The 49,701-nt window shown below is 71.3% G+C and carries 53 protein-coding genes and 2 pseudogenes; 37 read left to right on the forward strand and 18 right to left on the reverse strand.

Annotation, left to right across the window (positions count from 1 at the left end; all coding sequences use genetic code 11):
• Nucleotides 1-147: 147 nt before the first annotated feature.
• Nucleotides 148-450, reverse strand: coding sequence for a hypothetical protein (locus KDK95_RS17150; RefSeq protein ID WP_212519193.1), 303 nt, complete (start codon nt 448-450; stop codon nt 148-150).
• Between the two features lies 1 nt (nt 451).
• Here KDK95_RS17150 and KDK95_RS17155 point away from each other — a divergent pair, with 1 nt between their 5' ends.
• Nucleotides 452-709, forward strand: coding sequence for a hypothetical protein (locus KDK95_RS17155; protein WP_212519194.1), 258 nt, complete (start codon nt 452-454; stop codon nt 707-709).
• Nucleotides 710-813: 104 nt separating this feature from the next.
• Here KDK95_RS17155 and KDK95_RS17160 read toward each other — a convergent pair whose 3' ends face one another.
• Nucleotides 814-1,860 (reverse strand): glycerophosphodiester phosphodiesterase, encoded by a 1,047-nt coding sequence (locus KDK95_RS17160; protein ID WP_212519195.1) that lies wholly within the window; start codon nt 1,858-1,860, stop codon nt 814-816.
• A gap of 186 nt (nt 1,861-2,046) precedes the next feature.
• Between KDK95_RS17160 and KDK95_RS17165 the strand changes: the two genes are divergently transcribed.
• Both KDK95_RS17165 and KDK95_RS17170 read left to right on the forward strand, forming a co-directional pair.
• The gene (locus KDK95_RS17165) at nt 2,047-3,291 is read left to right on the forward strand and encodes an FIST signal transduction protein (RefSeq protein ID WP_212519196.1); all 1,245 of its coding nucleotides are present in this window, start codon (nt 2,047-2,049) and stop codon (nt 3,289-3,291) included.
• A gap of 51 nt (nt 3,292-3,342) precedes the next feature.
• Nucleotides 3,343-4,299 (forward strand): ROK family protein, encoded by a 957-nt coding sequence (locus KDK95_RS17170; RefSeq protein WP_212519197.1) that lies wholly within the window; start codon nt 3,343-3,345, stop codon nt 4,297-4,299.
• Between the two features lie 119 nt (nt 4,300-4,418).
• Here the strand turns inward: KDK95_RS17170 and KDK95_RS17175 are convergent, their stop codons facing one another.
• Both KDK95_RS17175 and KDK95_RS17180 read right to left on the reverse strand, forming a co-directional pair.
• Complete coding sequence (locus tag KDK95_RS17175; protein WP_212519198.1) at nt 4,419-6,020, reverse strand: MDR family MFS transporter; 1,602 nt, start codon at nt 6,018-6,020, stop codon at nt 4,419-4,421.
• A gap of 72 nt (nt 6,021-6,092) precedes the next feature.
• Nucleotides 6,093-6,608 (reverse strand): MarR family winged helix-turn-helix transcriptional regulator, encoded by a 516-nt coding sequence (locus tag KDK95_RS17180; protein WP_212519199.1) that lies wholly within the window; start codon nt 6,606-6,608, stop codon nt 6,093-6,095.
• A 168-nt stretch (nt 6,609-6,776) separates the two neighbouring features.
• Between KDK95_RS17180 and ilvA the strand changes: the two genes are divergently transcribed.
• The 3 genes from ilvA (at nt 6,777) to dapC (ending at nt 9,585) form a co-directional block, all read left to right on the forward strand.
• Nucleotides 6,777-7,991 carry a threonine ammonia-lyase gene (ilvA, locus tag KDK95_RS17185; protein WP_212519200.1) on the forward strand — a complete coding sequence of 405 codons (1,215 nt, stop codon included), beginning with the start codon at nt 6,777-6,779 and terminating at the stop codon, nt 7,989-7,991.
• Between the two features lie 150 nt (nt 7,992-8,141).
• Complete coding sequence (gene fdxA / locus KDK95_RS17190) at nt 8,142-8,468, forward strand: ferredoxin (RefSeq protein WP_212519201.1); 327 nt, start codon at nt 8,142-8,144, stop codon at nt 8,466-8,468.
• Between the two features lie 4 nt (nt 8,469-8,472).
• The gene (gene dapC, locus KDK95_RS17195; RefSeq protein WP_307844417.1) at nt 8,473-9,585 is read left to right on the forward strand and encodes a succinyldiaminopimelate transaminase; all 1,113 of its coding nucleotides are present in this window, start codon (nt 8,473-8,475) and stop codon (nt 9,583-9,585) included.
• 160 nt (nt 9,586-9,745) lie between these two features.
• Here the strand turns inward: dapC and KDK95_RS17200 are convergent, their stop codons facing one another.
• The 3 genes from KDK95_RS17200 to KDK95_RS17210 form a co-directional block, all read right to left on the reverse strand.
• Nucleotides 9,746-10,126 (reverse strand): hypothetical protein, encoded by a 381-nt coding sequence (locus tag KDK95_RS17200; protein ID WP_212519202.1) that lies wholly within the window; start codon nt 10,124-10,126, stop codon nt 9,746-9,748.
• Nucleotides 10,127-10,351: 225 nt separating this feature from the next.
• Nucleotides 10,352-11,101 (reverse strand): hypothetical protein, encoded by a 750-nt coding sequence (locus KDK95_RS17205; protein ID WP_212519203.1) that lies wholly within the window; start codon nt 11,099-11,101, stop codon nt 10,352-10,354.
• 170 nt (nt 11,102-11,271) lie between these two features.
• Nucleotides 11,272-12,231, reverse strand: coding sequence for a hypothetical protein (locus tag KDK95_RS17210; RefSeq protein WP_212519204.1), 960 nt, complete (start codon nt 12,229-12,231; stop codon nt 11,272-11,274).
• A gap of 146 nt (nt 12,232-12,377) precedes the next feature.
• On the opposite strand from KDK95_RS17210, the gene KDK95_RS17215 reads away from it, so the two are divergent.
• The 4 genes from KDK95_RS17215 (at nt 12,378) to KDK95_RS35895 (ending at nt 16,538) form a co-directional block, all read left to right on the forward strand.
• Nucleotides 12,378-13,232 (forward strand): 2,3,4,5-tetrahydropyridine-2,6-dicarboxylate N-succinyltransferase, encoded by an 855-nt coding sequence (locus KDK95_RS17215; protein ID WP_212519205.1) that lies wholly within the window; start codon nt 12,378-12,380, stop codon nt 13,230-13,232.
• A gap of 15 nt (nt 13,233-13,247) precedes the next feature.
• Nucleotides 13,248-14,342: a succinyl-diaminopimelate desuccinylase gene (gene dapE / locus KDK95_RS17220; protein ID WP_212519206.1), complete on the forward strand. Its 1,095-nt coding sequence runs from the start codon at nt 13,248-13,250 to the stop codon at nt 14,340-14,342.
• A gap of 137 nt (nt 14,343-14,479) precedes the next feature.
• Nucleotides 14,480-15,652 (forward strand): alpha/beta hydrolase, encoded by a 1,173-nt coding sequence (locus tag KDK95_RS17225; RefSeq protein WP_212519207.1) that lies wholly within the window; start codon nt 14,480-14,482, stop codon nt 15,650-15,652.
• Between the two features lie 172 nt (nt 15,653-15,824).
• The gene (locus KDK95_RS35895; RefSeq protein WP_372463339.1) at nt 15,825-16,538 is read left to right on the forward strand and encodes an LOG family protein; all 714 of its coding nucleotides are present in this window, start codon (nt 15,825-15,827) and stop codon (nt 16,536-16,538) included.
• On the opposite strand, the gene KDK95_RS17235 is transcribed toward KDK95_RS35895, so the two are convergent.
• A complete protein-coding gene (locus KDK95_RS17235; RefSeq protein ID WP_212519209.1) occupies nt 16,528-17,859 on the reverse strand; it encodes an adenosylmethionine--8-amino-7-oxononanoate transaminase in 1,332 nt (443 codons plus the stop codon). The two genes, KDK95_RS35895 and KDK95_RS17235, sit on opposite strands and share 11 nt — an antisense overlap.
• 75 nt (nt 17,860-17,934) lie before the next feature.
• Between KDK95_RS17235 and KDK95_RS17240 the strand changes: the two genes are divergently transcribed.
• The gene (locus tag KDK95_RS17240; protein WP_212519210.1) at nt 17,935-18,333 is read left to right on the forward strand and encodes a DivIVA domain-containing protein; all 399 of its coding nucleotides are present in this window, start codon (nt 17,935-17,937) and stop codon (nt 18,331-18,333) included.
• 119 nt (nt 18,334-18,452) lie between these two features.
• Entirely contained in the window at nt 18,453-19,019 is a 567-nt protein-coding gene (locus KDK95_RS17245) for a GrpB family protein (protein WP_212519211.1), read from the forward strand.
• An 86-nt stretch (nt 19,020-19,105) separates the two neighbouring features.
• Here KDK95_RS17245 and KDK95_RS17250 read toward each other — a convergent pair whose 3' ends face one another.
• Nucleotides 19,106-19,927, reverse strand: a complete 822-nt coding sequence (locus KDK95_RS17250; protein WP_307844419.1) for an enoyl-CoA hydratase/isomerase family protein — start codon at nt 19,925-19,927, stop codon at nt 19,106-19,108.
• 256 nt (nt 19,928-20,183) lie between these two features.
• Here KDK95_RS17250 and KDK95_RS17255 point away from each other — a divergent pair, with 256 nt between their 5' ends.
• From KDK95_RS17255 to KDK95_RS17270, 4 genes are all read left to right on the forward strand, one after another.
• A complete protein-coding gene (locus tag KDK95_RS17255; RefSeq protein ID WP_211244467.1) occupies nt 20,184-20,351 on the forward strand; it encodes a DUF3117 domain-containing protein in 168 nt (55 codons plus the stop codon).
• Between the two features lie 542 nt (nt 20,352-20,893).
• Nucleotides 20,894-21,208 (forward strand): hypothetical protein, encoded by a 315-nt coding sequence (locus KDK95_RS17260; RefSeq protein ID WP_212519213.1) that lies wholly within the window; start codon nt 20,894-20,896, stop codon nt 21,206-21,208.
• A gap of 190 nt (nt 21,209-21,398) precedes the next feature.
• The gene (gene sigE, locus KDK95_RS17265; protein WP_212519214.1) at nt 21,399-22,139 is read left to right on the forward strand and encodes an RNA polymerase sigma factor SigE; all 741 of its coding nucleotides are present in this window, start codon (nt 21,399-21,401) and stop codon (nt 22,137-22,139) included.
• Between the two features lie 2 nt (nt 22,140-22,141).
• Nucleotides 22,142-22,639, forward strand: a complete 498-nt coding sequence (locus KDK95_RS17270; protein ID WP_212519215.1) for an anti-sigma factor family protein — start codon at nt 22,142-22,144, stop codon at nt 22,637-22,639.
• 67 nt (nt 22,640-22,706) lie between these two features.
• Here the strand turns inward: KDK95_RS17270 and KDK95_RS37015 are convergent, their stop codons facing one another.
• The gene (locus KDK95_RS37015) at nt 22,707-22,841 is read right to left on the reverse strand and encodes a hypothetical protein (protein ID WP_282971427.1); all 135 of its coding nucleotides are present in this window, start codon (nt 22,839-22,841) and stop codon (nt 22,707-22,709) included.
• Between the two features lie 210 nt (nt 22,842-23,051).
• On the opposite strand from KDK95_RS37015, the gene KDK95_RS17275 reads away from it, so the two are divergent.
• Together KDK95_RS17275 and KDK95_RS17280 are read left to right on the forward strand one after the other, a co-directional pair.
• Nucleotides 23,052-23,456, forward strand: a complete 405-nt coding sequence (locus KDK95_RS17275) for a sec-independent translocase (protein WP_212519216.1) — start codon at nt 23,052-23,054, stop codon at nt 23,454-23,456.
• A gap of 89 nt (nt 23,457-23,545) precedes the next feature.
• A complete protein-coding gene (locus tag KDK95_RS17280; protein ID WP_212519217.1) occupies nt 23,546-24,217 on the forward strand; it encodes a hypothetical protein in 672 nt (223 codons plus the stop codon).
• Nucleotides 24,218-24,310: 93 nt separating this feature from the next.
• On the opposite strand, the gene KDK95_RS17285 is transcribed toward KDK95_RS17280, so the two are convergent.
• The 4 genes from KDK95_RS17285 to KDK95_RS17300 all read right to left on the reverse strand — a co-directional run bounded on the left by KDK95_RS17285 (nt 24,311) and on the right by KDK95_RS17300 (nt 27,989).
• Nucleotides 24,311-25,465 carry an Mrp/NBP35 family ATP-binding protein gene (locus KDK95_RS17285; RefSeq protein WP_372463337.1) on the reverse strand — a complete coding sequence of 385 codons (1,155 nt, stop codon included), beginning with the start codon at nt 25,463-25,465 and terminating at the stop codon, nt 24,311-24,313.
• A gap of 26 nt (nt 25,466-25,491) precedes the next feature.
• Nucleotides 25,492-25,923, reverse strand: a complete 432-nt coding sequence (locus KDK95_RS17290; RefSeq protein ID WP_212519243.1) for a DUF1003 domain-containing protein — start codon at nt 25,921-25,923, stop codon at nt 25,492-25,494.
• Nucleotides 25,924-26,033: 110 nt separating this feature from the next.
• Nucleotides 26,034-27,332, reverse strand: coding sequence for a magnesium transporter MgtE N-terminal domain-containing protein (locus KDK95_RS17295; RefSeq protein ID WP_307844422.1), 1,299 nt, complete (start codon nt 27,330-27,332; stop codon nt 26,034-26,036).
• Between the two features lie 117 nt (nt 27,333-27,449).
• A complete protein-coding gene (locus KDK95_RS17300; protein ID WP_212519220.1) occupies nt 27,450-27,989 on the reverse strand; it encodes a hypothetical protein in 540 nt (179 codons plus the stop codon).
• 185 nt (nt 27,990-28,174) lie between these two features.
• Here KDK95_RS17300 and KDK95_RS17305 point away from each other — a divergent pair, with 185 nt between their 5' ends.
• The 13 genes from KDK95_RS17305 to KDK95_RS17365 all read left to right on the forward strand — a co-directional run bounded on the left by KDK95_RS17305 (nt 28,175) and on the right by KDK95_RS17365 (nt 38,413).
• On the forward strand, nt 28,175-29,074 hold the full coding sequence (locus KDK95_RS17305; RefSeq protein WP_212519221.1) for a DMT family transporter: 900 nt from the start codon (nt 28,175-28,177) through the stop codon (nt 29,072-29,074).
• Between the two features lie 46 nt (nt 29,075-29,120).
• Complete coding sequence (locus KDK95_RS17310) at nt 29,121-30,080, forward strand: HpcH/HpaI aldolase/citrate lyase family protein (RefSeq protein WP_212519222.1); 960 nt, start codon at nt 29,121-29,123, stop codon at nt 30,078-30,080.
• 50 nt (nt 30,081-30,130) lie between these two features.
• Nucleotides 30,131-30,400, forward strand: a complete 270-nt coding sequence (locus KDK95_RS17315; protein ID WP_212519223.1) for a type II toxin-antitoxin system Phd/YefM family antitoxin — start codon at nt 30,131-30,133, stop codon at nt 30,398-30,400.
• Entirely contained in the window at nt 30,390-30,845 is a 456-nt protein-coding gene (locus KDK95_RS17320) for a type II toxin-antitoxin system VapC family toxin (RefSeq protein WP_212519224.1), read from the forward strand. Before KDK95_RS17315 ends, KDK95_RS17320 begins: the two co-directional genes overlap by 11 nt.
• A 129-nt stretch (nt 30,846-30,974) precedes the next feature.
• The gene (locus tag KDK95_RS17325; protein ID WP_212519225.1) at nt 30,975-32,168 is read left to right on the forward strand and encodes an acyl-CoA dehydrogenase family protein; all 1,194 of its coding nucleotides are present in this window, start codon (nt 30,975-30,977) and stop codon (nt 32,166-32,168) included.
• Between the two features lie 30 nt (nt 32,169-32,198).
• Entirely contained in the window at nt 32,199-33,152 is a 954-nt protein-coding gene (locus KDK95_RS17330) for an alpha/beta fold hydrolase (RefSeq protein ID WP_212519226.1), read from the forward strand.
• A 149-nt stretch (nt 33,153-33,301) separates the two neighbouring features.
• Nucleotides 33,302-34,138, forward strand: a complete 837-nt coding sequence (locus KDK95_RS17335) for a hypothetical protein (RefSeq protein WP_212519227.1) — start codon at nt 33,302-33,304, stop codon at nt 34,136-34,138.
• Nucleotides 34,139-34,333: 195 nt separating this feature from the next.
• A complete protein-coding gene (locus tag KDK95_RS17340; RefSeq protein ID WP_212519228.1) occupies nt 34,334-34,801 on the forward strand; it encodes a MaoC family dehydratase in 468 nt (155 codons plus the stop codon).
• 92 nt (nt 34,802-34,893) lie between these two features.
• On the forward strand, nt 34,894-35,637 hold the full coding sequence (locus KDK95_RS17345; RefSeq protein ID WP_212519229.1) for a DUF6758 family protein: 744 nt from the start codon (nt 34,894-34,896) through the stop codon (nt 35,635-35,637).
• Nucleotides 35,638-35,698: 61 nt separating this feature from the next.
• A complete protein-coding gene (locus KDK95_RS17350; protein WP_212519230.1) occupies nt 35,699-36,535 on the forward strand; it encodes a PHP domain-containing protein in 837 nt (278 codons plus the stop codon).
• A gap of 141 nt (nt 36,536-36,676) precedes the next feature.
• Nucleotides 36,677-37,291 carry a MarC family protein gene (locus tag KDK95_RS17355; RefSeq protein WP_212519231.1) on the forward strand — a complete coding sequence of 205 codons (615 nt, stop codon included), beginning with the start codon at nt 36,677-36,679 and terminating at the stop codon, nt 37,289-37,291.
• 48 nt (nt 37,292-37,339) lie between these two features.
• Entirely contained in the window at nt 37,340-37,930 is a 591-nt protein-coding gene (locus tag KDK95_RS17360) for an RNA 2'-phosphotransferase (protein ID WP_372463338.1), read from the forward strand.
• A 9-nt stretch (nt 37,931-37,939) separates the two neighbouring features.
• Nucleotides 37,940-38,413, forward strand: coding sequence for a VOC family protein (locus tag KDK95_RS17365; RefSeq protein WP_212519233.1), 474 nt, complete (start codon nt 37,940-37,942; stop codon nt 38,411-38,413).
• A gap of 3 nt (nt 38,414-38,416) precedes the next feature.
• Here the strand turns inward: KDK95_RS17365 and KDK95_RS17370 are convergent, their stop codons facing one another.
• Together KDK95_RS17370 and KDK95_RS17375 are read right to left on the reverse strand one after the other, a co-directional pair.
• The gene (locus KDK95_RS17370; protein ID WP_212519234.1) at nt 38,417-41,143 is read right to left on the reverse strand and encodes a PKD domain-containing protein; all 2,727 of its coding nucleotides are present in this window, start codon (nt 41,141-41,143) and stop codon (nt 38,417-38,419) included.
• Between the two features lie 115 nt (nt 41,144-41,258).
• Nucleotides 41,259-41,858: a DinB family protein gene (locus tag KDK95_RS17375; RefSeq protein ID WP_212519235.1), complete on the reverse strand. Its 600-nt coding sequence runs from the start codon at nt 41,856-41,858 to the stop codon at nt 41,259-41,261.
• An 82-nt stretch (nt 41,859-41,940) separates the two neighbouring features.
• On the opposite strand from KDK95_RS17375, the pseudogene KDK95_RS38260 reads away from it, so the two are divergent.
• The 5 genes and pseudogenes from KDK95_RS38260 to KDK95_RS17395 form a co-directional block, all read left to right on the forward strand.
• Nucleotides 41,941-42,124: pseudogene (locus KDK95_RS38260) on the forward strand (MFS transporter); the annotation flags it as partial.
• A 380-nt stretch (nt 42,125-42,504) separates the two neighbouring features.
• The gene (locus KDK95_RS37745; protein ID WP_307844424.1) at nt 42,505-43,803 is read left to right on the forward strand and encodes a glycosyltransferase; all 1,299 of its coding nucleotides are present in this window, start codon (nt 42,505-42,507) and stop codon (nt 43,801-43,803) included.
• Between the two features lie 174 nt (nt 43,804-43,977).
• A complete protein-coding gene (locus KDK95_RS17385) occupies nt 43,978-44,613 on the forward strand; it encodes a hypothetical protein (protein WP_212519237.1) in 636 nt (211 codons plus the stop codon).
• 1 nt (nt 44,614) lies between these two features.
• A complete protein-coding gene (locus KDK95_RS17390; protein ID WP_212519238.1) occupies nt 44,615-46,237 on the forward strand; it encodes an AbeC-like domain-containing protein in 1,623 nt (540 codons plus the stop codon).
• Nucleotides 46,238-46,243: 6 nt separating this feature from the next.
• Nucleotides 46,244-46,972 carry a TIR domain-containing protein gene (locus KDK95_RS17395; RefSeq protein ID WP_212519239.1) on the forward strand — a complete coding sequence of 243 codons (729 nt, stop codon included), beginning with the start codon at nt 46,244-46,246 and terminating at the stop codon, nt 46,970-46,972.
• 38 nt (nt 46,973-47,010) lie between these two features.
• Here KDK95_RS17395 and KDK95_RS17400 read toward each other — a convergent pair whose 3' ends face one another.
• A complete protein-coding gene (locus KDK95_RS17400) occupies nt 47,011-47,901 on the reverse strand; it encodes a macro domain-containing protein (RefSeq protein WP_212519240.1) in 891 nt (296 codons plus the stop codon).
• 113 nt (nt 47,902-48,014) lie between these two features.
• On the opposite strand from KDK95_RS17400, the gene KDK95_RS17405 reads away from it, so the two are divergent.
• Nucleotides 48,015-49,352 (forward strand): AfsR/SARP family transcriptional regulator, encoded by a 1,338-nt coding sequence (locus KDK95_RS17405; protein WP_212519241.1) that lies wholly within the window; start codon nt 48,015-48,017, stop codon nt 49,350-49,352.
• 168 nt (nt 49,353-49,520) lie between these two features.
• On the opposite strand, the pseudogene KDK95_RS17410 reads toward KDK95_RS17405, so the two are convergent.
• Nucleotides 49,521-49,701 (reverse strand): annotated as a pseudogene (locus tag KDK95_RS17410) (type I glutamate--ammonia ligase); the annotation flags it as partial.

Here is a 49,701-nt window from a genome sequence, read left to right on the forward strand (position 1 = left end):
GACCGAGACGATTCCGAAGGTTCGGGGTCCTCGGCCGAACCGTGGATCGGGTGCGGCGGGCAGTGGCTCGGCCGTCGGGGCGGTGGGGCTGTCCGGTGGTTCCGGCGGCGGCTCCGGAGCCGGCCCGGGCTCGAACTCCGGGACGCGTCACGCGCCGAAGAAGCCCAAGGCGGCGCTGCTGATCGGCGCGGGAATCGGCGTCGTGGTGGTCATCGCGCTGGTGATCGCGATCTCGTCCGGGTCCTCGGGCAAGTCGAACACGGCGACCTCGGGCAGCATCGGGACGTCGACCGCGTCCGCTTCCGCTGCCGCCTCCGCGTCCGGGGCATCGGGTGCGGGTGCGGGCGGTTCGGCGTCGGCTTCGTCGGGGGCGACCTCCGGTTCCGGCGGTTCGACCTCGACGGCTACGGCCGGCGCCGGGACGGTGACCTTCCCCTCGACGCTGACCACGGTGCCCGCCTCGGCGAGCCAGGCGGTGCAGCAGATCGAGTCCGTGGTGAACCAGGCCAAGGGCGAGCTCACCAGCACGCAGCAGGCGCAGCTGAACCAGGTCATCAGCACCCTGAAGCAGGAGATCGGCTCCGGTCAGTCGCTCTCGACCGGGATGACCCAGTTCTGGGCCCTGCTGCACTCGAACGAGCTGCCGACCTCGCTCAACACGTACCTCACGCAGTACGCCGAGTACCTGTCGGCCAGCCAGGGGAGCTGACGCGGCATCCCTCACCCGTTCGGCCGATTCGCGCGGAGTTCTCAAGTCCGCCTAAGCCGACGGATCCGTCTACTCCGACGATCCGTCTGCTCCGGCGGATCCGTCTACTCCGACGAATCGGCCGAACAGGGGATTGGTGCCCAGCGCAGGTAGTTCGTCGCCCAGTTGGTGGCGATGGCTTCTACGCCCTCGGCGCGCAGTTTCTGCCACTGGGCGCGCTCGGACGGTGTCCAGGTCCAGACCCGCAGGCCCGTGCTGCGCCACGACGTTATCTCGGCCGCGTCGAGCGTGCGGAAGTCTATGTACAGGAGGTGCGCGCCCACCGCGGTGACCTGCCGGGACGTCGGGAGGGTCTTCTTGCCGATGGTCTCGTAGAGGTACGCCAGCTCGACGTTCGGCGAGGCGGCGTGGAGCGCGCGCAGGTCCGCGAGGCTCCAGCCTGCGACTATGACCCGCCCGGCGTAGCCGGAGCGTTGGATCACCTGGGCCAGGTTCGCGAAGTCCCGTTGCGGTGCCGTGCCCGTGCCCGTGCCCGTGCCCGTGCCCGTGCCGGCGTCCGCGGCGAGGTAAGGGTCCGCCTCCATCTGGATCACGATCGGCTTGCCGGTCGGCGCGACCTTTGCGAGCAGCTGCGCCAGCGTGTCCGGGTGGACGGCCGGGTCTATACGGCCCGACTTCGTGTCACCCGCGTAGCCGCGTGCGTCGAGGGCGACGTACTGCGCGGCGGTCAGGCCGGCGATCGGCGTTTGCGGGCGGGTCTCGGAAGTCGTCCGGTTCACGGTCGCGTCGTGCAGTGCTACGGGGACGCCGTCACTCGTCCAGCGGACGTCTACGTTGAGGTACGTCACTCCTGCGGCCGAAGCGTCGAGCTCGGCCTGCCAGGTGTTCTCGGGGAGGTTCTTCCCATCGCCGGTTTCGCCGCGGTGCGCGATCAGCGCGGGGGCGTCGCAGCGCGCGCTCACGGGGGCGGCCGCCTGGGTCTCCACGTAGTGCACGCCGGTCGCGCTCTCGGCGGGGGGAGTGCCGTGGCGGGCGACGGCGGTGGGCCGGCCGGTGCCGCCGGAGCCGCCGCACGCGCACGCGCAGCCCAGCATCGCGCCGATGCCCAGCAGGCCGGCGGTCAGGCGCGCACGCCTCCGTGTCCCGTTCAACGGACGTTCACCACTCCCCGACGCCGTGCCGCTCCCGATTTGAGATCTCCGCCCCACGGTAGTGACCGGACATTCTCAGCCTGTGCCGCTTTCACCCGCGTTCCGGGACGGTTCCGTCACAAGTCTGTAAGCGCGTTTGTCAGCGCGCTGAACTGAGTTCGGCTCACCGGGTGAGATCATTCCGCCATGAGCCGATTCGGTGCGGCCCTCGCCGCAGACTCCGACGCCGCCCGGGCCGCCCGGCGCGCGGCGCACGGGGCGCTCGGCCGGGTCGCGGGCGCGCCCGACCTGGTGGTGGTCACCGCGGCGCTGGCCGATCCGGAGGCCGCGGATGCGGTCGCCGCGGCCGTGGCCGAGCAGGTGGCGGCCACCGGCAACGACCGCTGCGCCGTGGTCGGCACGATGGCCGAGGCGGTGATGGGGGAGACCAGCCTCGGCGAGGCGCTGGAGCCCGGTCAGACCTCCGTCGCGGTCTGGGCGGCGCGGCTGCCCGGGGGCAGGGTGAGGCCGTTCCGGCTGCATTCGCACCGAGAAGCACGGCCGTTTGAAGGAATGTCAGCGGATTTCCCCCCGAATGGCGCAATCGCCATCGGCGGACTGCCGGAGCCGTGGCCCGACGAGCGCGCCGCGCTGCTGTTCGCCGATCCGTACAGCTTCCCGATCGACGGCTTCCTGGCGCGATGCAACACCTTGCTGCCCGGTCTGCCCTTCGTCGGCGGCCTCGCGCCCGGGCCCGCGGGCTACGGCTCGGCGCGGCTGCTGCTCGGATCCGAGGCGTACGCGACCGGCGCGGTCGGCGTGCTGCTCGGCGGCGACGTGCACACGGCGATCGCGGTGAGCCAGGGCTGCCGGGCGATCGGCCCGGCGATGACGGTCACGGCCGCGGAGGGCGACGTGCTGCTCGGCCTGGCCGGGCGCCCCGCCTACGGACGGCTGCTCGAGATCCTGCGCGAGCTGCCCGAGGAGGTGCGCGAGCAGGCCTCGACCGGCCTGCACCTCGGCATCGCGCTCAACGAGTACGCCGAGTTCCACGACAGCGGCGACTTCCTGATCCGCGGCGTCGTCGACGTGCTGCCGGAACGCGACGCGATCCGGGTCGGCGACCGCGTCGAGGTCGGCCAGACCGTGCGCTTCCAGGTCCGCGACGCGGCGAGCGCGGCCGGCCAGCTGCGCGCGGTGCTGCGCGAGACGCGCCGCCGTCCGGGCTGCGCGTCGATCGGCGGCGCGCTGCTGGTCTCCTGCCACGGCCGGGCCGCCGGGCTCTTCCCGCCGCCCTTCGGCGCCGCCCACGACCTGCGGACGGTCTGCGCCGAACTCGGCACCGGGGCCGTCGCCGGCTTCTTCGGGACCGGCGAGATCGGCCCGGTCGGCGGCCGCAACCACCTGCACGGCTACACCGCCTCGGTGCTGGCGTTCGCAGAGACCGAATGACCCGGACGGCGGCTCGCCGCGGGCATCCGCTCCTCCGTTAAGCTGCCTGACATGCAGCAGCGGGCGGTCCTGGCGATCGACATCGGTGGTACGAAGCTGGCCGTGGGCATCGTGGACGAGGAGGGCCGCGTCCTGGAGACCCGCCGCGCGCCCAACCCGAATCCGCCGGTCGGCGACGGCGAGGCGGTGCTGCGTGCCCTGCTCGCGCTGATCGATCAGCTGGAGGCCGACCGCCGCGAGCTGATCGGCGTCGGCGTCGGCTGCGGCGGCCCGATGAAGTGGCCGGCCGGCGAGGTCTCCCCGCTGAACATCCCGACCTGGCGCGACTTCCCGCTGCGCGACCGGCTGGCCGAGGAGTTCGGGCTGCCGGTGCACATCCACAACGACGCGATCTGCCTGGCCGTGGCAGAGCACTGGCGCGGCGCCGGGACGGGTGTCGACAACGTGCTCGGCATGGTGGTCTCCACCGGCGTCGGCGGCGGGCTGATCCTCGGCGGGCGGCTGATCGACGGGGCCACCGGCAACGCCGGGCACATCGGACACGCGATCGTGCACGAGTTCGAGCCGCGGTGCCGCTGCGGCGCGATCGGCTGCCTGGAGGCGATCGCCTCGGGGCCGAACCTCGCCGACTGGGCCCACGGCCAGGGCTGGCGGCCGGGGCATCCGCTGGATCAGCGCAGCGGCCAGGACCTCGTCGAGGACGCGCGGCGCGGAGACCCGATCGCGCTCACCGCGATGCGCCGGGCCGGGCGCGCGCTGGGCATCGGCATCGCCACCGCGACGACGCTGTGCGACCTGCAGGTCGTGGCGATCGGCGGCGGGCTCTCGCAGGCCGGGCCGCTGCTGTTCGACCCGCTCGAGGCCTCGATGCGGGAGCGGGTCGGGCTCGACTACGCCCGCGCGGTGCGTGTCGTCCCGGCCGGGCTCGGCCAGGAATCAGGGCTCGTCGGCGCCGCCGCGCTGATCCTGCGGCCGGACCGCTATTGGTCCGCCGAGGGCAAGGGCTAAAGGCCCGAACGGATCGGAGAACACGAGGACGGCCCCCGCGATCCGCGGGGGCCGTCCTCATGAGGTGCGCCGGGGCTAAGGCCTGCGAGCCGGCCGGGCGCCGGCCCGCCGGTCCCTCGTCAGTGCACGGCGGGGGACGGGGCGAGTTCCTCGCTCCCGGCGTCCGCGCCGGTGTCCTTCGCCGGGCTCGGGGCGCCCGGCTTGCGCAGCGCGACCTGCTTGAGGAACAGGCTCAGCACGAACGCGACCACCATGATCCCGGCGGCGGTCTCGAAGACCACCGACATGGCGCCGGTGAAGTCCCGCAGCACGGTGTCGAACAGGTCCTTGATGCCGTGCTGCGCGGCCGCCGCGCTCTCCTGCAGCAGGGAGGTGCGGCTGAGGCTGGTGCCGCCGCCGCTGTTGGTCAGCTGGCTGGAGGCGGAGCCCGGCAGGTCGTGCTTGAGGTAGGCGACCAGCCGGTTGCTCAGGATCGCGCCGAAGATCGCGGTGCCGAACGAGCTGCCCATGTTCCGGAAGAACAGGTTGCTCGAGGTGCCGGTGCCGATGTCCTTGAACGGCAGCGCGTTCTGCACGGCCAGCGTGAGCACCGGCATCGTCATGCCGAGGCCGAGGCCCAGGACCAGCATGTACAGGCCGCGGTCGAGCGCCGAGGTGTGCACGCCGAGCCGGGACATCAGGAACATGCCGAGCACGGCGATCGCCGAGCCGATGATCGGGAACGGCTTGTACTTGCCGATCTTCGAGATCGCGATACCGGTGGCCATCGCCGCCGGGCCCACGCCGAGCATCATCGGCAGGATCGCCAGGCCGGCGCCGGTCGCCGAGTAGCCCACCACGAACTGCAGGTAGACGCTCAGGTAGGTCAGCGAGCCCATCATGGTGATGCCGACGACGAGCGCCATGCTGTTCGCGATCGTGAAGACCCGGTTGCGGAACAGGTGCATCGGGATGATCGGCTCGCTCGCGATCTTCGCCTCCCAGAAGACGAACAGCACGGTCAGCGCGATGCCGCCGGCGAACAGCGAGACGACCTGCCAGGAGCCCCAGGCCTCCTCGCCGTTGGCGCCGAGCTGGGTGGCGAGCAGCAGGCCGCAGGCGGCGAGCGTGATCAGCGCGGCGCCGGCGTAGTCGATCTTGTGCTTGACGTGCGTCTCGGTGACGTGCAGGACGGCCGAGATGACGATCAGCGCGACCGCGCCGACCGGGATGTTGACATAGAAGATCCAGCGCCAGCCGCTGATGCCGAGGATGTGCGAGTGGTCGGTGAAGAAGCCGCCGATCAGCGGGCCGATGACCATCGCGAACATGAAGGTCGCGGTGAAGTAGCCCTGGTACTTGCCCCGCTCGGCCGGGCTGACGACCTGTCCGATGATCGTGAAGACCAGCGCCATCAGGCCGCCGCCGCCGAGGCCCTGCACGGCGCGGAAGGCGATCAGCTCGGGCATGTTCGCGGACATGCCGCTGAGCACGGATCCGGCCAGGAACAGCACGATGGAGAAGATGAAGATCTTCTTCGGGCCGAACAGGTCGGCCAGCTTGCCGTAGATCGGCGCGACCGCGGTCGAGGCCAGCAGGTACGAGGTCACGACCCAGGGCATCTCGGCCGAGCCGTTCGCCCTGTCCAGGTCGTTGACGATCGTCAGCAGCGCGGTGGACACGATGGTCTGGTCCAGCGCGGCCAGCAGCAGGGCCAGCATCAGGCCGCTGAAGATGACCATGATCTGGCGGTGGGTCAGTACCTTTTGCTCCGCGTGAGGCACGGTCGGTGATATTGCTTCTGACATGGTGGTTCATGCCCCCTTCGGGTGAGTCTCGGCGATCGCGGCCCGGTGGAGCGCGCGTACCGCTTCGGGGTCCGGCATCTCGATCGGCGTGTTCATGCCCAGGTCGCCGGCGAGCCGCTCGGCGAGCTGGGACAGGGTCCTGGCGTCCTCGGCGCTCCAGTGGCCCACGGCGACGGCGAGCCGCTCGATCCGGCGCCGCCACATCTCGGCGACGTGGTCCACGCCCTCGTCGGTCAGCGCGAGCCGGTGCGCCCGCCGGTCGGCCGGGTCGGCGACCTTGACGAGCCGGCCCGCGTCCTCCTGGAAGCGGGCGTGCCGGCTGACCGTGGACAGGTCGAGGTTGGTGTGCTGCGCGATCTCTGAAGGGCGCGAGGGCCCGCGCCGGAAGAGCACGCCGAGGACCATCGACGCGCCGTGGTCGATCTCCTCGGAATCCGAGTAGAAGCGCTTGAGCCCATGCACGGTGGCGCCGATCGCGCAGATCAGAGTCACCAGGTCGTCCTCGGACAGCTTCTCGCCCATGGGCCCGCCTCCCCTCAGTTTGCTTGTATGGTGCAAGCATACGAGCCGTTGCTTGTACTCTGCAACTAAATGAGGGGTAACGGCCGACATCGTTATTTCCCTGTTACGCGGCCGGCCGCGCGGCGAACCGGTCCCAACATGTGGACGTGAAGGACGTAGCCTGGTGCCGTGTCCAACCCCGTCACCCTCGCCGAGATCCGCGCGGCGCGAGACCTGCTCGCCGAGATCACCCGGAGCACCCCGCTGGCCTGGTCCCGGCCGCTGTCCGAGAGCTTCGGCGGCCCGGTCTGGTTCAAGTGCGAGAACCTGCAGCGCGCCGGCTCCTTCAAAGTCCGCGGCGCCTATGTCCGGATCCACAACCTGCCCGAGCACGAGCGGGCCCGCGGCGTGGTCGCGGCCAGCGCCGGCAACCACGCGCAGGGCGTCGCGCTCGCCGCGACGCTCCATCAGATCCCGTCCACCGTTTTCATGCCCGAGGGCGCGCCGCTGCCCAAGGTCGCGGCCACCGAGTCCTACGGCGCGCAGGTGCGCTTCGCCGGGACGACCGTGGACCAGGCGCTGATCGCCGCCCGCGAGTACGCCGACGAGACCGGCGCCGCGTTCATCCACCCGTTCGACCACCCGGATGTGATCGCGGGTCAGGGCACCGTCGCGCTGGAGATCCTGGAGCAGTGCCCGGACGTGAACACGGTGCTCGTCGGGCTCGGCGGCGGCGGTCTGCTCTCCGGCATGGCGACCGCCTTCCAGGCTCTGCGGCCGCAGACCCGGGTGATCGGGGTGCAGGCCGCGTCCGCCACCTCGTGGGAGCCCTCGCTCAAGGCCGGCGAGCCGGTGTCGATCGACGGGATGGCCACGATGGCCGACGGGATCGCCGTGGGCCGTCCCGGCGAGCTGACCTTCGAGGTCGTCCAGGACTGCGGGGTCGAGGTGCGCACCGTCTCCGAGGAGGCGATCTCGCGCGCGCTGCTGCTCCTGCTTGAGCGCAACAAGCTGGTCGTCGAGCCGGCCGGGGCCGTGGGCGTGGCCGCGCTGCTCGAGCCGCTGGAGAAGTTCGAGCCGCCGATCGTCGCCGTGCTCTCCGGCGGCAACGTCGACCCGCTGCTGCTGCTCCGGCTGATCCGGCACGGCCTGGCCGCCGCCGGCCGCTTCCTGTCGCTGCGGCTGCGCGTGCAGGACCGGCCCGGCGCGCTGGCCCGGCTGCTGTCCGAGATCGCCGCCGCGGACGCCAACGTGGTCGACGTCGAGCACGGCCGGATGGCGCCGAACCTGGCGATAGGGGAGGTCGAGGTCGGGCTCACCGTCGAGACCCGCGGCGCCTCGCACGCCGCGACGGTGCTCAAGCGGCTGCACGACGCGCGGTACCGCATCGAATCCTCGCAATGACCGCCGGTTGTGACGATACGTCCCACAGTTTGGGCTAAGTGGACCCTAGCTTGGACCTGAACAAGGCCAGGCGTGATACTGGACCGACGTGAAAAGTGACAGGACCGGGTACGCGCTGCGAACCCGGCCCGCAGCCAGGAGGATCCGGACGTGACCTACGTCATCGCGCTGCCGTGCGTGGATGTGAAGGACAAGGCCTGCATCGAGGAGTGCCCGGTCGACTGCATCTACGAGGGCGAGCGCTCGCTCTACATCCACCCGGACGAGTGCGTCGACTGCGGTGCCTGCGAGCCGGTCTGCCCGGTCGAGGCGATCTTCTACGAGGACGACACGCCGGACCAGTGGAAGGACTTCTACAAGGCGAACGTGGAGTTCTTCGAGGACCTCGGCTCCCCGGGCGGGGCCTCCAAGCTGGGCCAGATCGCCAAGGACCACCCGATCGTGGCCGCGCTGCCGCCGCAGGGCGGGGAGCACTAGGCACGTGCCGACGCTCGCCGACCGCCTGCCGCCCTTTCCCTGGGACCGGCTCGCCCCCTATGCGCAGAAGGCCGACGCCCATCCGGGCGGACGCGTCGACCTGTCCGTCGGGACGCCGGTCGACCCGGTGCCCGCGGTGGTCCGCGAGGCGCTGATCGAGGCCGCGGACTGGCCGGGCTACCCGGCCACCCGCGGCACCGACGCGCTGCGCGAGGCCGCCCTCGGCTGGATGCGGCGGGCGATCGGCGTCGGGCTCGAGGGTGACGCGCAGCCGGGCGTGCTGCCGGTGATCGGCTCCAAGGAGCTGGTCGCCGGCCTGCCGGCGCTGCTCGCGCTCGGCCCCGGCGACCGGGTCGCCTACCCCGTCCCGGCCTACCCGACGTACGAGATCGGCGCGCTGCTGACCGGCTCCGAGCCCGTCCCGACCCCGTTCGGGCAGCTGCCGGACGCGTCGGGGGCGGCGCCGAGGCTGGTCTGGCTCAACAGTCCGGCCAATCCGCACGGCCGCGTGCTCACCCTCGAGGAGCTGCGCGCGGCGGTGGCCTGGGCCCGCGGGCACGGCGCCGTCGTCGTCTCCGACGAGTGCTACATCACGCTGGACTGGGACGACTCCGCCAAGCCGGTCTCGATCCTGCACCCGGACGTGTGCGGCGGGGACCACACCGGGCTGCTCGCACTGCACTCGCTGTCCAAGCGCTCGAACCTGGCCGGCTATCGGGCGGCTTTCCTGGCCGGGGACCCGGGCCTGCTCAAGGACCTGCTGCTGGTCCGGATGCACGGCGGCATGATCATGCCGGGCCCGGTGCAGGCGGCGATGGCCGCGGCGCTGAACGACGACGCGCACGCCGCCGCGCAGAAGGAGCTCTACCGCGCCCGCCGGACGGCGCTGCGCGCGGCGCTGGAGGGCGCGGGCTTCCGGATCGACCACTCCCAGGCCGGGCTCTACCTGTGGGCGACCCGGGGCGAGCCGTGCTGGGAGACGATCGGCTCGCTCGCCGAGCTGGGCATCCTGGCCGCCCCCGGCGAGATCTACGGTCCGGGCGGCGAGCAGCACGTCCGGCTCGCGCTCACGGCCACCGACGAGCGGATCGCCGCCGCCGTGCGGCGGCTTGGCTGAGCCGCCGTCAGCCGGCCTCCGCAGGACGGAGAAAGGGCCTGGCGGCGCACCGATCGGTGCGCCGCCAGGCCCTTTCGTCGGCCGTGCGGCGGATCTTCCCGCACCGCCTTGTTCAGGTCGCGGCCGACCCAGGTGGCCGTCGACATGCGGTGCGCTGCGATCAGGCCTTGTGCTTGGCGACGTAGGCCTGCGCGGGGAGCTGCTGGGCGGCCTGCTCGACCGGCGCGGCGGCCTGCGCCGGCGCGTCGGCGGCGCTGCTCTGGCCGCCGACCAGCGGCAGGTTCTGGACGGCGCCGCCGACGACCGGCAGGTTCTGCACCGGCAGGGTGGAGAGCGGGTTGCCGCCGTTGACCGAGCCCAGCATGCCGTTGACCGGGATGGCGTCGCCGACGGGCAGGCCCTGGGCCAGGGTGCCGACGGCGGGCAGGGAGCCGACGACCGGCAGGCTGTCGGCCTGCGCGCTGGCGGCCGCGACGACCGGGACCGCGATGGCGGCGGTGACGGCGGCGGCAGAGGCGATACGGCGTCCGGCGTGACTCATGGTGTTTCCTCTTCGTCAGTGAACTGGGGAACGACGGGGCTGTGCATTTCTCGTTCGTTCACGGGGATTTACGAGTGGGATTGGCCCGAGGTTGCGGTTCGCCGTGGTAACGATTCGGTAAATAGGCGAGTCTTGGAAAGCGGATGTCCAGCCACCGAACAATAGGCGGATATGCAAAGCGGCCCGTCCCGCGGAGGGGACGGGCCGCCGGGCGCGAGGGCGCCGCTACAGGCCGCTGGCCGCGCCGACGGTGCCGAGCACCGGGCTGTCGTTCCCCAGCATCGCGCTGACCGGGACCGCGCCGGTGACGTCGCCGACGGTGCCGAGGTCCGGGACCTGCGAGTGGCTCAGCGCGGCGGTCATGTCGCCGACCGTGGGCACGCCCGCCTGCTTGAGCTGCGCGACGACCGGAGCCGCGTGGCCGACGACGCCGCTGGTCAGCTCCATGCCCTTGGCGCCGAAGCCGTTCGTCAGCGTGCCGACGGCGCCGCCCTGCAGTGTGCTCGGCACGAGCTGCGACGGCTCGCCCGCGAGGCCCGGCACCACCTCGTGCACCACGCCGCCCTCCGGCGTCAGGCCGCTCACCGGTGTGGAGGCGGCGAGCTGCTCGGCCAGCTGGGTGGCCTTCGCCGAGAGGTCGGCGCTCTCGGCCCCGGCGTCGTCGGCGGACCGCGCCGAGCGCGTCTGCCCGGGCGTGGAGAGGCCGCCGGCCAGGCCGTTCTGCAGGCCGGCGGCGCCCAGCGAGGAGGCCGCCTCGCCGGTGAGCGACCCGGCGATCGGCAGCACGCCGGTCGCGGGGCCGGAGACCGAGTTGGCCCCGAGCGGCGAGGTCGCGTGGACCGGCACCGAGATCGGTGAGTCCGCGAACGCGCTTCCGGCGGCCGCCAGCGGCAGCGCCCCGGCCGTGATCACGGCGGCGCCGGCGGCGAGGTTGCGGGCCGTGCCGCGGGTCGGTTTGCGGTGTTTCCCTGCCATGGTGCGGCTCCTGTTCGGCTGAGCACAGAACGAGTTGACACCGTCTTATCGGAGCAGGGGTGCTTCAGGTTGCGGTTCAGAAAGGTAAAGAAATGATAACTTCGGCCCGCGGGGAAATCGACGTCACATATGCCATATGTGTTTTACGGCAGGTTGGACGTGAATACCGGTCAGGAGCCCTGGGTCATCGTGAGCACGACGCGGCCGGCCGGCGCGTCCGCGGAGGAGGCGCTCTGCCAGCTGTTCGAGTTGTTCGACGCGGACCAGGTCTTCCCGTCGTAGCCGACCTGCGTGATGCCCAGGGCCTCCGCCTTGGAGACGGCCCAGTTGGCGTACGCCCAGCCGCGCTCGGTCGCCGCCGTGCCGCTCAGCGAGGTCGGCACCACCAGCGAGAAGGTGCGCGCGCTGCCCGAGACGTTCGAGATCGACGCCGAGCCCCACTGCTTCTGCGCGTCGGCGACCACGGACTGGCCGAGCGTGGTCAGCCCGGAGGAGCCGGTGGCCTGTGCGGAGAAGGTCGGCCCGTCCAGCGTGCAGGTCAGCGCGGCGCCGGCGGTCCCGGTGAACACCGAGGTGAGCACCTTCGCCTCGTCCTCGTGCGTGGCGTACGCGTTTGGGTAGGCGGAGTGCTGCACGTCCTGCGCGGCCACGGTCAGCGCCAGGTTCTCCCAGTTCGAGACCTTCAGCAGCGCGTCGTAGAACTGCGTGGACGAGTACGTCGTGTCCATGATCTCGGCCGCGGTGCCCCAGCCCTCGGACGGCCGCTGCTGGAACAGGCCCAGCGAGTCCCGGTCGCCGCCGGTGACGTTGTAGAACTTGGACTCCTGCCGCGCGGTCGCCTCGGCGATCTCGATCCCGTACGACGGCACGCCCAGCTTCACCCCGACGGCCGCGATCGTCGACGCGTTCTGCATCTGCTCCAGATCGTAGGTGTAGCTCTCGTTGTTCGACGTGGCCACGCACTGCGCCGTGTTGAACAGCGAGATCCCGCCGAGCTTGTGCAGCAGCCAGATGCCGACCCCGGCCAGCACGCCCGCCACCACGAGCACCACGACCAGCCCGATCAGGCAGCCGCCGCGCTTGTTCCCCGCCGGCGAGCCCCCGGACGTCATGGTGCTGGTACGGGACACGCGGATCCTCTCGCCCGCCGCGCGCGGCGGCCCTGCCGAAACCACCGCCCGGCGGTGGCCGGGCGATCTCCTCGCCCACACCGTATTGGATTCCGCGTGCCGAACGGTTCGTGGGCCCGTCACAGGTCCGCACTAAGATGACCGCCATGACCGTGCCACAGACGCCCTCCGCCTTCACCTCCCCGATCCCCGCCGTGATCGACGAACTCTGGGAGCGCCGCGCCGAGCTCTCCCCGGCCGACACCGAGGCCCGCGGGCTCGTCGTCGAGGCGGTGGACCTGCTCGACACCGGTGCCGCGCGCGTCGCGTTCGTGGACCCGGCCACCGACGAGGTCGTCGTGGACGAGCGCGCCAAGCGCGCCATCCTGCTCACGTTCAAGCTGCTCGAGATGGTCGAGAACCGTTTCGGCGACTTCCACGTGCACGACAAGGTGCCGCTGAAGACGACGTTCGACGGCGTGCGCGTGGTGCCCGGCGCCATCGCCCGCTGGGGCAGCTACTGCGCCCCCGGCACGATCCTGATGCCCTCGTTCATCAACATCGGCGGCTACGTCGACTCCGGCACGATGATCGACACCTGGGCGACCGTCGGCTCCTGCGCCCAGGTCGGCAAGAACGTGCACGTGGCCGGCGGCGTCGGCATCGGCGGCGTGCTCGAGCCGCCGAACGCCAAGCCCGTGGTGATCGGCGATGACGCGATGCTCTTCTCGCGCTGCATCGTCGTCGAGGGCGCCCGCGTCGGCAAGGGCGCGGTCGTCGCCTCCGGCACGATCCTGACCGCGTCGATGCCGGTCATCGACGTGGAGACCGGCGAGGAGATCAGCCGCGGCCACATCCCTGACTACGCGGTCGCCGTCGGCGGCACCCGGATGAAGAAGTTCGCGGGCGGCGAGTTCGGCCAGCCGGCCGTGCTCGTGCTCAAGCGGCTCACCGAGGGCGAGCGCCACGACAAGGCGCAGCTCAACGACATCCTGCGCGACAGCGGCGTGGCCACGGGCTGAGAGGGAACGATCCTGATGCCCACTGTGCTCGATCTCTCCCTCGACGCGGCGGCGCTGACCGCCGCGCTCGTCGACCTGCCCTCGGTCAGCGGCGACGAGCAGGCGCTGGCCGACGCGGTCGAGCAGGCGCTGCGCGAGCTGCCGCTGCTGCGCGTGGACCGGTACGGCAACAACGTGGTCGCGCGCACGCGGCTCGGCCTGGCCGAGCGGGTCGTGCTGGCCGGGCACCTGGACACCGTGCCGATCGCCGAGAACCTGCCGTCGCGGCTGGAGGGCGAGCGGCTCTACGGCTGCGGCACGACCGACATGAAGAGCGGCGTCGCGGTCCAGTTGAAGATCGCGTACGAGGTGGGCCGGGCTGACGGCGCGTCACCCGACCGCGATCTGACGTTCGTGTTCTACGACTGCGAGGAGATCGAGGCCGCGCGCAACGGCCTCGGCCACCTGGTGCGCGAGCACCCGGACTGGCTCGCGGCGGACTTCGCGGTGCTACTCGAGCCGACCGACGGCCGGATCGAGGGCGGCTGCAAGGGCACGATGCGGGCGCGGATCACCACGCGCGGGGTGCGCGCGCACAGCGGCCGGGACTGGCTGGGCGTCAACGCGATCCACGCCGCGTCGGCGGTGCTCACCCGGCTGGCCGAGTACAAGGCCCGCGAGGTGGAGGTCGAGGGCCTGGTCTACCGCGAGTGCCTGAACGCCGTCGGTGTCTCCGGCGGCGTGGCCGGCAACGTCATCCCGGACGAGTGCGTGGTCACGGTCAACTACCGCTTCGCCCCGGACCTGACCGAGGAACAGGCCGCAGAGCACATCCGGGCCGTCTTCGCGGACTTCGAGGTCGAGATCACCGACAGCGCGCCGGCCGCCGCGCCGGGCCTTTCGCTGCCCTCGGCGGCCGAGTTCGCCCGCGTGGTCGGCGGCGCGCCGGAGGCGAAGCAGGGCTGGACGGACGTGGCCCGATTCGCCGGTTTGGGTGTACCCGCGGTCAATTACGGACCCGGCGACTCCCGGCTCGCCCATACTCGGGGGGAGTTCGTGGAGGTGGCCCGGATCGCGCAGGCGGTCGAGCGGATGCGCGCCTGGCTCGGCCTCGACGCAGGGTCTCGCTGAGATCACGGGTTAGTGGCAGTCTGAAGATAATCTGAGGTCCGTCGAAACCTCTCCAAGGGCCCGATCGTCGCAGTGATGGAGAAGAGAGATCGTCCTGCGGAGGCAGGAGCGCCGAGTGGGAGCAGGGTGCAAGGGCTATGGGGCTGACCAGCGGGGGATTCTTCGCCCTGGTGATCGTGGGAGTCGTGCTGTTTCCCGCGCTCACCCTGCTGCTGTGGAACAGGCTGCCGGGACCGGGGCCGGTCAGGTTCGGCTCCCGGCTCGGGCTGATCCTGCTGTCGCAGTCCATGGCGGTGCTGCTGGCCGCGCTGTGGATCAACAACTCCTTCCAGCTCTACTACTCCTGGTCCGACCTGATGGGGAACAACGGGGCGACCGGCGCGATCCAGGCGGCCACGCCGCAGGTGGTGAAGACGACGGTCGCGGCCAAGGGCGGGGTGAAGTCCGACGCGCTGCCGAACTTCAAGCTGTTCACCCAGGTGCACGGCATGCAGTACGGCACGGAGTACCAGGTCGCCATCACCGGCCCGCAGTCCAAGATCACCGGCAGCGTCGACGTGTGGCTGCCGTCGCAGTACTCGGAGTCCGCGTACAAGAACGAGCGCTTCCCGGTCGTCGAGCTCTTCCCCGGCACCCCGGGCACGCCGCAGACCTGGCTGACGGCCATGCAGTCGCCGTGGGTGGTCAGCCGGCAGGTCGCCTCCGGCGAGCAGCGGCCCGTCGTGCTCGTCGCGGTGTCCATCAACGTGGACGGCCGGCACGACCCGGACTGCTCCAACATCCCCGGCGGCCCGCAGGTCGCGACCTGGCTCACGCAGGACGTGCGCAACCTGATCACCACCTCGTTCCGGGTCACCTCCTCGCGGGACGGCTGGGGCATGATGGGCTACTCCGAGGGCGGCCTGTGCGCCTCGAAGCTGGCCCTGCAGTACCCGAACCTCTACTCGGCGGCGGTCTCGATAAGCGGCGACGACCACCCGGACGGCGACCTGCTCAAGCCCGGCACCACCGCGTACAACGAGAACTCGCCGCTCTGGCTGCTCAAGCACCGCAAGCCGGCGAACGTGGCGCTGCTGCTGACCGGCACCGAGCAGGACAGCGACGTCGCCTCCGAGGCGGCGGCGATGGCGAACGCCGTACGCTCCCCAACGGTGGTCGACACGCTGATCTCGCCGCGCGGCGGCCACAACATCGGCGTGTGGAAGTCGGTCGAGCCGCAGTCCTTCGTCTGGCTCTCCCAGCACCTGACCGCCTCGAACACCACGACGTACAGCGCTTTGCCGGAAATGCTCGACAGCGTCATCGGCTAGAAACGGCAGCCGTGCGGTGACCGGCTAACGTGGCTGTGTGACTGAAAGAGAGACGGAGCGCACGGGCGCTCAGGAGAACAACCGCCCCGGCAACGGGGGCGGCCCCGGCAACGGGGGCGGCCCCGGCAACGGGGAGCACCGCCGGCACGTCAAGGAGCGCTTCCGCGGCCCGGTGCTGCTGCGCCGCAAGCAGATCCCGCCGTCCGACGGCACGACGACCGACCAGCGGCTGCTGGAGTCCGAGGGCACGACCGACTGGCTGCACGAGGACCCGTGGCGGGTGCTGCGGATCACCTCCGAGTTCGTGGCCGGCTTCGAGACGCTGGCCGAGATCGGGCCGGCCGTGGCCGTGTTCGGCTCGGCCCGCACGAAGGTCGACACGCCCGAGTACCTGATGGGCGTCGACGTGGGCCGACGGCTCGCCAAGGCGGGCTTCGCGGTGATCACCGGCGGCGGCCCCGGCGCGATGGAGTCGGGCAACCGCGGCGCGGTCGAGGGCGACGGGCTCTCCGTCGGCCTCGGCATCGAGCTGCCGTTCGAGCAGGGCCTGAACGACTACGTGGACCTCGGGCTGAACTTCCGCTACTTCTTCGTCCGCAAGACGATGTTCGTGAAGTACGCGCGCGGATTCGTCGTGCTGCCCGGCGGCTTCGGCACGCTCGACGAGCTCTTCGAGGCGCTCACCCTCGTGCAGACGCAGAAGGTGACGTCCTTCCCGATCGTGCTGGTCGGCACGGCCTACTGGTCCGGCCTGGTCGACTGGCTGCGGCACTCGGTGGTGGACGGCGGCAAGGCCTCGGTCACCGACCTGGACCTGCTGCACGTCACGGACTCGGCCGAGGAGGCCGTCGAGATCATCCGCTCGGCGCGTCCGGTCAAGCGCTGAGCGAGGCCTTCGCGGCCGCCGCCATCGCCGCGCAGATCGCGGCGACGTCCCCGTCCTCGGCGGGGTAGGGCGGCATCGTGTAGATCAGATCGCGGAACGGACGCAGCCAGACGCCGTTGTCCACGGCCGCGTCCGTGGCCGCCGCCATGTCCACCTCGCGCTCCAGCTGGACGACGCCGATCGCACCGAGCACGCGCACGTCGCGCACGCCCGGCATCGCCCGGACGTCGGCCAGCCCGGCGCGCAGCCCGCCCTCGATCCGGGCCACGTCCTGCTGCCAGGGCACGCCGCCGCGCAGCCGCGGGTCCGTGAGCACGTCCAGCGACGCGTTGGCGACGGCCGCGGCGAGCGGGTTGCCCATGAACGTCGGTCCGTGCGCGAGGATCGGCACCTCGCCGTTGCTGATGCCCTCGGCCACCCGCGTCGTGCACAGCGCCGCGGCGAGGGTCAGATAGCCGCCGGTCAGCGCTTTTCCGACGCACATCACGTCCGGGCTGATCCCGGCGTGCTCGGCGGCGAACAACGCGCCGGAGCGGCCGAAACCGGTGGCGATCTCGTCGAACACCAGCAGCACGTCGTGCTCGTCGCACAACTCGCGCAGAGTGCGCAGGTACGCGGGAGAGTGGAAGCGCATGCCGCCCGCGCCCTGAACGATCGGCTCGACGATCACGGCGGCGAGCTCGCCCGCGTGACGCGCCATCAGCTCCTCGAGGTGCGCGACGTACGTTTGGTCGGGGTCGGTTTCAAAGCCCGATGGGGGCTCGTCGGCGAAGACCTGCTCGGGCAGCACGCCGCGCCAGAGGCTGTGCATGCCGCCCTCGGGGTCGCACACGGACATCGGGTGGAAGGTGTCGCCGTGGTAGCCGCCGCGCCACGTCAGCAGCCGCCGCCTGGCCGGACGGCCCACCGAGCGCTGGTACTGCAGGCACATCTTGATCGCGACCTCGACCGAGACCGAGCCCGAGTCGGCGAGGAACACGTGCCGCAGCGGCTCGGGGGAGAGCTCGACGAGGCGCTCGGCGAGCCGGATCGCCGGCTCGTGGGTGAGGCCGCCGAACATCACGTGCGCCATCCGGTCCAGCTGCGCGTGCGCCGCCTCGTCGAGCACCGGGTGCCGGTACCCGTGGATCGCGGCCCACCACGAGGACATCCCGTCGATCAGCCGGGTGCGCTCGCCGGACGGCAGCCGCACGTCCAGGCGCACCCCCTCGGCTCCCGTCACCAGCAGCGGCGCCACCCGCCCCGGCATCGGTCCGTAGGGGTGCCACACATGTGCCCGGTCGAGGTCGAGCAGGTCCCTCGTATTCTCAGATCGCTCCACGGGCACACGGTATCCCGGGCACGGTAAAGTGCCTCGCGCGGGAGCATGCGGTGAAAGACGAGAGGCGACGGTCTGATGTTCTGGTTCCAGCTCTGCGTGGTCGTCGCGCTGCTGATCGCGGTGGGCTGGGTCGCCGTCGGCGGCGGCGGCCACATGTCCCCGCCGACCCCGGACCGGCCGGACCCGGCCGTCCCGGACACCGGCCTGCTCGGCCGCGGCGACGTGGACAAGGTGCGCTTCTCGGTCGGCGCCCGCGGCTACCGGATGGACGAGGTGGACGACGTCCTGGACCGGCTCGCCTACGAGATCGACGTCCGGGAGCGCCGGATCGCCGAGCTCGAGGGCCGCGAGCCCTCGCAGGAGGCTGAAACGCGGGTCACCGGGCCTGTCGCCGAGCTCCCGGCCGAGCACCCCGTTGAGCACCCCGCCGAGCACCCCGCGGAGACGGCGCAGGCGCCCGAAGTCGACGGGTGAAGGCGCTCACTACTTCCGGTGATTTCCGCGTGACGTCTTGACGCCGCCCGCGCGGCGCGGTTTCCTGGCAGCACCCCGACCCCAACCTGCGTTGTGCGGACGTGTCCCGGAGGTGCGGTGTGGCCCAGCAGATCGCCCAGGAGACCCTCGACCCGACGCCGGTCCGGCTAAGGCCGCATGACGACCGCTGGTCCGGCTACTTCCAGCAGTACCGGAGCCTGATCGCCGGCGCCCTCGGCGACCGGGCCGTGCTCGTCGAGCACATCGGGTCCACCGCCGTCCCCGGACTGCTCGGCCGGGCGTGCGTGGACATCCTGCTCGCGGTCGCCGAGCCGGACGCCGAGGAGGACTACCGGGCCGAGGTCGAGGCGCTCGGCTTCATCCTCCAGCAACGCGAACCCGATCGCCGGATCTTCGCCAGCGCCCGCCGGCACGCGCCGGGGACGCCGCAGTGCCAGGCCCGCCTGTTCGTCTGCCGCTCCGGCGGCACGTGGGAGTTCGACCAGTTGCTGCTGACGCACTACCTCGGCGCGCACGAGGAGCGGCGCCAGGCGTACGCGGACCTCAAGCGGCGCCTGGCCAAGGTGCACCGCGACGACCCGGACGGCTACGCGCGCGCCAAGCGCTACTTCCTGCGCGAGACGGTCCGGCTGGCGCACCGCTCGTTCTTCGCGCCGGATCTCTGAAGGCCCCGGTTCCGAGCCGGCGCCCATTCCTCGGGCGCCCCATCCCGGAACCGTCCGCCTCCTCGGCGTCGGTTGCCTCCCCGACGTCAGCTGTCCGCAGGCTGCCCGGTGAAGTTCGGCTTCCGCTTCTCCAGGAACGCGTTGACCGCCTCCATGTGGTCGGCCGCCGTGAAGCAGCGGACCTGCATCTCGTCCTCCTTCTCGAGGGTCTCGGCGAGGCTGTGCGTCGCGCCGTACGCCACCGACTCCTTGATCGCGGCGTACGAGACGGTCGGCCCGGCCGCCAGCTTCTCGGCGAGCTCGCGGGCCCGCTCGGCCAGCGCGTCGGCGGGCACGACCTCGGTGAACAGGCCGAGCTCCAGGGCGCGCGCGGACGGGATCGTCTCCGGCTGGAGCAGCAGCTCGACCGCCTTCGACTGGCCCACGACACGCGGAAGCGTCCAAGAAGTTCCGGAGTCCGCGCTCAGCGCCACGCCCGCGAACGCGAGATTCACTCCGGCGGAGTCCGCCGCGATGCGGAAATCACACGCGAGCATGAATCCCGCGCCCGCTCCGGCGGCCACCCCGTTGACCGCGGCGACGACCGGCTTGGGCATGCCAGTGAGCAGCAGGGTGATCGGATTGTAGTGCTCGCGCACGGTGGTGCTGATGGTCTCGTTGTCGCCCGCCAGCACCTTGGTCATGTGCTCGCGCAGGTCCTGCCCCACGCAGAAGGCGCGCCCGGTCCCGGTCAGCACGACGGCCCGCACCTTGGGGTCGCCGCTCGCCTCGCGCAGCGCTGCCAGCAGCGCGTTCTTGGTCGCCACGTTCAGCGCGTTCATCGCCTCCGGCCGGTTGAAGGCGATCGTGGCGACCGCGCCGTCCACCGTGTAGACGACGGGTTCCGGCTGTGCACTGTCAGCGGTCACAGTGGGTTCCTCTCCCTCTTGGTTCACCCAGCAAGTTACTCGCTGGTAGGGCTGAGGGCCAGATGTCCGGACCGCCCGTGTTCCGCGCCGGGCGGACGCGCTCCTTTTCGCAGTGTCGGTGTGATGCGGGATAATGGGACAGGTCAGGGTGTCCGTGTGCGCTGAGTACGGAGAGCGCGTCGGTCTGGTAGCCGGGGCGCGCGGTTCCGCGGATGCGGTCGACCGTACGAGGCCCACAGCAGGAAGGGGAATCAGCATGGCGGCGATGAAGCCGCGAACGGGCGACGGCCCGCTCGAAGTGGTCAAGGAGGGGCGCGGCATCGTGATGCGGGTTCCGCTCGAAGGCGGCGGTCGGCTTGTCGTCGAACTCAACGCCGAAGAGGCGGGCGCCCTCGGCGACGCCCTGAAGAACGTCATCGGCTGACCCGGTCCCGGCCGGCGAAGGCCCCCGACCCCCGCACCGGGGTCAAAGCCAACAAAAAAGTGGGCCAAGGGGCCGAGCGGGAAGCGGCGATGTCGAGTCCGGACGGCGGGCGCGCGGCGCGCGAGCCCGCCTTTCGGCGTATTCAACCCCGGTCACCCTGACGCGTCAACCCGTCACCCTCGGCGATCGGCCGCCTTCCTGCAATCCGGCCGCGGTTGTCGCCTCTGCAGGGGCGGCAGAGGAACGGGTGCGATCGGCCGCCTTCCCGTGATCCGGTCATGGCTGTCACGTCTGCCGCGGCAGATGGGGACGGATGCGATCGGCCGTCTTCCTGCAATCCGGCCGCGGTTGCCGCCTCTGCCGCGGCAGATGGGGACGGATGCGATCGGCCGCCTTCCCGTGATCCGGCCGCGGTTGTCGCCTCTGCCGCGGCAGATGGGGACGGATGCGATCGGCCGCCTTCCCGTGATCCGGCCGCGGTTGTCGCCTCTGCCGCGGTAGTCGGGAACGGGTGCGACGGAACGCCTTCCCGTGATCCGGTCATGGCTGGCACCTCTGCTGCGGCGGCCGGGGAACGGATGACGTGCGGCGTCCGTCCAAGCGGCATGACCGCATTGCGCGCTGCCCTTCTCGCGGCGGCGTTCCTCCTCGCGCTGGCCGCTCCGGTGATCTACTTCGTCCACGTTCGCGAGTCGATCCCCGGGATGCACTGCATGGCGTACGGGCCGAACGGCCCGGTCTGCCCGGCCGCGAGATACGTGCGTCACACCGGGCTCGCGACGGGCGCGGCGCTGCTCGCCCTCCTGCTCGTCGGCGGCGCCGCGTTCCTGCCGCGGCGCCGCCGGAACCGCGGCTGACCTGCCGGGGAACACGGCGCATCGGCCACTCGTTGATCCGGTGTCCAGTGCTCGGCCGGCCGTCGGTTCGGCGAGTGGGCCTAAGTTGACAGGCTCTGTGTCAACTTTCAGGCCGTTCTCAGGCGTGGCGAAGGGGCAGCAGGCTATGGTGTCTAGTGCAGCGGTACTCGAAAAACGAGGAGGTCGTGCCGTGGCGCTCGGGGGCGATGCTGACCACACTGGAGCCGACGCGGCGGATGCGGACGGAACGCAGCCGGCGCAGTCCGGCGCGCAGCCGGACGAGTCCGTCCAGCCGCGGGCCGGCGAGAGCTCCGCGGGCCTCGGGCCGAGCCCCGTCGACTGGACCCCGCCGTCCTGGGAAGAGGTCGTGCGGACCCACTCGGCGCGGGTGTACCGGCTGGCCTACCGCCTCACCGGCGACCGGCACGATGCCGAGGACCTCACGCAGGAGGTCTTCGTCCGCGTCTTCCGCTCGCTGAGCACCTACGCCCCGGGCACCTTCGAGGGCTGGCTGCACCGGATCACCACGAACCTCTTCCTCGACCAGGCCCGGCGCAAGTCGCGGATCCGCTTCGAGGGCCTCGCGGAGGACGCCGCCGAGCGGCTGCCCGGCCGCGAGCCGACGCCCGCGCAGGCGTATTTCGACACGCACCTCGACGGCGACATCGAGGCGGCGCTCGCGGCGCTGCCGCCGGAGTTCCGCGCCGCGGTCGTGCTCTGCGACATAGAGGGCCTCTCCTACGAGGAGATCGCCGCGACCCTCGGGGTCAAGCTCGGCACCGTCCGCTCCCGGATTCACCGCGGCCGCGCCCAGCTGCGCGCCGCGCTCGCCCACCGCGACCCGCGCAACGCGGAGGCGGACGAGGCGATCGACCCGTTGGAGGAGACCCAGGGCGGCAGCCGGGGTCGTGGCGGCAAGGGAGCCCGCTGATCATGGCACTGTTCGGCGACCACCTCGGCCCGCGTCTCGCCGCGCTCGTCGACGGCGAGCTCTCCCATGACGACCGCGACCGCGCCCTCGCGCACATCGCCGGCTGCGCCCAGTGCCGCAGCCTGGTCGAGTCCGAGCGCGCGCTGAAGAACCAGCTCGGCGCGATGGCGATGCCCGAGCCCTCGGCCCGCCTGATGGCCGCGCTCTTCCAGATCCCCCAGTCGCACGGCAACCGCCGCGACTCCGACGACCCGCCCTCCGGCGGGGCCGGCGGAGGCGGCGGCCGCTCCGGCGCGCTCGGCGGTCTGTTCGGCCGCTCCGCGGCCTTCCTGCCGGAGTTCGCGGTCGGGCTGCGCCCGCTGTCCTCGCCCTCGGGCGAGCCGGAGGGCGAGGACCCGGCCGGCCACGGCTTCGCGCGCGTCGGCCAGTTCCCCTCGCCCGCGCGGGCGGAGTACCCGCAGCCGGTGCTGAGCCTGCGCCCGGCGTGGTTCGTCAAGTAGTCCGCACGCACCGAGTAGTCCGCACAAGCCAAATAGTCCGCGCGCACCAAGTGGTCCGCGCGAGCGGTTAGCCGCGGCCGGTGCTGAGCATGCGCCCGGCGTGGTTCGTCAAGTAGCCCTCGCGCACCAAGTGGTCCGCGCGGGCGGAGTACCCGCGGCCGGTGCTGAGCCTGCGCCCGGCGTCGTTCGTCAAGTGGTCCACACACACGCTCGACCACTGACGCGCCCGGCCGGACGGCCGGGCGCGCCGTTCGTGTAACAGCTGCGCTCCGAGTTCCCCATCCGGGATGCGATGTTCGGGGAGCCTCTGTCACCGGGCGGGTATCGGGGATTACTGTGGAAGGCGACACAGACCTGCCGCGCCGACGCCCCGCCCCGCAGAGCCGCGCCTGAGACCCGCCGGAGCCTTGCGATGTTCTTCGACTTGTCCCTGCCCGAGATAGTCGTGCTCCTCGGGCTCGGCGTGGTTCTGTTCGGTCCTGACAAGCTGCCGCAGGCGGCCGCGAGCGCGGCCCGGTTCCTGCGCCAGGTGCGGGCGTTCAGCGACAACGCGCGCGAGGATCTGCGCAAGGAACTCGGTCCGGAGTTCGACGGCCTCAACTTCGAGGACCTCAACCCGAAGACCTTCGTGCGCAAGAACCTGCTCGGCGAGGGCGAGGAGCTGCGCGACCTGCGCAAGGACATCAACGGCACCCTGAACGAGGCGGCCAGCCTCAACGCGGCCGCCGTCCCCGCCCCGCGGCCGACCGCCGCCGCCAACGGGAGCGCCGCGCTCCCGGCGGGCGAGCAGCCGCCGTACGACGCCGACGCCACCTGATCGCCGCCGGTCCCGCGATCCGCTCCCGCCGAGGGAGCGCCGGGCCCGCGGCGCGGGGCGTCGCCCGGCAGAAGGATTGCGAGGACCGGATGCTCGGTCAGAATCCGCCTGAGACCGCCGGCTTCTCCCCGGACGGCACCGAGGGCCTCGACGGCCCCGAGTCCGGCCGGGCCGACGCGCTCTCCGGCTTCATCTCCTCCGGCCTGCCCTGGTACGGCCTGGACGCCGGCTGGCAGGGCGCGCGCGACCTCGGCTCGGTGAGCACCGGGCCGGACGGGATCGTGGAGTTCGGCACGCTGCGGCACGGCGACCCGCCGGCGACCCGCCCGGACTCGCGGGCCCAGCGGCGCTCCGTCACCGTGCTGACGATGGCCAGGCTCGGCCGCCGCCCGGTCTACAAGCCCGGCGGCGAGCAGGCCGGCACGGTCGAGGCGATGACCGTCGGCTCGGCGGCCGCCCTCGCCGGGGTCGGCCTGGTCCAGGACAACTGGCCCTGGGACCTGGAGACGAGCCTGCGCCAGCAGTGGCTGGACCAGCAGGTCGAGCTGGCCTACCAGGTCTCCGACTCGCTGGCCGGCCCGCCGTGGCAGCCGCTCACCCTCCCCGTCGGCCAGCAGCAGCAGCCGTTCCACTACCGCGAGTCCCCGTACGGCTGGGTGATGGCCGCGTCCCGGCCGGACTGCTTTCTCGCCGCCTACGGGCGCGGCGTGTCGGCGTACTCGCTGGCCTTCGTGCGGGTCGATCCGCGGCTCTACGGCTGAACCGCGGCTGGAAAAGCGGCGGACCCCGGCGGATGACTCCGCCGGGGTCCGATCCCGCTATGACAGGTCGTCAGCTTACCGTGTCCGGGAAGATCATCTTCCCGCGGGCGAGACGCTGAGCGACATGCCGACCAGACCGCGCGAACGGACCGTCAGCTTCTCCGCCACCGAGCACAGCACCTGCGAGGCCGCGGCCTCGGGCTCGGCGAGCACGACCGGCACGCCGCCGTCGCCGCCCTCGCGCAGCCGCAGGTCGATCGGGATCTGCCCGAGCAGCGGCACGGTGGTGCCGGTGACCCGGCTGAGCGCGTCGGCCACGGTCTGCCCGCCGCCGCTGCCGAAGACCTCGACCTTCTCGTCGCAGTGCGGGCAGGGTATCCAGGACATGTTCTCCACGACGCCCGCGATCCGCTGCCGGGTCTGCAGCGCGATGGTGCCGGCCCGCTCGGCCACCTCGGCCGCGGCCTGCTGCGGCGTGGTGACCACCAGGATCTCCGCGTTCGGCACGAGCTGGGCGACGGAGATCGCCACGTCGCCGGTGCCCGGCGGCAGGTCCAGCAGCAGCACGTCCAGGTCGCCCCAGTAGACGTCGGCGAGGAACTGCTGCAGCGCGCGGTGCAGCATCGGGCCGCGCCAGACCACCGGCTCGTTGCCCGGGGTGAACATGCCGATCGAGATGACCCGCACGTCGTGCGCGACCGGCGCCATGATCATGTCCTGCACCTGGGTCGGCCGCTCGGTCACGCCCAGCATCCGCGGCACCGAGTGGCCGTAGATGTCGGCGTCCACGATGCCGACCTTCAGGCCCTTGGCCGCCATCGCCGCCGCGAGGTTCACCGTCACGGAGCTCTTGCCGACGCCGCCCTTGCCGGAGGCCACCGCGAACACCCGGGTCAGCGAGCCCGGCTTGGCGAACGGGATCTCCCGCTCGGCCCGCCCGCCGCGCAGCGTCGCCTGCAGCTCCTGCCGCTGCTCCTGGCTCATCACGTCCATCTCGACGGCGACGGAGGTGATCCCGTCCAGCGCGCCGACCTCGGCGGTGATGTCGGTGCGCAGCTTGTCCTTGAGCGGGCAGCCGGCCACGGTCAGGTAGATGGCCACGTTCGCCGCGCCCGCGGCGTCGACGGCCACCGATTTCACCATGCCGATCTCGGTGATCGGGCGGCGGATCTCAGGATCCTGCACGCGCGCGAGCGCGGCGCGGATCTGCTCTTCGGTGACGACGGAGGCGGCTGTCATACCGCCCATACTAATCAGTAACCGGACGGGGCCGGTCACCGATCCTCGGCGCGCGCCTGATCCAGCTCCTTGAACAGCGACTGCAGCTCGGAGCGCAGGAAGTCGCGGGTGGCCACGTCGTTGACCGCGAGCCGCAGCGAGGCGACCTCGCGCAGCAGGTACTCGGTGTTGGCTATGTTCTGCTCGTCCCGGCTGCGGTCCTGCTCGGCCTGCACCTTGTCCCGGTCCGCCTGCCGGTTCTGCGCGAGCAGGATCAGCGGCGCGGCGTACGCGGCCTGGGTGGAGAACGCCAGGTTCAGCAGGATGAAGGGGTACGGGTCCCAGCGGATGCCGCGGGTGACGACCAGGATGTTCAGCGCGATCCAGACGATCACGATCGCGGTCTGGATCACCAGGTACTGCGCGGTGCCGAAGAAGCGGGCGAGGTCCTCGGAGGCCTGGCCGAACTTCTCGACGTCGACCTTCATCCTCGGGCGCAGCGAGGGGCGCGGCCGCAGGGCCTTGGGCTGATCCAGCCGCAAGCCCTCTGCGAGCTCGGCACGCCGGCGCCGGTGCGTGCGCTCGTTCTCCTGCGCGGTCACGGCTGAACCTCCTCACTGTCCTCGTGGTGCAGTTCGCGGTGCCGCCAGTCGGCGGGCAGCACGTGGTCGAGCACGTCGTCGACGGTGATCGCGCCGAGCAGGTGCCCGGCCTGGTCCACCACGGCCGCCGCGACCAGGTTGTACGTCGCCATGAACGAGGTGACCTCGTGCAGCGGCTGCTCGGCGCGCAGCGCCTCGATGCCGGTGTCCACCGCCGCGCTCACCAGCGTCGAGGGGGGCTCGCGCAGCAATCGTTGGAAGTGCACGGTGCCGAGGTAGCGGCCGGTGGGCGTCTCCAGCGGGGCGCGGCACACGTAGACCTGGCTGGCCAGCGCGGGGGAGAGCTCGGGCGTGCGGATCCTGGCCAGCGCCTCGGCCACCGTCGCGTCCGGCGGCAGGATGATCGGCTCGCTGGTCATCAGGCCGCCGGCCACGTCGTCCGAGTAGCTCAGCAGCCGCCGGACCGGGGCCGCCTCGTCCGGCTCCATCAGCTCGAGCAGCCGCTCGGCCTCCTCCGCCGGCAGGTCGCCGAGCAGGTCCGCCGCGTCGTCCGGGTCCATCTCCTCGAGCACGTCGGCCGCGCGCTCCACCTCGAGCCGCGCCAGGATCTCCAGCTGGTCGCCCTCGGGCAGCTCCTCGAGCACGTCGGCCAGCCGCTCGTCGTCGAGGGCGGCGATGACCTCGCTGCGGCGCCGCGGGTTGAGCTCGTGCACGGCGCGGGCGACGTCGGCCGGGCGCATCTGGTCGAAGGTGGCCAGCAGCGCGGCGGCCTCCTGCTGGCCGGGCTCGGGCGCGCCGAACCCGCTCAGCGACTCCCAGTCCACGATGACGCTCTCGCCGCGGCGCCGCAGGCCCTTGCCCGGGTACTGCACGAAGACCTTGACGACCTCCCAGTCGCCGGGGCCGGTCTGCTCGATGGCGACGTCCTTGACCTGGACCTCGTCCTTGCCCTCGTCGCGGGAGAGCAGCCGCACCCGGCGGTCGAGCAGCTCCGCCAGCACCAGCGTCTCGTTCGGGCGCTGCTGGAACCGCCGCATGTTGATCAGGCCGGACGAGATGACCTGGCCGTTCTCAATCGCGGTGACCCGGGTGATGGGCAGGAAGATCCGCCGCTTGCCGGTGACCTCGGCGACCAGGCCGAGCACCCGCGGGCGCTCGTGCGCCTCCAGCGGAAGCTGCACGATGACGTCGCGGACCCGGCCGACCTGGTCGCCGTCCTGGTCGAAGACCGCCTTGCCGGCCAGATGCGACACGAAGATCCGGGCGTTCGCCTTGGTAGACCCGATCTTCGCCACCCACATGCCTTTCGCCCGGGAACCGTGCTGGTCCCACGCCTGCTCCTGCGCTCAGGCTATGGGTACCGCGGCATGTCGGGCAATCCGTGGCCACGGTGGGCCGCCGGGGGTGAACTCTCAGCGAACGCGGCGGGTCACGGTCGTGGCCGGGCCGGACTGCACGGCCGCGGCCCCGCTGCCGCGCGCGTAGCGTCCCGGGCCCTCGAGCAGCGGCCCCTGCGGTGCGATCCGGAAGATCGCGGACCGCTCGGCCCAGCGCTCCGGCTGGCCCTCGCCGTCGTGCGCGTTCAGCCGCTTGCCGTGCAGCGTGGGGACGACCTCGGCCCACTCGGCGGTGTCCGGCAGCACCCGGCCGACCAGCCCGGACCAGGTGGCCAGCCGGCCGCCCTTGTCCTTGGAGCGCACGGTGACCCGCACCAGCTGGCCGTCGGACAGGCCCGGCACGTTCTGCTCGCCGCCGCCGGTGACCAGGTACACCGCGCCGCGGCCCTCGTGCTCCTGCCAGACGTGCCACACCGCGCGGTCGCGCAGCCCGGGCACGGCGATCCACAGCAGGCTCGACTTCTTACAGGCCTCCTCGACGAGCGAGAAGTCGGGCAGGGAGAGCGTGGCTGCGGCACCGTGTGAGAGCGGAGCCGGGGACTGCGGCGGGGTCATGGTCAAAGACTTTCCCACAGTGCTCTGCGGCGCCTGTCAGTGGGACGGCTTGTAGAAGTTCGCGGGTCACGTGGTATCCGCCGGATCCGCTTGTACCCTGGTGGCATCCCCACCGTCACAGGTCCCCGCTGGAGCTACCCCTGACCACGACCGCGCCCGCCGCCCCGATATCCGCGCCCTCTGCGGTGCACCGCCCCGCCAGGGCGGACGTCCCGACACTCGTCGTCGGGGTCCTCGGCGTCGGCACCTCGGGGCCGCTCATCGCCGCCACCCGCGCGCCCTCGCTCGCGATCGCGTTCTGGCGCAACGCGATCGGCGCCGCCGTGCTCGCGCCCTACGCGCTGCTGCGCCACCGCGCGGAGCTGCGCTCGCTCAGCCGCGGGCAGTGGCTGCTCGCGCTGGCCTCGGGCCTCTGCCTCGGCCTGCACTTCTCCACCTGGACGCCCAGCCTGACGATGACGTCGGTCGCCTCGGCCACGGCGTTCGCGGCGACGCAGCCGATCTTCGCGGCGCTGATCGCCCGGCTGCGCGGCGAGCACGTGGCCCGGCGCGCGTGGACCGGCATCCTGGTCTCGGTGCTCGGCGTCGTCGCGCTCTCCGGCGTCGACCTGAGGCTCTCGCTGCACGCGTTCCTCGGCGATCTGCTGGCGCTCGCCGCGGCCGTTCTCGCGGCGATCTATATGACGCTCGGCTCCAAGGTGCGCCAAACGGTGTCGCTGACGCCGTACGCGACCGTGTGCTACGGCACCGCCTCGTGCACGCTCGCGCTGATCGCCGCCGTCGGCGGCCAGCACCTGCTCGGCTTCGGCTCGAACGCGTGGCTGAAGATCCTCGCGCTCACGGCCGGCGCGCAGTTGCTCGGCCACACCATGTTCAACCGCGCGCTGAAGACGACGAGCGCGACCGTCGTATCCGTCGTCATCCTGCTCGAGGTGCCGATCGCCGCGCTGCTCGCGGCCGTCTGGCTCGGGCAGGTGCCGAGCATCTGGGCGCTGCCGGGCGCGGTGCTGATCCTCGCCGGACTCGTCGCGGTAGGCACGGCGAGTGGCGCGCATCACGAAGCGGACCCTGCTACCGGCGGGTAACCTCACAGAAACGACGGTCCGAACCCTCCTCGGGAAGGAACCACCCATGCCGCAACAGAACCGCCCGCGCCGCTCCTGCCTCGCCGTGCCGGGCTCGAACCCGCGCTTCCTGGAAAAGGCCCAGTCGCTGCCCGCCGACCAGGTCTTCCTCGACCTCGAGGACGCCTGCGCGCCGCTGGAGAAGGAGGGCGCCCGGCTCAAGATCGTGGACGCGCTCAACAACGGCGACTGGGGCGGCAAGACCCGCACCGTGCGGGTGAACGACCTGACGACGCACTGGACCTACCGCGACGTGGTCACCGTGGTCGAGGGCGCCGGCGCCAACCTGGACTGCATCATGCTGCCGAAGGTGCAGGACGCCGGGCAGGTTGTCTGGCTGGACCTGCTGCTCACCCAGATCGAGAAGACGATGGGCTACGAGGTCGGCCGGATCGGCATCGAGGCGCAGATCGAGAACGCCAAGGGCCTGGTCAACGTCGACGCCATCGGCGCCGCCTCCCCGCGCATCGAGACCATCATCTTCGGCCCGGCCGACTTCATGGCCTCGATCAACATGAAGTCCCTCGTCGTCGGCGAGCAGCCGCCGCTCTACGACGTCGGCGACGCGTACCACTACATCCTGATGCGCATCCTGATGGCCGCGCGGGCGAACGACGTGCAGGCGATCGACGGCCCCTACCTGCAGGTGCGCAACCCCGAGGGCTTCCGCAAGGTGGCCGGCCGCTCCGCCGCGCTGGGCTTCGACGGCAAGTGGGTGCTGCACCCGGACCAGATCGCCATCGCCAACGAGCTGTTCGCGCCGACGCAGGAGGACTACGACCACGCCGAGCTGATCCTCGACGCCTACGAGTGGTGCACCTCGGAGGCGGGCGGCAAGAAGGGCTCCGCGATGCTCGGCGACGAGATGATCGACGAGGCCTCCCGGAAGATGGCACTGGTCATCGCGGGCAAGGGCCGGGCCGCCGGCTACACCCGCACGTCCAAGTTCGAGCCGCCGCAGGCGTAGCGGACGTGTGACCGGGTGCCGCTCGGTGGCACCCGGTGCTACCTTTTGATATGAGCCTTCAGCCAGAGGTCACCCAACGGGATCTGCGGAACCGGTCGAAAGAGATCATGGATGCGGTGGCACACGGGCGCGCCTTCACGGTGACCCGGAACGGGCATCAGATCGGGGAGCTGATCCCGATCCGTCGGCACCGCCGCTTCGTCTCACGCGCCGAGTTCGCAGCGATGTCGCGCAACGCTCCTCCCGTCGATCTGGAGGCGTTCCGCGCTGACCAGGAAGCCGTGCTCGACGAGTACCAAGACGATCCGTATGAGCGTTAGACGCCATCCGCAGGGATTACTGGACACGAACATCATCATCCTGCGCGAGTGGATCGATCCGGAGGAACTGCCGGACGAGATGGCGATCAGTTCCGTGACGCTCGCCGAGTTGTCGGCGGGTCCGCATCTGGTGCGCGCTGCCGCGGAGAGTCCGGGGTACGACGAGGCGGCGGAGCGTGCCCGCCGCATCGAGGTGCTGCAACGTGTCGAAGCCGAGTTCGATCCCATCCCTTTCGGGGCGGACGCCGCGCGTGCGTATGGTCGCGTGGTCGCCGCCGTGGCCGCGATCGGCCGCAGTCCTCGCCGCCGGATGGCGGTTCAGCAGATCGCGGCCGTGGCATTGGTCGAGTCGCTGCCGCTGTTCACGACGAACCCGGACGACTTCGCCGGGCTGGGCGAGTTGATCACCGTCGTGCCCGTGATGCGGCCGCCGGTTTTGCGTTGAGCTCGTCGAGGACCGGGCAAAGAATGGCGTCCGCCCCTCTTTCCAGCCCGCGGCCGACTGTGGATACTGACCGGTAACCATCAGCCCCGCATCCTCTGGGAGCGGGAGCATCGACAAGGGAGTCACCGCATGGCACGCCTCGCCCGGACCGAGGGACTGACCGAGATCCAGCAGGAGATCCTCGCCACCGTGCACACCTTCGTGGAACGGGAGATCATCCCGGTGGCCACGGAGCTGGAGCACGCCGACGAGTACCCGGCCGAGATCGTCAAGGGGATGGCCGAGCTCGGCCTGTTCGGCCTGATGATCCCGGAGGAGCACGGCGGGCTCGGCGAGTCGCTGCTGACCTACGCGCTCGTCGTGGAGGAGATCGCCCGCGGCTGGATGTCCGTATCCGGCATCTTGAACACGCACTTCATCGTCGCGTACATGATCAAGCAGCACGGCACCCCGGAGCAGCAGGCGTACTTCCTGCCGAAGATGGCCGAGGGCGAGGTGCGCGCGGCGTTCTCGATGTCCGAGCCCGCGCTCGGCTCCGACGTCGCCGCGATCACCACCAAGGGTGTGCGCGACGGCGAGGACTACCTGATCACCGGTCAGAAGATGTGGCTGACCAACGGCGGCACCTCGAACCTGGTCGCGCTGCTGGCGAAGACCGACGAGGGTGCGGACACCCCCTACAAGAACCTGACGACCTTCCTGATCGAGAAGGAGCCGGGCTTCGGCGAGACCCGGCCCGGCCTGACCGTGCCCGGCAAGATCGCGAAGATGGGGTACAAGGGCGTCGACACCACCGAGCTGGTGCTGGACAACGTGCGCGTAGGAGCCGACCGGGTGCTCGGCGGCGCGCCAGGGCGCGGCTTCGCGCACATGATGGACGGCGTCGAGGTCGGCCGGGTCAACGTCGCGGCCCGCGCCTGCGGCATCGCGCTGCGCGCCTTCGAGCTCGGCATCGCCTACGCGCAGCAGCGCGCCACCTTCGGCAAGCCGATCGCGCAGCACCAGGCGATCCAGTTCAAGCTCGCCGAGATGGCCACGAAGGTCGAGGCGGCGCACCAGATGATGGTGCGCGCCGCGCGGGTCAAGGACTCGGGGCAGCGCAACGACCTCGAGGCGGGCATGGCCAAGTTCCTCGCGGCCGAGTACTGCAAGGAGGTCGTCGAGGACTCCTTCCGGATCCACGGCGGCTACGGCTACTCGAAGGAGTACGAGATCGAGCGCCTGTACCGCGAGGCGCCGATGCTGCTGATCGGCGAGGGCACCGCCGAGATCCAGAAGATGATCATCGGCCGCCGCATCCTCGAGGAGTACAAGCTGCGGTAGCCCCGGCGCCGCGGGGTTAGTCTGCGGTGCATGAGCGACTCGCCGCGGATCCCCGGCCGCCTGGTCCGACTGGCCGGCTCGGCCACGCACGTCGTCGTCGAGCCCGGGCCGGCCGGCGTGCCGCCGGTCGTGCTCAGCTCCGGCCTCGGCGGCGCCTGGTACGACTGGGACCGCGTCGTGCCGCTGATCGCCGGGCTCGCCCCCGTGCTGCGCTTCGACCGGCCGGGGCTCGGCTGGTCCGAGCCCGCCGCGCTGCCGCCCACGCTGGCCGGCGAGGCGGACCGGATCAGGGCCCTGCTGACGACGCCCGGCGTGCTGGCGCCGGACGCGCCGCCGGCCGGCCCCGCCGTGGTCGTCGGCCACTCGCTCGCGGGCTTCCACGTCGAGGCGTTCGCGCGGCTCTTCCCGGAGCTGACGGCCGGCGTCGTGCTCGTCGACGCATCCGCCGAGCCGGAGGCGGCCGGCCCCGAGCCCGAAACGGCCGCACAACGGCGTCTGGCGCAGTGGCGGACGGTCGGTGAACTCGCGGGGCGCACCGGCCTCGCCGGGCTCGCCATGCCGCGTCTGCGGGCCCTGGCGATCCGGCTCTCCCGCAACGGCGGATCAGACCTCGCCGATCCCGCCGACGTCGCGGCCACCGCGGCCTCCGGCAGGCTGCTGACGAGCGCGCTGCTGGAGAACGCGACGTACGACGCGCTCGCCGCGCAGTTGCTGGAACTGCGCTGCGAGAAGCCCTTCCCGCAGGAGCCGCCGCTGCGGGTGATCGCGGCCTTCGGCAGCACTCCGGCGGTGCGCGCGCTCCCGTTCGCGGCCGGCAGGGTCAGCCAGCGCAACGAGAGCTGGCTCGCCCGGCAGCGCCAGCTGGCGGAGCTCTCTGAGCGGGGCAGGCTCATCGAGCTCGCGGACAGCGCGCACTACGTCCCGTTCGACCGGCCGGACGCGGTCGCGGAAACCGTTCGCGAGCTCTTGGCGTCGCTCGACTAGACTCGACGCGCGGACCGGTCCCGCGGACCACCTGACGCAGCCCGGCCCGATGCGGCAGGATTGGGGTCGGCGAACCACCGGTCGCCGCACGGCACAGGTGTCCCCGAATGCGAGCGACGCTAGGAACCAGGGAGGGCCAGAACACTCCGATGGCAACGTATTACGTGATCGCCCGCATGGACGGCACCCGGCAGATCGGCCCGGACCGGCAGGTGGTGGACCTCGCCGCCGCGCTGGAGCGCGGCATCACCCAGTTCATCGTCGAGACCGCGCCCGGCTCGGACGAGCAGCCCGCGCCGGACGCCGAGCGCGAGCCCTACGGCCTGCTGCTGCATCCGGAGCCCGCGCAGACCGGCCTCGGCATCGCCGACGACATGACCCTCACCCTCGGCGTGGACGGCGCCTTCCGGCTCTTCCAGCTCCAGGCCGTGCCCGCGCCCGAGCACTACGTGCCGGTCTCCTCGGTCGGCGCCCAGGCGATCGTCACCCGCGAGTTCCTGGCCACCGCCGAGGTGCCCGCGTGGTGGGCCTACGGCCCCAGCGGCCGCCGGGTGCTCGGCCTGCTGTACGCCCTCGCCGGGCTCAAGCGCGAGCAGCTGGACAAGATCGGGCGCCGGATCGACGCGGCCGGCCTCGGCTTCGCGAAGGACAAGTTCGACGCGCTGGCCGCCGCCGACAGCGCGATCGGCGACTCCGGCCGCTCCGGCGCCGCCCGGCTGGCCCGCGGGTACGCGCGCGCCGCCACCTACGGCACCTGGGAGAAGGACTCGGCCCTGAGCCACGCGGCCTCCGCCGCCGGCGACGTGGCCTACGTGCTGACCGTCGCCGACCTGCTCGAGGAGGAGGTGCTCGACCGCCTCGCGCACTGGCTCGCGCCGGAGATCGCCGACATCGGCTTCGGCGGCGAGGACGAGGAGTACCCGAAGCCCGGCCAGCCCGAGTTCGAGCCGGAGTCCGAGCCGGAACCCGAGGCGCAGGAGGCCTGAGCGATTCCGGTGCCCCGCGCCGCGCGTCGCCCGTCCGCCGAAAGCCGTGCGGCGGCGCGCAGTGCGGCCGAGCGCTGTGCGGCGGGCGCTCTGCGGCGGGCTCGCGCGGCGTGTGAGTGACGGCACCTACCCAGCGGTAACTTCTTGCGGCAGGATGAGCGGAACACACCTCCGACCCTTCAGGAGCTGACCCGCATGCAGTTCGGCCGCTACTTCGAAGAGTTCGAAATCGGTGCCGTCTACAAGCACTGGCCCGGCAAGACGGTCACCGAATACGACGACCACCTCTTCTGCCTGATCACCATGAACCACCACCCGCTGCACCTCGACGCGCACTACGCCGAGACCAGCACCGAGTTCAAGAAGAACGTCGTGGTGGGCAACTACATCTACTCGCTGCTGCTCGGCATGTCGGTGCCGGACGTCTCCGGGAAGGCCATCGCCAACCTCGAGGTCGAATCCCTCCGGCACGTCGCCCCGACCTTCCACGGCGACACGATCTACGGCGAGACCACCGTGCTCGACAAGACCGAGTCCAGATCGAAGCCGGACCGCGGCGTGGTCTACGTCGAGACGCGCGGCCTGAATCAGGACGGCACCGTGGTGTGCGTCTTCCGACGCAAGGTGATGGTCCCGAAGAAGCCGGCCGAGACCGCCGGATAACCCGCCGAAACGGATGTTCGGGCAGCCCGGAGCGCCACTGACGGGTGACGGGAGCTTGACGGAAGGCACCCGGACGGGAGACCGTTCGTACCATGAAGGGCGAGCCCAGTTGCCCGCGGTGCGGGAACCGCGTCCATGCTCCCGGAGACGCCACGGCGCATCTGCCGGTCGTCCCCGACTCGCTGGCGGGAATGGTGCCGGACACGGTTCCCGAGGACCTCGCCACGCTGCCCGCGGCGGCGCTCCCGTTCGGCGGCGGCGCGGTGGACCTGTGGCACTGCGAGGTGCACGGCGCCGTCCACCCGGTGCAGCCGGTGCTCGCGCCGGAGCACGAGGGGCTGGCCGCCGTCATCGCGCACTCCCAGGTGCCGCTGTGGCTGCCCTGGCCGCTGCCCGGCCAGTGGCGCTTCTCCGGCCTGGCCTACGTCGGCGACCGGCTCGACGGCGCGCGGGCCACGGTCGTCGCGATCAGCGGGCCCTCGCCCTTCGGCGGCGAGGGCGACCTGCTGCTGATCGCCGAGGAGATGGGCATCGGCATCGGCGCCCGCTTCGCCGGGCTGCCCGGACCCGACCCGGGACCGATCTTCGAGGACACCGCGGCCCACGCCAAGGTCTTCGCGGCCGGCCGGCCCACCCCCATGTGGGCCGTGCCCGGCACCGGCGACCGCGCGGTGTTCGTCGGCGAGGCGCGCGGGATGTGGCTGTGGCTGGTGCTCTGGCCCGCCATCGACGGCGCGATGCTCTACGACGACGTCGTGCTCACCGACCTGCGGGACGCGCTCGCCGAGATACCGCACCTGCCGCTCGGCACCCTTTCGCCGCGGTTCTTCGGCTGATCTCCGCCCGGTCGCCAGGCACCGACGTGAGAGGTCGTCGGACTCCCGGTAACCTGGGCCAATGCGGATCGACCTGCACACGCACAGCAGCTGTTCTGACGGTACGGACACGCCGTCGGAACTGCTCGCCAACGCCGCGCGCGCCGGGCTCGGCGTGATCGCGCTGACCGACCACGACACAACGGCCGGCTGGGACGCGGCGGCCTCGGCGGGGGAGCGCTACGGCGTGCGCGTGGTGCCCGGCGCCGAGATCTCCTGCCGCTTCGGCGGCAAGGGCGGCATCCAGGTCCACCTGCTGGCCTACGGCTTCGACCGCGGCGCCCCGGAGTTCGCCGCCGAGCGCGCGCTGCTGCGCGACGACCGGGAGCACCGCGCCGAGCTGATCACCGAGCGCTGCCGGGAGCTCGGCGCGCCGATCACCTGGGAGCAGGTGCAGCGGATCGCCCGCGGCGCCGCGATCGGCCGGCCGCACGTGGCGAGCGCGCTGGTCGAGGCCGGCGTGGTGCCGAGCGTGGACGCGGCCTTCTCCAGCCTCTGGCTCGCCGACGGCGGCCGCGCCTACGTGGAGAAGTACGCCCTCGACCCGGTGCACGCGATCCGGCTGGTGCGCGACGCGGGCGGCACGACCGTCTTCGCGCACCCGGCGGCCGCCAAGCGCGGCCGGATAGTGACCGAGGCGCAGATCGCGATGCTCGCCGACGCCGGCCTGCACGGCCTGGAGGCGGACCACCCGGACCACGACGAGCCGACCCGCGAGCGCATGCGGGCCCTGGCCCGCGACCTGAACATCGTGGCCACCGGATCCAGCGACTACCACGGCTCGCGCAAGACCGTCGTGCTCGGCCAGTGCACGACGGACCCGGAGGCTTTCGCCGCGCTCTTGCCCGAGTACGCCTAGGGGCCGCGGGAGACCGTCGGGCTCGGCGTGCTCGGACCGTGTCTGCGGCACCGACCCGGAGGCTTTCGCCGCGCTCTTGCCCGAGTACGCCTGAGCACTCGTACACTGGGCGGACCTCCGCCCATTCGAGTAAAGGCCCTCATGTTCAACGCGACGCTGTTCGGCACCAGCTTCATCACGCTGCTGGTCATCATGGACCCGCCCGGGACCGTGCCGATCTTCCTGGCGCTGACCTCGGGCCGCTCGAAGCGGGACCGGCGCTCGCTGGCGCTGCAGGCCTCGGCCGTCTCCCTCGGCGTGATCACCTGCTTCGCGGCCTTCGGCCAGCAGATCCTGCGGTACCTGGGCATCAACGTCGAGGCGCTGGAGGCGTCCGGCGGACTGCTGCTCCTGCTGGTCGCGCTGCAGCTGCTCACCGGCAACGCGGACGAGCCCTCGGAGACCACCGACGTCAACGTCGCGCTCGTCCCGCTGGGCACGCCGCTGCTGGCCGGCCCAGGCGCGATCGTCGCCGTGATCGTGTTCGTGCAGCAGATCCACCGGGCCGGGGACCTGATCGCGGTGGCCGCCGCGATCGTCGCCACCCACATCGTGATCTGGCTGACGATGCGTTACTCGGTCTACGTGATCCGGGTGATCAAGGACTCCGGGGTCACGCTCGTCACCCGGATCGCCGGTCTGCTGCTCGCCGCGATCGCCGTGCAGATGGTCGCGGACGCGATCCACTCCTACCTGATCGCCTGGCACATCGTCTGACGCCCGCCGGGCAAATCCGCCTGACAGCGGACCCGCCGGCTGGCTACCATGCGGCGCATGGACCAGCTCGCCGAGGCGGACGCCGTCAAGGACTCCAAGTTCCTCGCCGGCGTCCTGCGCCACGATCCCGGCAAGATCGGCGTCACCCTCGACGCCGCCGGATGGGTCGACGTCGACGTGCTGCTCGCCGCGCTCAAGCGCCGCGGCCGCCGGATCGACCGCGCCCGGCTCGACTTCGTGGTCGAGCACAACAACAAGAAGCGCTTCGAGTACGACGAGTCCGGGGCGCGGATCCGCGCGAGCCAGGGCCACAGCGTGCCGGTCGATCTCGGCTACGAGCCGCAGGATCCGCCGGAGACGCTCTTCCACGGCACCGCGACGCGTTCGCTGGACTCGATCTTCGCCGAGGGACTGCTGCCCGGCGGCCGCCACCACGTGCACCTGTCGGTGGATGTGGAGACCGCGGTGAAGGTCGGATCGCGGCACGGCAAGCCCGTCGTGCTCGTCGTCGCGGCGGCCCGGATGCGCGCCGACGGCCGCGCGTTCTTCCGCAGCACCAACGGAGTCTGGCTCACCGAGCACGTGGCTCCGGAATACCTCTCGTTCGCGCAGCCGGATTCTGTCGGCCCCCCGGCTTAGTCTGAGGGCATGTCAGATCGCCACGCAACCCCGCCCGCCGTCCCCGCCCGCATCAGCCTGGTCACCCTGGGCTGCGCGAATCTGCAGACCCTCACCGAGTTCTACGCGCGGCTCGGCTGGCCGCAGGTGCTGCCCGCCGACGAGGGCGTGAGCTTCTTCCGGCTGGCCGGGGCGCTGCTCTCGCTCTACCCGGAGGCGGACCTCGCGGCCGACGCGATGGTCCCGATCGACCGCGGCACCGGGCAGTTCCGCACCCGCTCCACCCTCGCGATCAACGTCGCCACGCCGGAGGAGGTCGATGCGGCGCTGGCGCACGCGGTCGAGTCCGGCGGCAGCATGGTGAAGCCGCCCCAGAAGGTCTTCTGGGGCGGCTACTCCGGCTATTTCGCGGATCCGGAGGGCAACCTCTGGGAGGTCGCCCACAACCCGTTCTGGCCGCTCGACGAGCGCGGCCTGCCGGTCATCCCGGATCGCGCCGAGTAGAGATCAGGAGCTCTGGAAGAACCCGGACACGTCGACGATCAGCTGGAGGCTGCCGGCGCTCTGGTTGTAGTAGTCGATGTCGCCGTCGCTGCCCGGCGCGCTGATGGACAGGTTCGGCACCGTCGCCCCCTTGACGAAGTTGAGCGTCGAGGTGGTCGGGATCACCGGGTACCCGTTCGATCCCTTGTTGTCCGGGAACACGATCAGGTCTCCGTTGACCGCCGTCGGCGCGGTCACCGTCGCGTTGGTCACCACACCGGTGATCAGGGGCTCCACGTTGCCCCAGAAGTCGGTGCCGAGCGGCAGGTAGTAGTAGTAACCGGAGGGCAGCGCGCCGCCCGTGATCTGCCGGGTGTCGAGGTAGCGGAACGGGGTCACCGGCTCGTACGACGAGACGGACTCGGACATGTTCGCGGTGAAGTAGCCGTTCACGTCCACGATCATCCGCAGCGAGCCGCCGCCGGTCAGCACCACGTCGATGTAGCCGTCGGCGCCGACCGGAACGATCGCCGCGTTGGCGATGACCTGGTTGGCGGTGAAGTTGACGTTGGACACGCCCGGCACCGTGCCGTTGTCCGGGTACGCCCGGATGTATCCGGCGCCGGTCGGCGAGGCGACGGTCAGGTTCACCGCCACCGCCTTGACGTCCGCCGGCACCCCGCCGACGCCCGCGACCTTCAGCTTGACCGGGTCGGACTCGGTGAGCGGCGCGTGGTGACCGCCGGTCGTGGTGCGCGTGTCGAGCAGCCGGACCGGAGCGGGCATCGAGGCGAAGCCGTCGGCCTGCGCCGGGGCGAAGTAGCCGGCCTCGTCGGCGACCAGGTCCACGGACCCGGTGCCGCCGTTGTAGAGCTTGATGTCGCCGTTGGTGCCGATCGGCACGATCGCCATGTTCGCGACGGTCTGCCCGACCCCGAAGTTCACGTTCGACGAGATCGGCACGGATGCGCCGGCCTCGTAGGCGGTGATGAAGCCGTGCCCCTTGGCGTCGGTGACCGTGATGTTCAGCGCGACGGCGGTCGCCGTGGACGGAACCGAGCCGACGCCGCCGATCGCGAGCGTCAGCGTCTTGCCGCTGCCGAGCGAGGCGATGACGCCGTTGGTGCCGGTGCCCTTGCGCGTGTCGAGCACCCGGACCGGTCCGACCGGCGTGTAGTCGGAGCCCGCGGTCTCCGCGCTGACGGTCGCCGACGAGGTGTCGCCGAAGGCGTCCGTGACGGTGACCGTGACGTTGTAGATGCCGGGGCTCGTGTACGTGTACATCTGGTTGCCGGTGGTCGACGCCGCGGTGGTCGCCGAGCCGTCACCCCAGTTGTACGTGTACGTCGCGTACGCGTCCCGCTGGACCGACGCGTCCGGGTCGGCGTACATGACGCGCGCGCTGTCCTGGTACACCGTCAGCGCGGCTGTCAACGAGGGCGCCACGTACTTCAGCGCGCCGCGGTCGGCGTACGAGCTGCGGCCGTTGAAGTCAGTGGTCAGATAACCCGGCGCCGAGGTGTTCGCGGTTCCGACCGACAGCGAGGTGCTGGTCGGAGCGGCGTCGACGACCGGCGTGCCGCTCATGTTGCCGGGGGAGAGGAACATCTCCGCGTCCCGCGTCGGGTCGACCGCGTCGTGAGCGCCCTGCGACACGGCGGTCTGGAACGCCGCGAGAGTCGCGTAGGTCGTACCGCTCCAGGAGTACGCCGCGGTGCTTTCCGCGTCGAAGATGAAGTCGTTGTAGTCGGTCGTCGTCCCGGCGACCGAGGTCGAGTCGACCGTGACGTCCGGAGAGTACGTGGTGCACGCCGACGCCGACGGGGCCTCGATCACGTTGTTCTCGATCGAGACGGACGTAGAGGTCGCGGTGACGTTCACGGCGCTGGGGCAGCTGCGCTGGATGGTGTCGCCGACGATGTCCAGGCCCTTGGCCGCGTCGGCCGCGATGCCGGTGCCGTTCAAGGTGTAGATGACGTCGGAGGCGAGCGTCACGTTCTGGTTGCCCGTCTCGACGTCGATCGCGTCGCCGGTGGTGGTGCTGGCGAGCGTCGAGCGGGTGACCGCGACGTTCGTCGAGTTCATGATGTTCAGCGTGTTGAGCTGGTTCTCGTCGACCAGGCTGTCCTGGTCGAGCGTGACGTTGCTGGAGCTGTACACCGTCGCCGTCGTCGCGGCGTTCGTCCGCAGCGCCAGGTTGCGGATGGTGATGCCGGTCGAGTTCGAGATGTCGAGCCCGTAGTAGCCCTGGCTCCGCGAGTCGCCGACGCCGCTGCCCTCGCCGACGATCGTCAGGTTGGACTTGCCGCTGATCGAGATGGACTCGTTGTACTCGTAATCGTCAGCGTAGTTGTTGTAGACCTCGATCGTGTCGCCCGACACGGCCGCGTTCACGGCCGACTGCAGCAGGCAGTACGGGTCGTCCGCCGTGCCGAGGCCGAGCTCCGAGGTGCACGGCGTGAGGTCCGGCTCGACGTAGATGATCGGGGTGGTGCCGGCGGTGGCCTTGGCGGTGCTGGAGGCCAGCACGGCGCGCTTGCCGACCGTGGTGTGCCCGGCCGCCTTGGCGGTCGAGCTGAACGACTTGTAACCCGACGCGGCGGAGCTGCCGGCGGCCTTGGCCACCGTGCGGCCGGAGCCGGCGGCCGACGACGCGTGCTGCGCCGTGGCGGCCTGCGCGGGTGCCCCGAGGAAGATGCCCGCGCAGGCCAGCGATACGCCGGCCGCCGCGAGGCGACGGAAATGAGACAACGATCCCCCAACCGGAAACCTGTGGACTTCAACTTCAGTCCGCAGGGTACTCACATCGCGTACTCCGTGAACCTCATTAATGAGGATTGTTACATTCCCCGGACGTGACAGCCTGTTACCCCCGGCCCTGGACCTCCCGCGCGGCCTCCTCGATGCGCGCGACGTATCCCCGCCACCAGTCCGCGTCGTGCTCCGGGAGGTTGGAGCTGCGCGCGGTCAGGCCCGCGGAGTCGTCGATCCGCTCGCGCAGGATGTCGGCATGCCCGGCGTGCCGGTTCACCTCGGCGATCACGTGGATCAGCATCTGCTGCAGGGTCGGGTGCCTGCGCTCCTCGGGCCACCACGGCACCGTGCCGCGCGCCTCGAGGTCCAGCGCGGCGATCGTGGCGTCGGCGTGCTCCCAGGCGCGCCGGTGCAGCTCCAGGATCATCTCCGTCGACTCCCCGGCCGGCACCCACAGGTCGGCGTTGTTCTCCGCGTCCTCGTCGGTCCACGGCAGCGGCTCGGGGAACGGCCGATCGAATACGAACCCGAAGTAGCCCGCGCCCACGCACGCCACGTGCTTGACCAGACCGAGCAGGTTCGTCCCCGTCGGCGTCAGCGGCCGCCGCATGTCGTACTGCGAGAGGCCCTCGAGCTTCCAGAGCAGCGCCTCACGGGCGTTGACCAGGTAGCGCTGGGCGGTGGCCTTCGCAAGATCTTCGCTATCGCTCATGTCCCCGAGTCTGCCATCCGGGACCGACAGGCCACGGTCTTCGCCGCAGCTTGTCCACGCCCTGGACCGGGCGGAGCAGATCATCCAGCACCATTTCGCGGACGTGCCCGGGGTGAAAGCGGCCCGCGCCACTGGTATTGACCATTACCGCGCTCGCTCTCGCGATTCTCGCACCTTTCGCCGGAGTGATCGTCGACCGTCTCGGCCGTAAACGCCTGTTGATCGTTTCGACGCTCTGCTCAGTGTTTTTCGGCACCGCGCCGCTTCGCAGCGCCGTCCGCCGCGCCGTCCGCCGCGCCCGCGGCCCTCGAGCGCCGTCCTTTCCCGTGGCGCGTCCTCGCCTCTCGGGTACGCCGGTCGCGGCGGCGGCACGGGCCTGTGGACGGCCGCGTTCTTCGGCGGCGAGTTCGCCTGCCCGCCGGTCCTGATCGGGCTGGAGGCGTTGGCCGGGAACCCGGCGTCGCCGGTGGGCGTCTTGGGTGTCGCGGCCTTCGTTCTCGCCGCCGGGCTCATGATCGCCGCGCGTCAGGGCGCTAATGCGACACGCCCGGATGCGCGGATTATTTCCCGATCTTCCTAACACTGAAGTAGGGTGCGGGGCCACACGCAGTCCAACTCCGCCCTATCGGCTACAAAGGATCCTTGAGTGCGCATCGGTTTCTTCAGCGACCGCTACTTACCATTCACTGATGGAATCGCGTGCTCCATGGAGGACGCGCGGCGCGAACTCGAGGATCTCGGGCACGAGGTTCACATCTTCGCGCCCAAGCCGGACCGGCGGTACTGCGAGCAGGCGCCGCGGGTCACCCGCTTCCCGGCCGTCAAGGGCCTCTTCTTCGACGACTACCGGTGCAGCGTCTTCTACCCGCCGCGCACCCGCCGCGAGGTCGACAAGCTGGAGCTGGACCTCGTCCACTTCCACACCCCCGGCCAGATCGGCCTGTTCGGCGCGTACTACGCGCGCCGGCACGATCTGCCGCTGGTCACGACGTACCACACCGATCTCTACGCGTACGTCACCCACTACCCCGGGGTGCTCCCGGGCGTGGTCGCCCTCTCGATCCTGGCGCCGTACGTCACCGGCGGCGGCGCCGGCGAGCGGCGGATCTCGCGGTCCTGCGTGCGGCCGGAGCGCAGCATCGACCGGTGGAACCAGAAGGTCGTCGAGCGCGGCATGACCTTGATCCACAACAGCTGCGACCTGGTCATCACGCCGTCGGCCAAGATGACCGCGCAGCTCGGCGGCTGGAACACCACGAGCCGGATCGCCACGCTGCCCAGCGGCGTCGACGAGATCCCGGCGACCGCGGCCGAGATCGAGGCCGCGCGGCGCGAGTACGGCATCGCGGACGACGAGCAGGTCGTGCTCTACGTCGGCCGGATCGGCAGCGAGAAGAACCTCGGTGTCCTGATCGACGCGTTCACGCACGTCGCGCGCGGCAACGCCAAGGCCCGCCTGATGCTGATCGGCCCCGGTGACGAGGAGAACAGATTCCGCGACCAGGCCGCGGCCACCGCGTGCGCCGGCCGGATCACCTTCACCGGCCGCAAGCCGCGCGCCGAGCTCGGCGCGTACTACGGCCTCGCGGAGGTCTTCGCCTTCCCCTCGACCGCCGACACGCAAGCGCTCGTCGTCAACGAGGCCGCCTGGGCCGGGACGCCGATCGTGATGGTGGACCGGAACATCAGCCAGATCGTCGAGGACGGCGTCAGCGGCCTCTACGCCGCGAACGCGGCGGAGGACTTCGCCGCCAAGATCAGCGCGCTTCTCGACGACCCGCGGCGCGCCAAGGCGCTCGGCGCGGTCGCCCGCGAGCGCGCCTCCAAGCTCACCGCGCGCGTCCAGGCCGGCAAACTCGCCCGGCTGTACGAGGAGACCCTCGCCAACGCCGCCCCCGGCGCCGCACCCGAGCCTCCCGAGATGCCGGCGCTGCTCGCCGCGTAGTCGTCCGAGAGCGCTGGGAAGCGCTTCGGAAGCGCAACGGTGCTTTTCCGGGAACGGCCGCGCTGGTCGCATGAACCCATGACGACACCTGTGCACGGTTCCTCTTCGCTAGAACCGCCGCAAGGCCGAGCCGGGGCGGTGGGGATCCCGGCTCGGCCACCCGGACGCAAGGCCGTGGGCATCTTCCTGGCGCCCGCGACCGGACGGGCGGCGGCGTTGGCCATCGCCGGGATCCCGCTGGCCGTATTCCTCGTCGCCGGCTTCGCGGCCGACGCCGCGGCCAATTCGGGCGGCGACGGCGGACAGTCCCAGTCGCCGTACGGGCTCTCGCCGACCGTCGGGCAGTCGTATCCGGAATCTTCCGCGTCGTACCCGACCGACAGCACGGACTCGGGCCTCGTGGAGTCGACGGACTCGGCCTCCGACCACGGGTCCGCCACGGACTTCGCATCCGCGGTCTCCACAGACACCGGCAGTTCGACGGCGACGGGCACCGCGACCGCGTCGCCCTCGGCTACCGCGACCGGCCCGGCCGCCGTGGTCCTCGCCGCATACGCCGACATCAACAACCACGACTACGAAGGCGCCTACGCCCTCGGCCTGGACCTGAACGGCGAGTCGTACCAGGACTTCGCCAACGGCTACAGCACAACCCAGTCCGACACCATCACGATCACCGGCGTCAGCGGCGACGTCGTGGGCGTCTCACTGCTCGCGATCTCCACCGACGGCACCCAGAGCACGTACTCAGGCACATACACCGTGACCGGCGGAAAAATCACCGGCGCCGATCTCCAGCAGGTGAGCTGAGATGACCGATACGCGCATCCCCGGATACGAATCCGACTCCTCGCTGCCGAACCCGGCGGGGATGGCACGCGTCCCGCGCCCCTACGCCCACAGCAACGCGACGCGGCTGCTGAGCGCGGGCGCGTACCTGGAGAAAGACTTCCGCACGGGGGTGATACGGGAGCTGGTCAGGGACTTCTACCGGGTCGTCGCCCCCTCGTACGGCTATGACGCGGTGACCGTCCTCGCGCACGCGCTGGCCGCGCGCAGCCTGCGCCGCAAGCAGCTCGCCGGGGTCTTCCTCGGCGAGCTGCTCACACTGATTCTGGCGAGCAAGGGCCTGCTGCCCGGCGTCAGCGCCGTGCTGATCGCGCTCTGGCTGCCGTGGGCGTTCTCGTTCCTGCGCCGAGTCGCCACGATGCAGGCGCTGATCACGTGGCTGAGCCCGCGGCCGTCGCCGAGCACCTCAGGGGCGGCCGACTACGAGTACGACTTCCCGGCCGACCGCGCGCTGACCCCCGAGCTCGTCGAGAAGATCGCGCTGCAGCAGGCGGGCGGACAGCAGGAGATCATGTTCGCGCGCGAGCGCTTCCGGCCCTTCGTCGGCGCCGGCTGGGACAAGGACGACTGGACCGCCGCCGCGCTGCTGCTGCCGATGAAGACCGACCCTACGCTGCGCGCCTATCTCAGGGACGAGGAGGACGAGGAAGAGGAGATCGAGCAGCCGCCGGTGATCCCGTTCACCGTGGAGGAGATCTCCGAATACGTCGCGCAGCGGCTCGAATCGGAGCTGCGCGACGACGCGCCCTACGGCGAGCAGATCGAGAACCTGGTCGTCGAGCGGCGCCGGTACAGCCGCGCGGGCTCGCTGCCGGCGAAGAAGCGGCTGTTCTGGCGCTGGCGGGGCGTGCTCCTGCTGCCGCCGTCCACGGTCGGCGAGATCGGGTCCTTCCGGCCCTTCGAGGACCGCGAGCAGTACGACGCCGCGCGCGAGTACCTGTGCATCCGGGTCGGCGCCTGGGACCAGGAGGTCGTGAACTCGATCTTCGTCGGCTTCGACGTGCGCGGGAACACGCTCTACAGCGAGTTCTACCCGCACGTGATGCCGCCGGTGCAGGCGAGCTTCCACCTCGTCGACCGGCTCCCGCAGCGGCTCGGCGTCAAACTGCTGCTGCGCATCGCGATCGACATCCCGCTGAGCCTGCCGCGCCAGATCTACAACACCTTCTGGGCCGCGCTGCGCGCGGCCTGGGCCCAGATCCGGCGCCTGGGCCGGGCGGCGATCGGCTTCGTCGGCGTGATCGACGGCAGCGACCTGCGCCTCGGCCGGTACGCGGTCGATCTGGTGGACACCGGCGCGAAGGTGAGCCTGCGCGAGCTGGCGGCCTCGCCGGACTACCACCACTTCTTCCAGAAGGCCGACCACACGAAGTACGTGCAGATCGTGCAGCGCCGCCTGCTCGAAGTGATGCGCGACTTCCTGATCGAGCACAACATCGACGTGTTCGACCACGACCAGCGCGGCACCACGATCCTGGACAAGTCGACGCGCAACTACGGCGACGCGATCATCCACGGCAACGGCGTCATCAACCAGGGCGGCCGCGGCAACCGGCAGTCCTTCGGCCGCGGGCGGGGGGCGTGACCGACGATGGCCAAGAACACCTTCGGCAACGCCTCCATCGGCGGCGACGGCATCATCAACCAGGGCGGCGCGAACGTGCGCCAGACCTTCAACCAGGCCGAGAGCCCCGAGACGGCCGCCGCTGAGCATGCGAGGCGGCTTTCGCTGCTGGAGGAGGCGAGGCGCGAGCAGGCGGACGTGGACCGCAGCATCTTCGTGGTCTACGGCCGGGACACCGCCGTCAACAACGCCGTCTTCCAGCTGCTGCGCAATCTCGACCTCAAGCCGCTGGAGTGGGAGAAACTGGTGCGCGGCAGCCGGGACGGGCGCATGACGCCGATCCTGGGCGACGTCGTCATCAACGCTCCACGGCTGGCCGCCGCGGCCGTCGTGATCCTCACACCCGAGGACGCGGTCATGCTGCACCCGGAACTGCGTAAGCCGCGCGAAGACGCCTTCGAACTGCATCCGACGCTGCAGCCGCGGCCGAACGTGCTGGTGGAGCTCGGGATCGTGCTCGGGGTCTATCCCGAGCGCACGCTGATCCTCGAGTTCGGCGAGCTGCGGCCGATCGCCGACCTGGGCGGGTTCAACTCGGTCCGCTTCCAGCAGTCGACGAATCTCGTCGACGCTCTGCGGAAGGTCGCGGGGCGGCTGCAGCAGGCCGGGCTGCCGGTCGACGACGCGGGCTCGGCCTGGCTCGATCCGAAGCCGTTCCAGAACCTCAAGGCCTATCGCCGCAAGCCGGTCGTCTGACCGGGCGGCGGGGCAGTCCCTCGGGGCTGCGGGCGACCTCAGCGGTCGGCCGCCGCCCCGAGGGACTGCAGGAAGTCGGCGATGCTCGGCAGGTCGATCCGGTTCAGGTCCTCGGGCCGGATCAGCACCCGCAGCTCCCGGCAGACCCGCCGCTCCCGCGAGCGCACCACGAAGGACAGCAGGATCAGCCGGAGGATGTCCTGCGCCTCCAGATAGTCGAGCCGGGCCAGCCCCGCCCCCAGCAGCGGGATGGCGAGCGCGTCCTGGTGCCCGCGCCGGTCGACGGCGTCCCACAGCCGGTTCAGCCCGAGCCAGAGGTCCTCGACGCTCGACCGCGCCACGCCGTCGCCGCCCACCGCGCTGTACGCCACCGCGAACACCCGCCGCGGTCCGTCGTCGAGGACCGCGACCGTGCCGATCGGATAGCGCACCGTACCGCCCGCACGCCTACGGTTGCGGCGAGCGGAACCCGCCGGCCGCGACCCGCGCAGCGCCGACGTCACCGCGGCACTCAGCTTCGCCGCGTCGCCCCCGTAGACGCGAGCGAGAAGCTGCCCCTGCACGGACGCCGGGCTGATCGGCCCGTGCGGCCATACGTCCGTGGAGAAGGTGTCGGAGAAGCCGACCGCCAGATGCTCCGGCCGGTCGAAGAGGTCGCCCGGCTCCACCACCACCGTCATCCCCGGGTACCTGAACTCGCGCCGCACGTGCGTACGCGGCCGCGCCCGTATCGCGGCGTATGCGAGGCACGGTCCGATAGCGGCCAGCGTCCACCGCCCCGGATCGGCGAAGGCCGCCGGCACCGCCGGCCCCACGAACTGGACCGCCGCCGAGACCGCGCCGAACGCGCCGAGCAGAGTCCCGCAGAAGAGCCGCAGCGCGCGGCGGCCCTGCCCCGGTTGCCGCAGAACACTGAGAAGCGGTGACATCTAGGTCTCATCTCGTCTTTCGGCCTGCCGGCCGACGGGTAATCAGTTACCGTGCCCTTGGTGGATCGCCGCGGAAGGAGAGGTCCGCGGCACGTGGTGGGAGAGGGTTCGACATGACGCGCATCCGCGTGAGCGTGTTGGGGCCCGTGCAGGTCGAGGTGGACGGGAGCGTCGCGAAGCTCTCGCCCCGGGCACTGCGCGTCTTGATGCGGCTGGTGGCCGCGGGAGGACGCCCGGTGGGAGTGAAGCAGCTGCGCTGGGATCTGTGGCGCGAAGTGGATCGGCCGCACGAGTCGCGAAACGGGCGCAACCAGGTGCAGAAGGGCATCTCCGAGCTGCGCGGGATCTTCGATCCGGCCCGCTCCGGAGCCGCCGACGACGTATTGCGGACCGAGGAGCTCTACAGCGGACCGGAACGGGAGAGCGCCTACCGGCTGGTGCTCGGCCCCGACAGCCTGGACGCGGCGGAGTTCGGCGCCCTCGTCGCCGACGCCATGCACGGCGCCGTAGCCGCGTCCGCCGACCGGCTGACCCGGGCGGTAGCGCTGTGGCGCGGCAGGCCGCTCGCCCAAGCCGGCGACGAGGCGTACGCCGAGAACCTGGTGCGGATATGGCGCGAGCAATACGCGACCGCCCTGCGCGAACTCGTCCGCATCCACGGCGAGTTCGGCCGCTATGACCTCGCATTGCCCTTCGCTCGAAGGCTGGCAGAGGAGTTCCCCGACGACGCCGAGGCCGCCGCGGCCCTGACCGGGGTTCACGAACGCCTGCGCGCCCGGCACGGCGACGAACTGCTCCGCCGCGCCTTCCCGGAGCTGCGGACCGAGGTGGCGCTGGTCCGGGGCGACCTGTTCGCCCAGAAGGACGCGAGCCTGGTCATCGGCTTCACAGACACCTTCGACGTGGAGACCAAGGAAAGCAGGGTCATCAGCCGGGAAAGCGTGCAAGGCCAGCTCGTAGACCGCCTGTACGGCGGCGACACGACCGCACTGGACCGCGAGCTGCGCCGCGGCCTACGAGCGGTCCCCGCGCTGGGCATGGAGTCCCGAAGCGCCAAGCCGCGCGGCAAACTCCTGCGATACCCCGTAGGCACGGTCATCCCCGTACCCCTGGACGGCCGCCTGATATATGCCGCCGCGTACTCCAGGCTAGACAACGATCTGGTGGCGAGATCGAGCCGCGACGACCTGGCGGCCACCCTGGACCGGGTCTGGGAGAGCGCCGCGCGATACGGCCGCATGCTCCCGATCGCAGTCCCCCTGCTCGGCTCAGGCCTGGCCCGCATCACCGAGCTCCGCCAGGAGCAGCTGCTGGGCATGATCGTCGAGTCCTTCCTGCGCGGCTGCCGCCGACACGACACGGTCGCCCCGCAGCTCCGCATCGTCCTGCGCCCCGAGGACCTCGAGCGCGTGGACCCCGTCCGCGTCGCGAAGGAGGTCTTCGCCCTCTAGCGCACCACCCGCCCCGCTTCCGCCGCTAGCGCCGCCGCGCTTCCGGCCCGCTTCCGATGCGGGGGAGCGGTCGGTACGGCCCGCGAGGCTGCGCGCCCGAAGACCATCAGGGTCGCACCGGGCCGACCCGGTGCAACCCTGATGGGAACCTGCAGATCAGAACACTGATCAGATGTCGTAGTAAAGCTCGAACTCGTGCGGGTGGGGGCGCAGGCGGATCGGGTCGATCTCGGCGGACTGCTTGTAGGCGATCCAGGTCTCGATCAGGTCCGGGGTGAAGACGCCGCCCGCGGTGAGGTACTCGTGGTCCTCCTCGAGGGCGGTGAGGACGGCGGGGAGGGAGCCGGGG

Origin of the sequence: Actinospica acidithermotolerans (assembly GCF_018139625.1) — a bacterium.
Classification (GTDB): Bacteria; Actinomycetota; Actinomycetes; order Streptomycetales; family Catenulisporaceae; genus Actinospica; species Actinospica acidithermotolerans.

What these genes read in the sequence shown, in the direction of transcription:
- KDK95_RS17335 (WP_212519227.1), top strand. Translation starts at nt 33,302, where the DNA reads ATGGCAACGTATTACGTGATCGCCCGCATGGACGGCACCCGGCAGATC.
- KDK95_RS17300 (WP_212519220.1), bottom strand. Translation starts at nt 27,989, where the DNA reads ATGACCCCGCCGCAGTCCCCGGCTCCGCTCTCACACGGTGCCGCAGCC.
- dapE (WP_212519206.1), top strand. Translation starts at nt 13,248, where the DNA reads ATGCCCACTGTGCTCGATCTCTCCCTCGACGCGGCGGCGCTGACCGCC.
- KDK95_RS17205 (WP_212519203.1), bottom strand. Translation starts at nt 11,101, where the DNA reads ATGGCAGGGAAACACCGCAAACCGACCCGCGGCACGGCCCGCAACCTC.
- KDK95_RS17355 (WP_212519231.1), top strand. Translation starts at nt 36,677, where the DNA reads ATGTTCAACGCGACGCTGTTCGGCACCAGCTTCATCACGCTGCTGGTC.
- KDK95_RS17350 (WP_212519230.1), top strand. Translation starts at nt 35,699, where the DNA reads ATGCGGATCGACCTGCACACGCACAGCAGCTGTTCTGACGGTACGGAC.
- KDK95_RS17375 (WP_212519235.1), bottom strand. Translation starts at nt 41,858, where the DNA reads ATGAGCGATAGCGAAGATCTTGCGAAGGCCACCGCCCAGCGCTACCTG.
- KDK95_RS17215 (WP_212519205.1), top strand. Translation starts at nt 12,378, where the DNA reads ATGACCGTGCCACAGACGCCCTCCGCCTTCACCTCCCCGATCCCCGCC.
- KDK95_RS17275 (WP_212519216.1), top strand. Translation starts at nt 23,052, where the DNA reads ATGTTCTTCGACTTGTCCCTGCCCGAGATAGTCGTGCTCCTCGGGCTC.
- KDK95_RS17290 (WP_212519243.1), bottom strand. Translation starts at nt 25,923, where the DNA reads ATGAAGGTCGACGTCGAGAAGTTCGGCCAGGCCTCCGAGGACCTCGCC.
- KDK95_RS17255 (WP_211244467.1), top strand. Translation starts at nt 20,184, where the DNA reads ATGGCGGCGATGAAGCCGCGAACGGGCGACGGCCCGCTCGAAGTGGTC.
- KDK95_RS17240 (WP_212519210.1), top strand. Translation starts at nt 17,935, where the DNA reads ATGTTCTGGTTCCAGCTCTGCGTGGTCGTCGCGCTGCTGATCGCGGTG.
- KDK95_RS17260 (WP_212519213.1), top strand. Translation starts at nt 20,894, where the DNA reads ATGGCTGGCACCTCTGCTGCGGCGGCCGGGGAACGGATGACGTGCGGC.
- KDK95_RS17360 (WP_372463338.1), top strand. Translation starts at nt 37,340, where the DNA reads ATGCGGCGCATGGACCAGCTCGCCGAGGCGGACGCCGTCAAGGACTCC.
- KDK95_RS17395 (WP_212519239.1), top strand. Translation starts at nt 46,244, where the DNA reads ATGGCCAAGAACACCTTCGGCAACGCCTCCATCGGCGGCGACGGCATC.
- KDK95_RS17280 (WP_212519217.1), top strand. Translation starts at nt 23,546, where the DNA reads ATGCTCGGTCAGAATCCGCCTGAGACCGCCGGCTTCTCCCCGGACGGC.
- KDK95_RS17200 (WP_212519202.1), bottom strand. Translation starts at nt 10,126, where the DNA reads ATGAGTCACGCCGGACGCCGTATCGCCTCTGCCGCCGCCGTCACCGCC.
- KDK95_RS17390 (WP_212519238.1), top strand. Translation starts at nt 44,615, where the DNA reads ATGACCGATACGCGCATCCCCGGATACGAATCCGACTCCTCGCTGCCG.
- KDK95_RS17405 (WP_212519241.1), top strand. Translation starts at nt 48,015, where the DNA reads ATGACGCGCATCCGCGTGAGCGTGTTGGGGCCCGTGCAGGTCGAGGTG.
- KDK95_RS17175 (WP_212519198.1), bottom strand. Translation starts at nt 6,020, where the DNA reads ATGGTCATCTTCAGCGGCCTGATGCTGGCCCTGCTGCTGGCCGCGCTG.
- KDK95_RS17180 (WP_212519199.1), bottom strand. Translation starts at nt 6,608, where the DNA reads ATGGGCGAGAAGCTGTCCGAGGACGACCTGGTGACTCTGATCTGCGCG.
- KDK95_RS17225 (WP_212519207.1), top strand. Translation starts at nt 14,480, where the DNA reads ATGGGGCTGACCAGCGGGGGATTCTTCGCCCTGGTGATCGTGGGAGTC.
- KDK95_RS17330 (WP_212519226.1), top strand. Translation starts at nt 32,199, where the DNA reads ATGAGCGACTCGCCGCGGATCCCCGGCCGCCTGGTCCGACTGGCCGGC.
- KDK95_RS17325 (WP_212519225.1), top strand. Translation starts at nt 30,975, where the DNA reads ATGGCACGCCTCGCCCGGACCGAGGGACTGACCGAGATCCAGCAGGAG.
- KDK95_RS17340 (WP_212519228.1), top strand. Translation starts at nt 34,334, where the DNA reads ATGCAGTTCGGCCGCTACTTCGAAGAGTTCGAAATCGGTGCCGTCTAC.
- KDK95_RS17320 (WP_212519224.1), top strand. Translation starts at nt 30,390, where the DNA reads ATGAGCGTTAGACGCCATCCGCAGGGATTACTGGACACGAACATCATC.
- KDK95_RS17310 (WP_212519222.1), top strand. Translation starts at nt 29,121, where the DNA reads ATGCCGCAACAGAACCGCCCGCGCCGCTCCTGCCTCGCCGTGCCGGGC.
- KDK95_RS17170 (WP_212519197.1), top strand. Translation starts at nt 3,343, where the DNA reads ATGCAGCAGCGGGCGGTCCTGGCGATCGACATCGGTGGTACGAAGCTG.
- KDK95_RS17345 (WP_212519229.1), top strand. Translation starts at nt 34,894, where the DNA reads ATGAAGGGCGAGCCCAGTTGCCCGCGGTGCGGGAACCGCGTCCATGCT.
- KDK95_RS17165 (WP_212519196.1), top strand. Translation starts at nt 2,047, where the DNA reads ATGAGCCGATTCGGTGCGGCCCTCGCCGCAGACTCCGACGCCGCCCGG.
- KDK95_RS17285 (WP_372463337.1), bottom strand. Translation starts at nt 25,465, where the DNA reads ATGGGCGGTATGACAGCCGCCTCCGTCGTCACCGAAGAGCAGATCCGC.
- KDK95_RS17400 (WP_212519240.1), bottom strand. Translation starts at nt 47,901, where the DNA reads ATGTCACCGCTTCTCAGTGTTCTGCGGCAACCGGGGCAGGGCCGCCGC.
- KDK95_RS17315 (WP_212519223.1), top strand. Translation starts at nt 30,131, where the DNA reads ATGAGCCTTCAGCCAGAGGTCACCCAACGGGATCTGCGGAACCGGTCG.
- KDK95_RS17365 (WP_212519233.1), top strand. Translation starts at nt 37,940, where the DNA reads ATGTCAGATCGCCACGCAACCCCGCCCGCCGTCCCCGCCCGCATCAGC.
- KDK95_RS17270 (WP_212519215.1), top strand. Translation starts at nt 22,142, where the DNA reads ATGGCACTGTTCGGCGACCACCTCGGCCCGCGTCTCGCCGCGCTCGTC.